The 57,671-nt window shown below is 68.5% G+C and carries 39 protein-coding genes and 1 pseudogene (2 of these 40 cut by a window edge); 13 read left to right on the top strand and 27 right to left on the bottom strand.

Annotated features, from left to right (window positions below; all coding sequences use genetic code 11):
- Both ON36_RS07825 and ON36_RS07830 read right to left on the bottom strand, forming a co-directional pair.
- On the bottom strand, nt 1-2,070 hold the 5' portion of the coding sequence (locus ON36_RS07825) for a DEAD/DEAH box helicase (protein ID WP_052313737.1). It extends 1,341 nt beyond the left edge of the window; the window shows 2,070 of its 3,411 coding nt (coding positions 1-2,070); its start codon is at nt 2,068-2,070; its stop codon lies beyond the left edge, outside the window.
- A gap of 229 nt (nt 2,071-2,299) precedes the next feature.
- Entirely contained in the window at nt 2,300-3,205 is a 906-nt protein-coding gene (locus tag ON36_RS07830) for an NAD(P)H-dependent flavin oxidoreductase (RefSeq protein WP_373281782.1), read from the bottom strand.
- Between the two features lie 258 nt (nt 3,206-3,463).
- Between ON36_RS07830 and ON36_RS07835 the strand changes: the two genes are divergently transcribed.
- Entirely contained in the window at nt 3,464-3,937 is a 474-nt protein-coding gene (locus ON36_RS07835; protein ID WP_043649651.1) for a hypothetical protein, read from the top strand.
- 49 nt (nt 3,938-3,986) lie between these two features.
- Here ON36_RS07835 and ON36_RS07840 read toward each other — a convergent pair whose 3' ends face one another.
- Nucleotides 3,987-5,231: a hypothetical protein gene (locus ON36_RS07840; RefSeq protein ID WP_052313738.1), complete on the bottom strand. Its 1,245-nt coding sequence runs from the start codon at nt 5,229-5,231 to the stop codon at nt 3,987-3,989.
- Nucleotides 5,228-5,443, bottom strand: coding sequence for a hypothetical protein (locus tag ON36_RS07845; protein WP_043649655.1), 216 nt, complete (start codon nt 5,441-5,443; stop codon nt 5,228-5,230). The genes ON36_RS07840 and ON36_RS07845 overlap by 4 nt, the downstream gene beginning before the upstream one ends.
- A gap of 164 nt (nt 5,444-5,607) precedes the next feature.
- Here ON36_RS07845 and ON36_RS07850 point away from each other — a divergent pair, with 164 nt between their 5' ends.
- Nucleotides 5,608-6,591, top strand: a complete 984-nt coding sequence (locus ON36_RS07850) for an NYN domain-containing protein (RefSeq protein WP_083884974.1) — start codon at nt 5,608-5,610, stop codon at nt 6,589-6,591.
- A gap of 3 nt (nt 6,592-6,594) precedes the next feature.
- On the opposite strand, the gene ON36_RS07855 is transcribed toward ON36_RS07850, so the two are convergent.
- On the bottom strand, nt 6,595-6,867 hold the full coding sequence (locus ON36_RS07855; RefSeq protein WP_043649659.1) for a MoaD/ThiS family protein: 273 nt from the start codon (nt 6,865-6,867) through the stop codon (nt 6,595-6,597).
- A gap of 4 nt (nt 6,868-6,871) precedes the next feature.
- On the bottom strand, nt 6,872-7,969 hold the full coding sequence (locus ON36_RS07860) for a WD40/YVTN/BNR-like repeat-containing protein (RefSeq protein ID WP_043649663.1): 1,098 nt from the start codon (nt 7,967-7,969) through the stop codon (nt 6,872-6,874).
- Nucleotides 7,970-8,167: 198 nt separating this feature from the next.
- Between ON36_RS07860 and ON36_RS07865 the strand changes: the two genes are divergently transcribed.
- Nucleotides 8,168-8,785 carry a VldE C-terminal domain-containing protein gene (locus ON36_RS07865; RefSeq protein WP_043649754.1) on the top strand — a complete coding sequence of 206 codons (618 nt, stop codon included), beginning with the start codon at nt 8,168-8,170 and terminating at the stop codon, nt 8,783-8,785.
- Between the two features lie 4 nt (nt 8,786-8,789).
- Here ON36_RS07865 and ON36_RS07870 read toward each other — a convergent pair whose 3' ends face one another.
- Entirely contained in the window at nt 8,790-9,647 is an 858-nt protein-coding gene (locus tag ON36_RS07870) for a D-alanyl-D-alanine carboxypeptidase family protein (protein ID WP_245557981.1), read from the bottom strand.
- 1,088 nt (nt 9,648-10,735) lie between these two features.
- On the opposite strand from ON36_RS07870, the gene ON36_RS07880 reads away from it, so the two are divergent.
- The gene (locus tag ON36_RS07880; protein ID WP_043649671.1) at nt 10,736-10,969 is read left to right on the top strand and encodes a hypothetical protein; all 234 of its coding nucleotides are present in this window, start codon (nt 10,736-10,738) and stop codon (nt 10,967-10,969) included.
- A 1-nt stretch (nt 10,970) separates the two neighbouring features.
- On the opposite strand, the gene ON36_RS07885 is transcribed toward ON36_RS07880, so the two are convergent.
- The 7 genes and pseudogenes from ON36_RS07885 to ON36_RS07910 form a co-directional block, all read right to left on the bottom strand.
- Complete coding sequence (locus ON36_RS07885) at nt 10,971-11,276, bottom strand: hypothetical protein (protein ID WP_043649757.1); 306 nt, start codon at nt 11,274-11,276, stop codon at nt 10,971-10,973.
- 70 nt (nt 11,277-11,346) lie between these two features.
- Nucleotides 11,347-13,284, bottom strand: coding sequence for a TerD family protein (locus ON36_RS07890; RefSeq protein ID WP_043649673.1), 1,938 nt, complete (start codon nt 13,282-13,284; stop codon nt 11,347-11,349).
- 145 nt (nt 13,285-13,429) lie between these two features.
- A pseudogene (locus tag ON36_RS32615) lies at nt 13,430-13,798 on the bottom strand (DUF4352 domain-containing protein); the annotation flags it as partial.
- A 30-nt stretch (nt 13,799-13,828) separates the two neighbouring features.
- Nucleotides 13,829-14,089: a hypothetical protein gene (locus tag ON36_RS32620; RefSeq protein WP_052313740.1), complete on the bottom strand. Its 261-nt coding sequence runs from the start codon at nt 14,087-14,089 to the stop codon at nt 13,829-13,831.
- A gap of 55 nt (nt 14,090-14,144) precedes the next feature.
- A complete protein-coding gene (locus ON36_RS07900) occupies nt 14,145-14,723 on the bottom strand; it encodes a DUF4352 domain-containing protein (protein ID WP_083884984.1) in 579 nt (192 codons plus the stop codon).
- Nucleotides 14,724-14,773: 50 nt separating this feature from the next.
- Nucleotides 14,774-15,352 carry an exonuclease domain-containing protein gene (locus tag ON36_RS07905; protein ID WP_043649676.1) on the bottom strand — a complete coding sequence of 193 codons (579 nt, stop codon included), beginning with the start codon at nt 15,350-15,352 and terminating at the stop codon, nt 14,774-14,776.
- A gap of 237 nt (nt 15,353-15,589) precedes the next feature.
- The gene (locus ON36_RS07910) at nt 15,590-16,075 is read right to left on the bottom strand and encodes a hypothetical protein (RefSeq protein ID WP_157224813.1); all 486 of its coding nucleotides are present in this window, start codon (nt 16,073-16,075) and stop codon (nt 15,590-15,592) included.
- A gap of 306 nt (nt 16,076-16,381) precedes the next feature.
- Between ON36_RS07910 and ON36_RS07915 the strand changes: the two genes are divergently transcribed.
- Complete coding sequence (locus ON36_RS07915) at nt 16,382-18,328, top strand: N-6 DNA methylase (RefSeq protein ID WP_043649682.1); 1,947 nt, start codon at nt 16,382-16,384, stop codon at nt 18,326-18,328.
- An 89-nt stretch (nt 18,329-18,417) separates the two neighbouring features.
- Here ON36_RS07915 and ON36_RS07920 read toward each other — a convergent pair whose 3' ends face one another.
- The 3 genes from ON36_RS07920 to ON36_RS36555 form a co-directional block, all read right to left on the bottom strand.
- Nucleotides 18,418-19,197: a TerD family protein gene (locus ON36_RS07920; protein WP_218001177.1), complete on the bottom strand. Its 780-nt coding sequence runs from the start codon at nt 19,195-19,197 to the stop codon at nt 18,418-18,420.
- Nucleotides 19,194-19,568: a TerD family protein gene (locus tag ON36_RS35785; protein ID WP_218001176.1), complete on the bottom strand. Its 375-nt coding sequence runs from the start codon at nt 19,566-19,568 to the stop codon at nt 19,194-19,196. Before ON36_RS35785 ends, ON36_RS07920 begins: the two co-directional genes overlap by 4 nt.
- Before the next feature lie 161 nt (nt 19,569-19,729).
- Nucleotides 19,730-20,281 (bottom strand): hypothetical protein, encoded by a 552-nt coding sequence (locus ON36_RS36555; protein WP_281004833.1) that lies wholly within the window; start codon nt 20,279-20,281, stop codon nt 19,730-19,732.
- Nucleotides 20,282-20,375: 94 nt separating this feature from the next.
- Between ON36_RS36555 and ON36_RS36560 the strand changes: the two genes are divergently transcribed.
- Nucleotides 20,376-20,780, top strand: coding sequence for a hypothetical protein (locus ON36_RS36560; RefSeq protein WP_281004834.1), 405 nt, complete (start codon nt 20,376-20,378; stop codon nt 20,778-20,780).
- Nucleotides 20,752-22,143, top strand: coding sequence for a hypothetical protein (locus ON36_RS07930; protein WP_174377547.1), 1,392 nt, complete (start codon nt 20,752-20,754; stop codon nt 22,141-22,143). Before ON36_RS36560 ends, ON36_RS07930 begins: the two co-directional genes overlap by 29 nt.
- A 362-nt stretch (nt 22,144-22,505) precedes the next feature.
- Here the strand turns inward: ON36_RS07930 and ON36_RS34610 are convergent, their stop codons facing one another.
- From ON36_RS34610 to ON36_RS07965, 7 genes are all read right to left on the bottom strand, one after another.
- Nucleotides 22,506-23,891: a hypothetical protein gene (locus ON36_RS34610; protein ID WP_043649684.1), complete on the bottom strand. Its 1,386-nt coding sequence runs from the start codon at nt 23,889-23,891 to the stop codon at nt 22,506-22,508.
- Complete coding sequence (locus ON36_RS07940) at nt 23,876-24,298, bottom strand: hypothetical protein (RefSeq protein WP_052313742.1); 423 nt, start codon at nt 24,296-24,298, stop codon at nt 23,876-23,878. The genes ON36_RS34610 and ON36_RS07940 overlap by 16 nt, the downstream gene beginning before the upstream one ends.
- A complete protein-coding gene (locus ON36_RS07945) occupies nt 24,283-26,700 on the bottom strand; it encodes an ATP-binding protein (RefSeq protein ID WP_052313743.1) in 2,418 nt (805 codons plus the stop codon). The genes ON36_RS07940 and ON36_RS07945 overlap by 16 nt, the downstream gene beginning before the upstream one ends.
- Before the next feature lie 258 nt (nt 26,701-26,958).
- Nucleotides 26,959-27,300, bottom strand: coding sequence for a hypothetical protein (locus ON36_RS07950; protein WP_043649687.1), 342 nt, complete (start codon nt 27,298-27,300; stop codon nt 26,959-26,961).
- A gap of 180 nt (nt 27,301-27,480) precedes the next feature.
- Nucleotides 27,481-29,721 carry a 3'-5' exonuclease gene (locus tag ON36_RS07955; protein ID WP_043649690.1) on the bottom strand — a complete coding sequence of 747 codons (2,241 nt, stop codon included), beginning with the start codon at nt 29,719-29,721 and terminating at the stop codon, nt 27,481-27,483.
- 13 nt (nt 29,722-29,734) lie between these two features.
- Nucleotides 29,735-31,945 carry a 3'-5' exonuclease gene (locus tag ON36_RS07960; RefSeq protein ID WP_043649693.1) on the bottom strand — a complete coding sequence of 737 codons (2,211 nt, stop codon included), beginning with the start codon at nt 31,943-31,945 and terminating at the stop codon, nt 29,735-29,737.
- Entirely contained in the window at nt 31,945-38,280 is a 6,336-nt protein-coding gene (locus ON36_RS07965; RefSeq protein ID WP_043649696.1) for a DEAD/DEAH box helicase, read from the bottom strand. The genes ON36_RS07960 and ON36_RS07965 overlap by 1 nt, the downstream gene beginning before the upstream one ends.
- 305 nt (nt 38,281-38,585) lie before the next feature.
- Between ON36_RS07965 and ON36_RS07970 the strand changes: the two genes are divergently transcribed.
- The 3 genes from ON36_RS07970 (at nt 38,586) to ON36_RS34620 (ending at nt 41,051) form a co-directional block, all read left to right on the top strand.
- Nucleotides 38,586-39,407 (top strand): TIGR04255 family protein, encoded by an 822-nt coding sequence (locus ON36_RS07970; protein WP_083884976.1) that lies wholly within the window; start codon nt 38,586-38,588, stop codon nt 39,405-39,407.
- 178 nt (nt 39,408-39,585) lie between these two features.
- A complete protein-coding gene (locus ON36_RS34615) occupies nt 39,586-40,038 on the top strand; it encodes a hypothetical protein (RefSeq protein ID WP_157224814.1) in 453 nt (150 codons plus the stop codon).
- Nucleotides 40,039-40,049: 11 nt separating this feature from the next.
- Nucleotides 40,050-41,051 carry a hypothetical protein gene (locus tag ON36_RS34620; RefSeq protein WP_157224815.1) on the top strand — a complete coding sequence of 334 codons (1,002 nt, stop codon included), beginning with the start codon at nt 40,050-40,052 and terminating at the stop codon, nt 41,049-41,051.
- Between the two features lie 205 nt (nt 41,052-41,256).
- Here ON36_RS34620 and ON36_RS07980 read toward each other — a convergent pair whose 3' ends face one another.
- Genes ON36_RS07980 through ON36_RS07990 form a run of 3 tightly spaced genes read right to left on the bottom strand, consistent with a single transcriptional unit; the run spans nt 41,257 to nt 50,708 of the window.
- Complete coding sequence (locus tag ON36_RS07980; protein WP_043649709.1) at nt 41,257-43,194, bottom strand: TerD family protein; 1,938 nt, start codon at nt 43,192-43,194, stop codon at nt 41,257-41,259.
- A 22-nt stretch (nt 43,195-43,216) separates the two neighbouring features.
- On the bottom strand, nt 43,217-47,824 hold the full coding sequence (locus ON36_RS07985) for an Eco57I restriction-modification methylase domain-containing protein (RefSeq protein ID WP_043649712.1): 4,608 nt from the start codon (nt 47,822-47,824) through the stop codon (nt 43,217-43,219).
- A 4-nt stretch (nt 47,825-47,828) separates the two neighbouring features.
- The gene (locus tag ON36_RS07990; RefSeq protein WP_043649715.1) at nt 47,829-50,708 is read right to left on the bottom strand and encodes a helicase-related protein; all 2,880 of its coding nucleotides are present in this window, start codon (nt 50,706-50,708) and stop codon (nt 47,829-47,831) included.
- A 255-nt stretch (nt 50,709-50,963) separates the two neighbouring features.
- Between ON36_RS07990 and ON36_RS07995 the strand changes: the two genes are divergently transcribed.
- The 3 genes from ON36_RS07995 to ON36_RS08005 all read left to right on the top strand — a co-directional run.
- Complete coding sequence (locus ON36_RS07995; protein WP_157224816.1) at nt 50,964-51,659, top strand: hypothetical protein; 696 nt, start codon at nt 50,964-50,966, stop codon at nt 51,657-51,659.
- Nucleotides 51,660-51,661: 2 nt separating this feature from the next.
- Nucleotides 51,662-53,065, top strand: a complete 1,404-nt coding sequence (locus ON36_RS08000) for a serine/threonine-protein kinase (protein ID WP_043649722.1) — start codon at nt 51,662-51,664, stop codon at nt 53,063-53,065.
- 167 nt (nt 53,066-53,232) lie between these two features.
- A protein-coding gene (locus ON36_RS08005; RefSeq protein WP_083884978.1) for a DUF3320 domain-containing protein crosses the window boundary here: on the top strand, nt 53,233-57,671 show its 5' portion. Its footprint extends 2,251 nt past the window's final position; 4,439 of the gene's 6,690 nt are visible here — the first part of the coding sequence; its start codon is at nt 53,233-53,235; its stop codon lies beyond the right edge, outside the window.

A 57,671-nucleotide genomic window follows, 5' to 3' on the forward strand; every position in this document is an offset into this window, starting at 1 on the left:
GGTGTGCCGTTCGGTGAGCAGCTCGTTGGTGCGCGCGCTCCACTGCCTGCCCGCGCGGAACCCGCTCGACAGCGAGCTGCCGAAACCCGGCCGTTCCCCGCCGTGCTCGCCGAGCAGCTTGCCCGCGCGGTGATGGGCGGCGTGCGCCGCCGCCAGATGTTCCTTGGCGTGGTGGTGACGCTCCCGCCAATGCGAGTGCGCGGCATCGGCTTCGGCGATGTCGGCCTCCACCGCGCGCAGCGACGCGTTGAGCCCGGGCAGCGCGGCGACCGCGTCGGCGACGGCCTGACGTTCGCGCGAGAGGGCGCGCACCTCCTCGCGGCACTGCCGGAAGTCGGCGACCGCGGTCTCCCAGTCCGGCACCGAATCCGGCTCGGCCTCGGCCCGTTTGAGGATGTCGAGCAGGCCCGGCACCGAGTCGACGGGGGCGGTGCCGCGCCGGCCGGGGGCGAACCGGTCACCGAACCACAGCGTCTGCGCGGTGGCGCCGGCCTGCCCGCCGAGCGTGGTCGCGATCAGTCCCCAGGCGGGCTCGCCGAGTACCAAGGAGGCCAGGTCGGTGAAGTAGCCGCCGCCGACCCCCGGCCCCACGGCCGCGACCTGGGAGATCTCGGCGACCATGTTCCGCGCGTCGGCCTCGTGCTCGGCCGCCAGCACCACCTCGTGCCCGCCCACCGCCTGGGCGAGGCGGTGCACCGACACCGGATAGTTGCGGGCGACCGCGACCGTCTCGGTCTGCACGGTGAACACCTGCGTCGGGTCCTCGAAGGTGGCCAGCTGGGCCGCCCGCTCGACCACGATGCCTGCCAGGGTGTCGCGCAGCATGGTGGTGGTCCCGGTGCCCGGCGGTCCGTGCACCGCGAAGACGCCTGCGTGCTCGCCGAGGTCGGCGGTCATCCGGTCGATGGCGAACTGCTGGCCGGTGACGAGCGGTTCGCCCGGCCAGCGGCCGTCGGGAATGCGTTCGGGGATCAGCCCGTCGATGACGACGCCCTGCTGCGCCCGCACGTCGACCCGCGCCGCCTCGGCGACCTCGTCCGGCGCGGACAGGTAGTCGGCCAGCGCGGCGCCGTGATCGCCGTGCCGCACGGCCGTGGCCACCCGGGCCAGGTCGGCGGTCAGCAGGCTGCTCACCGGATCCCGGTCGTCCGGCAGGTCCGCGTCCTTGGCCGCGACCTGCCTGCACACGACGCGCAGGCCGGCGGCGCGCAACTCGGCCCGCACGCCCATGGCGCCGCAGAGCTCGCCGACGAAGCCGTGCAGGTCCCAGCCGGTGACGCGGACCTCGGCGGGCTCGGCGGGGTCGGTGTCCTCGGGCCGGGCGCGCCGGGCGTCGGCCTCGGCCGCGTCGGGACGCGGCCGGTGGGTCGGCGCGGTCGGGTCGTCGGGGGCGATGGCGCCGAGGCGGCGGGAGAACTTCCAGGCCGACACCGCCGCCGGCCCGAACAGCTTCGGCGGTTCGACCGGGCCGGGGACGAGCGCCGCGCCGACCCCGCGCCCGACCGCATCGACGGCGGCGTCGCGCCACCGGTGCGCCCGTTCGGGTTCCTCGGGTGCGGCGATCGGCCGGGCCAGCGCGTCGAAGGCGGTGGCGAATTCCCCGGCGTCGTCGGCGAAGCCGTGCAGCCAGGCGCGGTCGCGGACGCCGGGGGAGCGCAGCCTGCTGATCGCCCAGGCCGTCGCCGACAGCCGCGCAGACCCGCGCACCACGAGGCCGTCGTCGGTGAGGGTCAGCGCGAACGCGGCGGCCGTGCCCGCCCGGCGGGCGTCGGGCTCGAGCGCGTCCGGCCCGAAGGCGCGCGCCAGCGCGTCGCGCACGCGCCCGAGTTCGAAGAGCCCGCCGTACACGTCGTACCGCCAGACCCGGCCCGCGCCCGGCGCGGGCAGCAGCGTGGGGTCCTCCCACGGCGCCGCCGCGTCGGGCTGCAGGTCGAGAACCACCGTTCCCGGTCCGGCGTCGGACCCGGGAACGGTACGAGGACTGAACATTTCGAGGCTCTGCCAGAATTCGACGAGCCGCGCGGCGTGCTCGGAACCGCCCACGATGCACCCCATTCCGTCGGCCATCATGTTGACAACCCGAACAACGGTACGCGATCGCCCGGGACGTCGCTGACCTGCGTCCCTTCTGGAAGCGTGTCCGGAAGCCGGACGATCCCGCCGTGGGTCGGGTCGTGCCCGCGGGACCCGGGCCGCCCGAACCGGCGGCCGCCCGGCACGAGTCCGAGCACCGCTCGCCGCCGGGCGACGCCCGCGCGCCGTGCGTACTTCGCCCGACCGGTCGCGGGGAGACCGACACTCACGGCCGGGGCGCCGTGACCTCTCTCGCCCGCCCCGCCAGCAGCCGCCCCGCGTCCTCGGCCATCCGCCACACGATGTCGGCCACCGGTTCGATCTCGGTGAGCAGGCCGACGCCCTGGCCCGCGTCGACCGGGATGACCTGCCGGTCATCGGATTCGATACCCGTGTGCAACTCGTCGCGGGCCTCGGCGCCCCCCGGATCCTCCCGGTGGCGCGCGAGGAAGGCGTTGTGCACCACCCGCGCGGGAAACCTGCTGGGCCAGGGGTATTCGAGGGCGGCGTCGAACGCGCTGGTCAGCACGGTCCCCGTGCCCTCGACGGTCGTCATGACCTGCCGCGCGGCGCCGCTGAGCAGCGATTCCTCCGCCGCGGCCAGCCGCGTCCCCACCCATGCCCCGGCCGCGCCCGCCGCCAGCACCGCCGCCAGGCTCCGCCCGGAACCGACCCCGCCCGCCGCGAGCACCGGCACCGACACCGTCTCCAGCACGGCATCGAGCAGCGGCAGCGTCGCCATGCCGTCGACGCCGTGCCCGCCACCCTCGCTGCCGCGCGCGACGAGGACGTCGACCCCGGCGTCCTGGGCCCGCCACGCCTCCTCGGCGTCGTAGACCTGCGTCACGGCCAGGATGCCCGCCGCGTGGACCCGCTCGACCCAGTCGAACCCCGCGCCGAAACTCACCGAGATCAGCGTCGGCCGCGCCGCGATCGCCGCCGCGAGCAGCTCCGGTTCCTGGGCGACCACCCAGTCGACGACGCCGATTCCCCAGGGGCCGACGATCTCCCCGGCCGCCGCGAGCTCCCGCTCCAGCGCCACCACCGATCCCGCGCTGCCCATCCCGATCATCCCCAGCCCGCCGGCCGCCGACACCGCGGCCGCCAGCCTGCCCCCGGCCGCACCACCCATGGGCGCGTTCACGATCGGTACCCGCAACCCCAACCCCCGCGACCACTCGGTCGACGGCACTCCGGCACTCCCGGTCACCGAACACCCCTTTCGTCGGTTGACCCGGAATCCTGCCAGCTCCGCCGCCTCGCGCCCGGCGACAGGCCGCGCGAGGCAGCGCCTTTCGCGGTCGCCGGCCGGACCGCGGGGTCCGGGGATCTTGCCCAGCCCCCTGAAATCACATTGCCCGCCAACGATTCTCACGCTCTACTGGATCAGGTGGTGAAGATCGCAGTCGGCGCGGCCGGTTTCCTCGTCCTGATCGCCGTCCTCGGCGACGGCGCAGGCAATGCGCTGTGCGTCCTGTCGATCGTCGGCCTCGTCGTCTGGCTGTTCGCGACCGCGGGACCCCTCGAGTCCCCGTCCCGCCGCCCCCTCGGCTACGCGCGCAGGCGCCCCGTCCCCGAACCCCGCCGTGGCTTCGACGAGGACCGGTCCGGCCACGAACGCGAGCGGTACCGGCCGTCCGGCCGCGACCGTTTCGCCGGGTACGGCCGCGACCGCGTCACCGGGTACGGCCGCGACCGGTGGGACGCCGCGGACCATCGGCGCGACCGCCGCGACCCCTACGCCGACGAGCGGCGGCACTTCTCGGGTGACGACCGCGAGGACTTCGACCGCTCTCTCCGCGCGCGGCGGGCGCCGGGCGACCACGAGCGGTGGAGTCGCGGCAGGCGCGCCGACGGTCGATGACGGCCGGTCGGCCGCGAGCCCACCGCCCGGGGCGGCTCCGGAGGACCCCCTACCGCGCCAATTCCTCGGCGACGACGTCCAGCCCGCACCCGGCGGCCCGGGCGACGAGCACCCCGCGCAGCCGGTCCGGCAGGTCCGCGCGCACGGAGACCAGGGCGGCCCAGGCGTCGCCGTCGTCCGCGCCCAGCACGCCGGCCATCGTCTCGAGGTCGGGCAGCGCGTCGAGGATCGTCAGCACGCGGGTGCGGGGCGGTCCGTCGACGCTGACCGCGAGGGGCAGCATGGCCGGTGCGGCCTCGCGCGCCTGCACGATCAGTTCCCGCAGCGAGTCGTCGTCCTCCTGGGTCACCCGGGTCGCGATGTGCTTGCGCTGCTCGGCGGTGAGGAACTGCACCAGCGGAAGCAGCTCCAGCCAGAGCCCCTGGCGGAGTGAGACATCGGAGATGCGGGTCAGCGTCGCCGCCTCGTGCATCACCGGCCGCTGCGCCAGGCGCGCCAGCCCCGGCTGCGCCATGCCCGCGGCGACGGGCAGCAGGGCGTCCCAGGCGTCGAGTTCGGTGACGGCCGTGAGCAACCCGTCGAGGATCTCGTCGTCCTGCCCGGCGACGATGTCGGCCATCCGCGCGCGTTCCCGCGGCCCGATGAGATCGAGCAGGGAGATGGCGTCGGCCCACTTCTCCTCCGCGTACATGGTCTGCACCATGCCGGGTACTCGGTCGTGCACCATGCCGAGCAGCCGCTCGGCCTCCGAGCGTTCCTCGAGGTGCAGGCCGACCTGGAGGATGTCGGCGTCGGCGGCCTGGGGCAGCGCGGCCCGCAGCACCGAGTCCGGCATCGATCCGGCCAGGCGGCCCATGGTCAGGTAGTCGCCGCGCTCGATGAGTTCGCGCGCGACCTCGGCGGCCAGCTTGTCGGGGACGCGCTCGATCACCTGCGCGGCGCGGCGCGCGTCCAGCAGCACCGTGGCGTCGGCGAGGAACCTCGGCGACAGCGACTCCGCGATCGCCACCGCCCGCGCGGGCTCCACGGCGCCCGCCACCGCGGCCGCGAGCGCCGGCCCCAGCGCCTTCTCCGCGACCAGCGCCGCCACCGGGCGCGGCACGAGCTTCACCGCGGCCGCGATGCGCTGCATCCGCTGCACGTCGCGGCCGGACATCTCGTCGGTGATCTGGTCGCGGAACGCCTTGATCGACTCCGGCGACCGGGTCAGCAGGAAGTCGAGTTCGGTCGGGTCCACCCCGAGCACGCGGGCGAGCTTGGCGATCTCGGCCATCGTGTGCCGCAGCCCGCTCACAGGCCGAGCACCTTCTGCACCGCGGGCCGGGCGAGCCGGGGGATCAGGTGCAGACCCTCGCCGAGGGCGGCGTCCATGGCCGCCTTCCGCGCGGCGAGCGCGGTCACGACGAGCCCGTCGAGCCGGGCGAGGTCCTCGGCGCCGAGGGCGGCGAACTCGGCGGGCGGGGGCGCGCCGAGGGTGGCGGCGAGCTGGTCAAGGCCATCCGGCACGGACAGTCTCCTTCGGTGTCACGAGCAATAACGTTGTGGCAAGGCCGATTACACGATAGCCGCGGATCGCCGCGCCGACCTGCCGGGACGGGGCGCGGCCGCCCGGCGGACACACGCCGCGCGAGTGCCCCACCGCGGCCCCCGATCCGTGGCAAGGTGAACCCATGAGGTCCACGTGCGCGGTGTATGTCGATGCGGGCTATCTGCTCGCTTCCGCCGCCACGCGCGTCACCGGCACCTCGCTGCGCAACGGCGTGCACGTCGACTTCCCCGACCTGATCAAGGAGATCCTGCGCGCCGCGCACGATCTGTCCGGGCTGCCGGTCCTGCGCCTGCACTGGTACGACTCGGCCAAGAACGGGGTCCCCGACCCGCAGCAGGAACGCATCGGCGAACTGCCCAGGGTCAAGCTGCGCCTCGGCCGTTTCGGCGTCGACGGCCAGCAGAAGGGCGTCGACCTGCGCATCGGCCTCGACATGGCGGCCCACGCCCGCAACCACGCCTCGGACGTATTCGTGCTCCTGTCCGGCGACGACGACCTCACCGAGGCGGTCGAGGAGGCCCAGGTGCACGGCGTGCAGGTGACGGTCATGGCCGTCCCCACCGCCGACGGCAAACCGCACGGCGTCAGCCGTCACCTGATCCGTGCCGCCGACGACCTCAGCCTGCTGCCCGGCGCGGCCATCGACCGCACCGTCATCCGCCGCCTCGTCACCCCCGAGACGCCGCAGCCGATCCCGGTGCCGGTGCCGAAACCGCGACCCAAACCGGCCGCTCCCACGTTCCCCACCCCCAACGACCTCGCCGCCCACCCGCGCCCGCCCGCCGCGCAACCCGTCTCGGCCACCGTGGCCTACTCCGGCGTCACCGGCGGCCCGGCCCACGTCATGCCCGGCTACGACTGCGCCGACGACGCCGGCGACGACCAGATCGACGCCGTGGTCACCAAGGTGCTGACCGCCTACCGCCAGAGCGCCACCCCGCAGGACCTCGCCGACCTGCGGCGCGGCCGCCCCTCCATCCCGCGCGACATCGACCGCGCGCTACTGGTCGACGCGTCGGAGGTGCTCGACGCCGAGGATCTCAGCGAGCGCATCCGCTATCGGCTGCGTGACCGGTTCTGGGACAAGGTCGCCGAACTGCTGTAGCCGTCACCCACCCGCGACCGACGGGATGATCATCACCTCGGTGGCGGCGTCGACCGGCGTGTCCAGGCCGTCGAGCGTGCGGCACTCGTCGCCGTCGACGTAGAAGTTCACGTACCGCCGCAGCGCGCCGCTCTCGTCGCGCAGCCGCCGTTCCAGCGCGGGGGAGCGTTCCCGCACGGCGTCGAGGACCTGCCGCAGCGTGCTCCCCTCGATCTCGAGCTCTCGTTCGCCCCCGGCGTGCGGCCGCAACACCGACGGCAGCAGGACCCTGGCCATCGCGCTATCCGACGACGGCCGCGCGCACGCACAGCACGTCGGGCAGTTCGCTCGCCACCAGCCGCCAGCGCTCGCCCTCGTCGGCGCTGCAGTAGACCTCGCCGTTGCGGGTGCCGAAGTAGATGCCGGTCGGGTCGGCGTCGTCGGCGCACATCGCGTCGCGCATGACCGCCGCCCAGAACGGAACCCGCGGCAGCCCTTCGGTCTTCGCGGTCCAGCTCACGCCGCCGTCGTCGCTGCGATATACCGCGCAGACGCCGTCGGGCGGGAAGCGGAACCGGTCCATCTCGGCGTCGAGCGGGAAGGTGTAGACCACGCCGGGCCTGCGCGGGTGGGCCACGATCGGGAACCCGAAGTTCGACGGCGGCAGGTCGGCGTCGATGGACTGCCAGCTCGCCCCGGCGTCGGTGCTGCGGAACACGCCGCCGTGGTTCTGCAGATACAGCGTGTCCGGGGTGCCGGCGTCGCGGGCGACCTTGTGCACGCACTGCCCCCATTCCGGCAGTTCGCCCGGAAGGAAGTCCGCGGTGACCCCCTTGTTCGTCGGCGCCCACGAATCCCCGCCGTCCGCAGTCTGATACACCCCGCCGGTCGACATGGCCACCGCCATCCGCCTGCCGTCGGCGGGGTGCGGCAGGATCGTGTGCAGCGCGAGACCGCCGCCGCCGGGCTCCCAGCGCGGGCGGTGCGGGTGCTCCCACAAGCCGCGGACCAGCTCGAAGGTCGAGCCGCCGTCGGCGGACCGGAACAGGGCCGAGGGCTCCACCCCCGCATACACCACGTCGGGCCGATCGGCGGGCGCCGGCGCGATCTGCCAGACCCCTTGCAGCGCGGCCCCCGTGTCCTCCGGGAAGGCCAGCGGGGCGTCGTCGGGTTCGCTCCAGGTCTCGCCCAGGTCGTCGCTGACGACCAGCGTCGGGCCGAAGTGACTGTTGAGCACCCCGGCCAGCAGGCGCGGCCGGGCCCGGCGCGTGTCGATGGCCAGGGCTTTCACGTCCGCGACGGCGAACTGCGGCGGGCTGACGGTCCAGGTCTCGCGGCCGTCGCGACTGCGCGCGAGGAACAAGCCCTTGCGCGTTCCGATCCCGAGCAGTACGTCCATCGCAACCTCCGAGAGGGTGGATCACCGCAACGCCGACGCGCCGAGCGTACTCCGGGATGCCGACAAGTCCCCCGGATCGGCGCCGATGAGCGATACTGGTGCGATCGTGCTCGCCCCGAGTCGGGAGCGTGACATTTCCGCGACCATTTCGTAATGTAGCGGAGACCTTGATTTCGAGAGTAGCTGGTGATCGACACAGTGCCTGGACAACATCGCACCACGGCGACCAACAAGCCCTGGAAGCCTGTCGCCGTCTGGGGTGTCGCGGCGACGCTGCCCTCCATGCTGCTGATGACGCTCAAGCCGAGCAGCCCGGAGGTCCAGACCGTCGGCGCCGTGCAGGCCCCCACCCCGGCCGCCGTCGACCTCGACGTGATCTCCGCCCCGCACGACGAGCCGCAGCCGCCGCAGGTGGACCCCGCCGAGGCCGAGATGTCGGCGCTGAAGGCGCTGCTCCCGTGCGGCACCGAGTTCAAGGGCACCCGCCCGCACGTCGCGCAGGTCGGCCACTTCCTGCAGAAGATGTTCGGCCTGGCCGACATCGGCGGCGCGAACGGGCGCTTCGACGGTGATCACGGCGCCGGCCTCGCGCTCGACCTCATGACCCCGAACGCCGGCGTCGGCAACGCCATCGCCGAGTTCGTGCTCGCCAACCAGCAGCGTTTCGGCGTCAGCTACGTCATCTGGCAGCAGCGCTACAACGACGGCAGCGGCTGGTCGATGATGGAGGACCGGGGCAGCCCGACCCAGAACCACTACGACCACGTGCACGTGTCGTTCGACGCCTCCGCGACCGACATCAGCCTCAACTGCTGAGGGCTCAGCCGATCGGCAGCACGTGCAGGATCGGCCCGTAGGCCCACTCCAGCAGCCGCACGGCGTCGTCCTTGGCAACGGCGCTGCTCGTGTCCGAGCTGTGCAAGACCACGCCGACCAGCGGGATCCCGGCCCGGACCGTCGCGAACAGCAGGCAGTGACCGGCCGCGTTCGTGTTCCCGGTCTTCATGCCGATCGCGCCCGGGTAGTCGCCCAGCAGCCGGTTCGTCGTCTCCCAGTGGTGCTCGCGGTTCCCCGGCCCGGCGGGCACGAAGTGATCCCGCGCGGCGACGATGTCACGGAACACCGGCCGCCACATCGCCTTCGCGCCGAGGGACACCAGGTCCGCCGGCGTCGAATGGGTCGAATCGTCGGTGGGGTTGGGCAGGCCGCTCGGATCGGTGAACTGCGTCCCGGCGAGCCCCATCCGCGCCGCGGTGTCGTTCATCTTCGCGATGAACCCCGCCTGCCCCGGCCCGAACGACTCGGCCAGCGCGTAGGCCGCGTCGCACCCCGACGGCAGCAGCAGCGCGTAGAGCACCTCCCGCGCGGTCAGCACCTCCCCGGGGGCCAGGCCCGCGGTGCTCCCGTTGTGCTCCGCGCAGTACCCGACCGCCTCGGCGGGCACGGTCACCGGCCGTTCGAGGTCGCCGCTGTCGATCACCACCACGGCCGTCATCACCTTGGTGATGCTGGCGATCGGCAGCGGCCGGTGCGCCTCGCGCGACCACACCACCGTCCCGGTGATGCCGTCCGCGAGGGCCGCCCCCGGCGCCTGGAGATCGACCGGTCCCGCCGCGGGCCACAGCCCCTCGGCACTCCCGGTCGGCCCCGCGACCGCCACGCCCTGACCCATCGCCATGACCAAAGCCCCAGCGAAGGCCGCGTGCAACACTCTGGCAAAGGTGCGCATCGGCACATTCTGACCCGGGGTCGCGCGGTTCGGCGGTATTGCCACGTCGGGACGCGGGTGTCGTCGTCGCGGGCCGGGTTCGATGACGCCTCCGCTCCGGCGGGGACCGTCGGCAGCTCGTGGCCTCTGCCGACCTGGCCCGGACACCCGTCCTGGATGTCGATCAGTCCCACGCAGGGCTGCGCGCGGCGATTCCGTGCCGGACGCGCGGCCATCAGCTCCGATTCGCCGTGTCCCTACGCCGCCGCATCGGCGGCCGGTCGGCCATCGTCGCCGGGATCGCCACCGGTAGGTCTATCGCGACCCCGACGTCGTCATAGGCCGGCAGGATGACGATCCGCCTTTCGGCCGCGCTGCGGTAGTCCGTACTGCCCGCGCTTCGAACCCGGAACGCTCGGCCGCGCGCGCCGCGCCTAGGTCTCGCCTCGGACCCGCGCCCCGACGGGTTCGCAGGCGCGAACATGCGTGGTTGGGCGCGGGCCGAGACCGACGACACGCCCACCGGTGATTCCGTCATCGGACATCTTCGGTCGACAAGAGATTTCGTCCGGTTCCGTCTCGGCAGCCCATTCCGCCGGGTACTCGACGGACCCAGCACCCGACCCGCTAATGCCCGCGCCGAGGCGAGTGACGAACGGCTGTCGACCGCCGCGCCGCCGCGCTGCTCTGCTCCCCGGAGGACTTCCCGCCTGTAGCGCGAAGCCTCACGACTCGACCTCACCGGATATTTCCACCGACTCGGCCGAGTTCGTCGTGCCCGGCCGAGGGCCGACGTCTCACCCGGGTACCGTCCACTCGGCGAATAGTGGAGTTCGCGTAATCAGCTATGGAAGAGCAACTTTCGCCCGAAATCGCGCCCGGGAAGCGCCGCCCCCGCCGTCAACATCACAGGGGGATTTCTGTCGAGCGAAACCGCAGCGCCGATCCGTGACGAACCTAGACTTCTGCGCAAGAGCGCGACAGAAAACAGGACGCCGATGCGGCCGCCGCGGGCCCGACAGCCACCGCGGCCCACGGCCCGGCGGAGGAGCACCGACATGACTCAGCGATCGATCCTCGGCTGGAAGCGCACCCCGCGCGACCTCCACTCCCGCGAAACCGCAACACAATTCGTCATCGACCGGGTGGAACGCACCGGCGCCGCCACCCAGCACGACTTCGACATCGACCTCATCGTCACCGCCGCCCACGACCAGACCGGCGACTGGGACCTGCGCGCCCTCCCCGAACCGGCCTTCTGGCGCATCGCCGCCACCTGCTTCAAGGACTGACTCACTCGCAGCCGATACCGTCACCGTCGCGATCGAGCCCGTATTCGTCGGGCCCGATCACCCGCACCCGGCCCGTATAGGCCGGCCCGTCGCCCCCGCCACCCGCGCAATCCACATCCGGCGCATAAGGCACGCACGGGTCATACGAAGGATGGCACTTCGACTCCCCCTGGGGTTTCGGGCAGAACTGCGCGGAACCGCTGTTGCACAAGAAATCGGTCACCGGATCGGCGGCGGCCACCCCTGGGCAGACGACCGCCCAGGCGACAGCGACACAGCCGAGCGACCGGGCCACACCCTTCCTCATCACCGCTCCGATCATCGACGCATCGAGCAATTGTCCCGCAAACGGGGCGGTGGGGGAAGGGCCGGGCCGCCTACTCTCCTGTAACGACTCGAACTCCCTCGGCCTGCTTCGGCGCGGCGGGCACCCATTCCCGCATCGGCTGCACGACCGCCCCGTAGAAGCCGTCCACCGCCGCCGTGACGCTGCTGATGAAACTGGCAGCCGTGCCCGACCGCCTGCTCCCCATGGGGAAGCTCTGCTCCAGCGTGAACGACACGATCGCGCCGGCACGCCCCTCGACCAGCGACTTCGGATTCGCGCGCACGGTGTCCAGCAGTTCACACGCCTCGTTCCCCCGTTCCGAGAAGACCGCCTCGACCTGCACGGCGCCCGGCGCGTCGGCGAGCTGCTTGACCAGCCACGACACCCGTCGGGCCGCGGTGCCCTCGTCCGGCGCGGCGACGGTGGTCCGGCACCGCACCTTGTTGGTGCGGATATCGGCCATTACCGTGAGATCGCCCGCGGTCTCCGGAACCCGGAGTACCGCCTCGAACACCCCGTCCGCGGCGAGCCGCTCCGCCACCGCCGCGTTGCGGGAGTCCCGGTCCGCCCGGTGCTTCCTCGCCAGCACGTGCCGGACCTCGACGCCCAGCTCCGCGGTCAGCCGCAACGCCAGATGCCTGCTCAACGCCACCCAGGTCTCGGCCACCGCGAGCGCCTTCTGGTCACCCGCGCGCAGTGTCCCCGTCGTCACGGCGTCGCGGACGGCGACCCAGTGCCGTCCCATGTCGACGAACTCCGCCGCGCCGGACCTCGGATGGTCGAGATACCGGAGGAACTCGCTCAGGATCCACGCCTGCAGCGGATCCTCGATATCCCCGTGCGACAGCAACATCCGCGCCTCGTGGGTGACCTCGGCCCAGGACAGGTGCCGGAGCGCGACCTTGGTCAGCTTGCGGCGATCCACCTGCACCGGCAGTTCGCCCGGCCCGGCGGGGATGTCGTTGGACAGGCTGACCACCGTGTCGTACTTCCGGCGCCGCGCCACATCGAGGTAACTCTCCAGCTGGTCCTTGCGCAGCTTCCCGTTCCCGGTCTTCACCTCGAGCAGCCCGGTCCACTGCTTGCTACCCCGGCTGACCTTGAGCACCGCGTCCGGAATGACCTTGGCGTCGGCCCGCTCGTACTGCACCTCCACGTAGCCCTCGAAGGCCCCTGCGGGTGCACCCATCCGCGCGCAGATCGCCCGTGCGAACGGCCGCACGGCCTGCATGGTGGCCACCAGCGCCGAGGTCGCGCGCCGTTCCTGCTCCTCGCCTGCCCCGACGCCGACCACGGAGAACAGCCGTGCCCGCTGCCAGGATTCGGCCTCGGCCTGCTTGAACTCCATCGGCTTGGCCCGCCGCGGCTTCGGCTTGCTCGTCCGGACGCCCCGACCGGCCGTCGGCTGCTCGGTGGGCACCGGCTCCGGCGACGCTGGCTCGGCGGTGCGCTCCGGTTCGTCGTCGATTTCGACGCCGAAAGCCGTTGCCACACCGGCCAAACCGGTGTCCCAGCCTTGGCCGACCGCCCGGACCTTCCACCCGCCGTCGCGCCGGTACACCTCGCCGAACACGAACGCCGACTCCGTGGTCGCGTCCGCGGTCAGGTACTCGGCGACCGACTGCCCGGCCCCGTCGACCACATGCAGGCTCAGTTTGCCCAGCTCGCCGAACGTGCCCGACCCGAGACTGCCCACGAGCGCCACCGTCTCCACTGCCGCGTCGACCGCGCCGAGCTCGATCGTGACCCGGGCCTGCGCGCCCTCCTCCGTCACGCTGGTGCCGAGGAACCGCACCGATCCGTCGGTGGATTCGGGCTGGTTGTAGAACACGAAGTCCGCGTCGCACCGCACCCGCCGATCGACCCCAAGCAACAGCGCCGACGCATCGACCTCCACCTGCGGCTCGGTCCACCCGAGCACCACGTCGATCCGCTCGACCTCCCCCGGCAGCGCGACGTTCTGACCCTTGGACAACACTGACGACACAGACACCCCTTCTCGGAAAACACGGCGCGAACCACGACCTCCCGGACCGGTGCCGCCGTCCCCACCACCCGGATCCCGCCGCGCTTGCACGGCAATGCATGTTGTCGATCAATCGGCGGTCGGTGTTACATGGACCACTACTCGGCTATCGCGCGAAGACACTCGCTCCGCCCGAGAACGACGAGTCGTGGAACCGTAGGACCGCAGGCGTTGTGTCCGGGGGCACATCGAACACGACCACGGTTGACACGCTCAGCCCCGGGTTGAGCTCGGTGAAGCCGACGTCGTCGGACAGCGCCATGTTCGCGCCGAAGCTGCTGTCGAACTTGCGGTTCCGGTCGTCGAATGGGTACTGGTTGCCGCTGTGGAAGGTGCGTGCCTCGCTGCCGATAGCGTTGATCCGCACGCGGACCACCACGAATTCGCCGGTCGCGTGTTCGGACCAGAATCCGTGCCCGAGCACGGTCGCGCCTTGTTCGACCGCGGTGACGCGGAACTCGAACTTCCCGTCCCGGACCGCGGTCCCCGCGGATGCGGGTTGGTTCTACGCAGGTTTCGGCGTCGTCTTCGCCGGTGCGCCCGGCCCCACGGGCGCGACACGGGACGTGCTGCTCGCGGCGACTCGGTTGGCCGAGTCCGACACGCCCGCGCCGAGCACGGTGAGCCAGAGCAGGCACATGCCGACACTGCCGCCCGCGACCCACAGAACGAGGGCGTTGGTCTTCTTGTGGGGCGGTCGCTGCGGATACCTGCCCGGATGGTCGTGGAACGGCGGCTGTGGCGGATAGTGGGGCGGCACGGTCATTGTTCGGCTCCGCGGTCCGCGGCGGCGAAATCAGAGTCCCGCCGCCGGGTGTCGGTTACTGCAGTGCGACCCGCGCGCCGCCGGAGAACGCCGAGTCGTGGAACTCGACCGCGGCAGCTGCCGTGCCTTTCGGCACGTCGAAGACAAGCGTGATCGACAGCTTGTTGCCCGGATTGATCTCGGCGATGAGATGGTCGTTCACATTGAGTTCCGCGCTGGTGTCGTTGGCGAACTCGCGGCCCTGCCCGTCGATCAGCTTCTGGTTGTCGCCGAAGTAGTGCTGCGCCCGGTTGCCCACATTGGTGACCTCGATGTGCACCTGGACGTACTCGCCCTGTGCCCGTTTCTCCAGGAACTTATTCGTGCCAACCACGTCCACCGGCGCCTCGACCCCGGTGACGACGAACGCGAACTTGCCGTCGCGCACTTCGGACCCGGCGGGTGCCGCGGTCGTGCGCTTCTCCTCGGCCTTGGCGACCTCGTCGGCCGCTCCGCCGATCAGTGCTACGCACCCGCCGAACATCAACAGGATCACCGCGAGCACCGCGCCGAGCGCCCACGGCCACACCTTCTTCCGGCGCGGCGGGTAGGGCATCTGCGGATGGCGCAGTGCGGGGTACTGGGGGTTGGTCATCATTGCTCCTCGAGAAAAGAAGGGAAAGTCGGTTCGTGGTCGAGTGCGGCTCAGCCGCGCACGCCACCCAGCAGGTTGAGCGGCCTGCCATTCACCCGGGCGAGGTCCTCGACGGTGCCCACCCGGGCTAGCCGGGCCAGCGCGACGGTCACCTCCGCGGCGGCCGCCGCGTCCGCGCCGGCTTCGTGGTGGCGGTCCAGCCGCACGCCCAGTGCCGCGGCGACGGTGCCGAGCTTGTAGTCGGTCAGCACCAACTGCCGTTTGGCCCAGCCCAGCGAGCACCCATACGTCCAGCGGGGGAGCGGTACGCCGCTGAACTCGCAGGCGCGGGTCAGGTTGTTCATGTCGAACGACGCGTTGTGCGCGACCACCGGCAGGTCGCCCACCAGCGCCCGGATCTCGAGCAGCCGTTGCGCGAAGGTCGGTTCGCCGACCACCACGGCGGGGGTGATGCGGTGGATCCGGACGTTGAACGGGGCGAAACTCCCTACCGCGGCGGGTGGCCTGCACAGGAGGGACGCTGTCTGCACGAGCACCGCGTTCCGAACGATCGCGATCCCGACCGAGCAGATGCTGCCGCGCGCCGGATTCGCCGTTTCGACATCGAAGGCCGCGAACGAGAGCGTCATCGCATCGCCCCCGGCGCGTCCAGGGCAACCGGATACCGGCTCGACATCGCGGAGCGCCGCGAGAACATCGGCGGCGCTTCCGCTTTCGAGGAGCGATCGGCACTCTGTTCGTGTGTGGCGAGCCCCGTCGGGGGTGGCGTGCGGATCATGGAAGTCTCCAAGTCGTGTCGGGATCCGGTGGCGGGCATGGGGTATCGCGCCGTGACAGGGCTCTGTTCGGCGAAGGTTCGGGGTGGCTCAGTGCGAGCGGCGCATGATGCGCCGAACGAAGGCGCGCACCCGTGCCCGGATCGACCGATCCGGCGATGCGGCAGGCGCGGTGACGCGAACGCCCCGTCGCCGGGCGACCTCGGCCGGTGTCGGCACGGGCCCGGTTCGCGGCGGCACGTCGAGCCGGATCGGCGCGCGCGCCGGGGTGCTGCGCCGTTCGGGCACCGCCTGCGACGCGCGGTACTGCTCGAGCGTCGAGCTCGTCAGATGCCAGCCGTGGCAGGCCGGGCACAGGTAGCTGCGCTTCTCCCGGCGCCGCGGCCCCCGCCCGACGAGTCCCGTCAGGACGAGTTCGGCGTCGGAGCGGGTGAAGTAGCGGCGTTTGCCGTAGAAGCATCGCGTCGCCGGAATCGGGATCTGCCGGGTACGCAGGTCGGCACCGTGGCGGAGGGACAGCGACCGTGGCCCGCCGGCACGGCGCCGACGGTGGCGGAGGTGTCGGTGGGTGGACATGCGCTCTCCTTCCGGGTGGGTGAAGACACGACGGACCGCGACCGAACACGGCCGGATGTCGATGCAGATCTGTTGGGGGCGCACTCTTTCGGTTCCCGCGGTGCTGGTGGGAGCGGCTGCCCTCGCGATGACATGAAGCTAACATCACCGATGTCCAAGCGTCAAGCAATTGACATTGTTTTCACTCGCACGGTGGGAGGTTTCGGCCCGTGAACAGCGGGAATGTATGAAAACATCGTCAACTAGTTGACGTGTTACCTTTGCGTTGACGACCCCACCGGAAGGTGGCCGGTCGAGAGGAGGCTCATGTCGGACTCAGTGCCCACGGTCGCCGCGGCGGAGATCGCCCGGCTGGCCGGCGTCACGCGCGCGACGGTCAGCAACTGGCGCCGCAGGCATCCCGACTTTCCCGCCCCCGTGACCGGCGGCACCGAATCGCGGCCCCTGTTCGACCTCGGCGAAGTCCGGGACTGGCTGCGCGGTCACGGCGTCCAGGCTGCCGACTCGCCGGTCCAGCGACTGCGCGCCGTGCTCCGGTCCGACGTCGATCCCGCGACAGTCCCGGCCCTGATGGAACTCGCCGGTGGCCCCGAGATCCCCTCCGACACCGCCGTTCACTCGGCCATCGGTGCCGCGGTCGCCGCGACCGGCCTGAAAGCGACCCTCGACGTCCTGGCCGAACGCGGTTTCGACGCCGTGCCGAGCACCGGCATCTACCCCACCGAACCGCCCGTCGCCGCGCTGATGGCCGACCTCCTCGCCGCCGCGTCCGCCCCGAAACCACGGACCGTTCTCGATCCCGCCTGCGGCAGCGGCACTCTGCTCACCGAGGCCGCCCGTGTCGGCGCCACCACGCTGGCCGGACAGGACGTCCTACCCGTGCAGGCCGCCCGCACCGGCACCTTGCTCACCACCGAACTACCGGCCGCGACGGTGGACATACGCACCGGTGACAGCCTGCTCGCCGACGCCTTCCCCGGCCAACACTTCGACGCGGTCCTGTCCAATCCTCCCTACGCGCAACGTGACTGGGGCGCCGACCGCCTCGCCCTCGATCTGCGCTGGGAGTACTCGGTGCCCCCGCGTGGTGAATCGGAACTGGCGTGGGTCCAGCACGCCCTGGCGCATCTGAACCCTGGCGGTACCGCGGTGCTGTTGTTGCCACCCGCCGTCGCGTCCCGCACCTCCGGCCGTCGCATCCGCATGGAACTCCTGCGCGCCGGCGCCCTCCGCGCCGTCATCGCACTACCACCGGGAGCCTCGACCCCCCGGCAGATCGGCCTGCAGATCTGGGTCCTGCACAGGCCCGACCAGTCGAGCACCTCCGAACACATCCTGTTCACCGACAGCACCCGGCTCACCGAATCGCTGGGCGTGCCCTCGGATTGGCCGGTGCTCGCCGAACGCGTCACCGACGCCTGGCGGGCGTTCGATCACGGTGACATCGAGGCCGCCACACTCGCCGGCTTCACCGCGGTCGTGCGGGTGATGGACGTCCTCGACGACGACATCGACCTCACCCCGGCACGCCGGGTTCGTGCCGCCGTCGACCCCGACAGCGTCGCCTCCTCCGCGCACGCCGCCATCGAGCTCCTGGGTGGTCACCTGGCCGAACTGCGGGACGTCGCGGCGACGGTGGAACAGTGGTCGCCGGGCAACAACACCCCGTTACGCACCGCCACCGTCGGCGATCTGGAGCGCGGTGGCGCGGTTCGCCTCGTTCCGCTGACCCCGATGGAACCCGGCCCGGACGCTGCCCAGCGCCCCGTACTCTCCGGTCGTGATCTGCTCTCCGGCCGCGGCCCCTCCGGGCTCACCGCCCCCGGTGTGCCCACCTCGGCGGAATCCATCCAGGAAGGCGACGTCCTGGTCTCCCGTTTCCGCGACGACCACGGTGCCGCTCCCGGCGCCCGGGTAGCCGAGGGCCCCGACATCGGCGCCGCCGTCGGCGCGGGCGTGATCGTCTTCCGCACGGACCCCACCCGCATGGACCCGTGGTTCTTCGCCGGCTTCATCGGCAGCCCCGACAACTCCGCCGCCATGTTCGGCTCCACCACGATCCGCATCGACCCCACCCGCCTGCGCATCCCCATTCTGAAGTACGAGCAGCAGAAGCCCTACGCGAGCGCCTTCCGCCGCCTCCACCTTCTGCGCGTAGCCGCGGCCCGCACCGCCGAAGCGGCTCAGCAGGCCGCCGAACTGATCGGCACCGGGCTCACCGCAGGGGCGATCGAACCACCCGTCGACCGGTAGCCGCCCTCATCTGCTCGCCAGAACGAACCGCTTCCCCGGATCCACCATTTTGCGCACCGTGGCCCCCTTCGCGTACTCACCCAGCGCCGTCATGTTCCAGCCGTGCGGCGCCCGGGTGAGCATGCACAGGAACACCCCGGTGGTCGGTTCGCCCTGGACAACTCGAACCGCACCAGTTCCGCGCCGCCGACGTCGTCGACGAGCCGGCAGTAGGCCCGGCCGACCTGGTTGAACTTGTGCCCGGCGAACGAGTTCACGGTGAACACCAGCGCGTGGACCTCGCCGGGCAGCGCGGGCAGATCGACACTGATCACCTCGTCGTCACCCTCGCCGTGGCCGGTCAGGTTGTCCCCGGAATGCCGGACCGCCCCACCGAACGCCTGCTGCCGCATGAACCAGACATTGATCAGCTTCTTGCCCCGCGCGTCATAAGCGATCACCGACGCGTCCAAATCGATGTTGTGACCGTGAACGGCGGGATCCCAGCCGAGCCCCATCCGCACCCGGCTCAGCGGCGGCGCGTCCCGTGTGGTGAGCGAGACGGTTTGCTTCTTGCGCAACACCACCCGGCCTTTGCTCAGGTCGATGGTCGGGGTCCCGAACCGAGCCGGTTGTTCCGTCGGGTGGGCGGGGTGATCGGGTGCGCCGTGCCGGGCGGAGGCGTCCGGCGTGGACGATGTGTCCGTCGGCGCCGCGAGCGGATCGGCCTGGAAACCCTCGACCGCGCCATCGGCCGAGCGGCCCTCCGGATCGTCGTCCACCGAGATACCGAAATCGGTGGCGATACCGGCCAGTCCCTGCACATACCCCTGCCCGACCGCCCGCACCTTCCACGCCCCCCGCCGCCGATACAGCTCACAGGCGATCAACGCGGTCTCCGTCCCGAGCCCGTGGGCACGAAGACGGCCAGACTCTCCCCGGTACCGGCGGCATTGACCACGATCCGGAACGGCCCCACCAGCCCCCAGTTCGCAGGCCCGGACCCATCGAGGCTGACCGTCACCACGACCTTCTCGATCTCCGCGGGCACCGCCCCGGTGACCACGCGGATCGCATCCGGCGGCCGCACCTCCACCCCCGGCGCGACCGGCTGGTTGTAGAACACGAAATCGCTGTCGGAACGCACTTTTCCCGCCGCGGTCACCAGCACCGCGGCGATGTCCGCAGCCACCGGCGCCTGCACGGCGACCAGCATTTCCCCCACCGGGATCGGCGCGTTCGGCCCCTTGCTCAACTCCACAGCTCGCCTTCCCGCGCGGTTGGACCGTTCCGGATCGATCGAACCACAGTGATCCGATGCGCGGCATCGTCCTGAGCGACCGAATGGCCCCGTCTCCGGTTCGGAGTACGCCAGTGGGGGACCGGCCGTCGCAGTTCGTCACCCCAGAGCAACTGCGTCCGCTACATTGTTGAGCCGCAATGATCTTGGAGGACGCGATGGCAGAACAGCTCGATGTCGGCACTGTCGAACTCGACGTCGGCAAAGCCAAGGAGGGCATCGGGCGGACGGTCGACGGCCTCGGCAAGGCCGCGCGAACCGCGTCCACGCAGTTCGCCGGGCAGGTCGGCACCGTCCGGCAGGCTGCCCGGGGCAGAGTCGCGAAGCTGACCGCCAAACAGCCGGACCCCTACGACGTCGCCGTCGCCGACTACAACGGCGCGTTCACCGCGATGGCGGACCGGGGCCTGTCCTTGTTGCGTCAGCGCGAACGTTCGACCGACGTGATCGAACTGGTCGAGCAGTTGGTGAACAGCATCGCCAACACCCCGAAATCCTTCGACACCGACTTCGACGACATCGAGGTCCACCGGCAGCGGTTTCTGAACGCCGAGGACTTCGCCCCGGAACGAGCTGGAAGCCGCGCGGCTGTCGGCGGCGGGCGCCGGTGCCGGATTCGCGGCGGGCACCGCGGTCGCGGGCCTGGCGCCGTCCGCGGCGATCTGGGTCGCCACCACCTTCGGGACAGCGTCGACCGGCACCGCGATCTCGACCCTGTCCGGGGCGACGACGAGCCAGGCCGCACTGGCGTGGCTCGGCGGCGGCGCGGTGGCCGCCGGTGGTGGCGGCACCGCGGCAGGCACGACGCTGCTGGCCCTCGCGGGCCCGATCGGCTGGACGATCGCGGGCGCGACCCTGCTCGCCTCGATCGCCCTGTTCGCGAAGAAGAAGTTCGAGAATCGGGAGGCGAAGAACGAAGCACTGTCCGCGATCAAGCGGAACACCGCGCTCGTGCGAGGCATGGACGCGCAGATTCAGGACCTCCTTCGGCGGACGACCGCGATTCGCGAGGGACTGGTGCGCAGCTACGGCGAAGCCCTGGTGCACTTCCGCGCCGACTTCCAGGCGCTCACCCCTGCCGAGCGGTCGACCCTGGCGGCCTTGGTGAACAACACGAAGTCGTGCGCGGCCATGCTCAGCGTGCGTGTCGAACAGGACACCGAGAGTGCCTGACCCAGCCGACCTCGTCACCAACGCCCAGGAGCAAGCCGTCGCATCCTGGGCGAGCTACCTCAACCAGATCCGCGTGGACAATCTGCTGAACACGCTCGGCAGGCAGGACGGGCACCTGCGGGACGCACTCGCCGAAATCGATGAAGCCGTCAGAAGAATCGACGTCGAGGTGGTCGCCGCCAACCGCGGTGGCCGGCACGGCATGCACGGCTTCATCGCCGAGATCGCCGAAGTAGGGATCGGCAACGCCCGCCAGCAGGTCCTCGGCCACGAGCCGGTCCACCGCTGGATCAACGACAACAAAGCCGCAGACCTCGTGCGCGGAAACGTCGAGATCCAGCAGAAATTCGTCGCCGCGGGCGGCCGCTTCTCCCTCGGCGCGATCACCGACCATCTCCAGAAGTATCCCGACTACGTGCGCAACGGAGGGCGATACCAGATCCCCCGCGATCACTACGACGTGATCCAGCGGCTCCGTGTCCTCACCCACGAACAGGCGAGCACCCAGCTCTCCCGCAGCGGCGACGGACCATCTCTCCGGGACTGGCAGCGAGTCCAGACCTTCTTCCAGGACGGGTCGGTCGGCTTCGAATCACTCGAAGCGTCGGCCCTCGAGTACAACGACGTACAGCGCGAGGTCTACGCCGCGACCATGGCGGCCGAACAAGACTCTCTCCGCACCACCGACCGCGCGCTGCGCGATGACGCCCACCGGGAAAGCCGCCCGACGCTGCACGAGGGAAGCACCGCCGCGCTGACAGCCGCCGGGACCGCGGCAGACACCGCGTTCGTCCTGGCCGTCGTCGCCAGGCGCCGAGAAGGCAAGCGACTCAGAGAATTCAGTAGCCAGGACTGGCTCGATATCGCAGGCACGACCGGCGCCGGATTCGGCAAAGGCGGCATTCGAGGCCTGAGCGTCTACGCACTCACGAACTTCACCGCCACCTCCGCATCCGTCGCCGGCTCGATCGTCACCACCTCCTTCGGCATCGCCGAGCAAGCGAACAAACTGCGCCGCAGCGAAATCGACGAACTCGCCTTCATCGAGAACGCCGAACTCCTCGACCTGGACGCCGCGATCCGCGCGCTGTCCTCCTTCATCGGCCAGACGGCCATCCCCGTCCCGATCCTCGGTGTCGTCATCGGCACAACGGTCGGCACCGTGATGTACAAGGCCGTCGCCTCGTCGCTGACCAAGCGAGAAGCCGCGCTGATCGAGCGCTACCTGGCCGAACAGCGCGCGCTCGACGAACACCTCACCGCCGAATACCAGTCGCTCGTCGACAGGTTGACCGCGAGCATGTCGGTCTATCTCGAGCTGCTCGAACGGGCCTTCTCGCCGAACAACGGTCGTCTACCCTGACACTGCTCTCACACCTGTCCATGTGGCAGGTACGGAGCCTTACCTGCGGCCGACGCGTACGACCTGATGCGGCGAAGCTTTCGGCTACACGATCGCGCAGAGCAGTCCGGCCTCCACCCACAGGGTGATGAAGCCGGCCACGTTGCCCCGCGCCGCGGAGACCTCGCCCGCGACCGGCAGTTCACCGTCCGCCATCTCCGCAGCAGCCGCACCACCGGCGACCCGCAGATGTTGCTGAGTCGGTGAGCCGACTCCAGGTAGCGATGGCCGGCGTGTGATCGACTTGTGCCCTGAACTGCTGTGCACTGGGAAGTCGACGGACACCAGTTTTCGGACTATCGCTTCCTCCGACGCCCACGTTGTCATCGCACTAGGCGATGGGCCAAGGGTTCTCGTCGAGAACGACTCCGGTTCTGCTTCTGACGCTCGCCCGCCGATTGGCCGGAGTCCACGGCGACCATCGCACTGTGCTGGTCGCTCAACCTGGCCGAGACGAGATCCCGTAGCTGCTCTCTGGTGACACCCACGGTACCGACCAGACCGTTCTTGACGAGGTCGATGAATTGGGTGCTGGTCAGATGGCGGTCGACTCGGCCGTAGCCGAGTACCCGTCCTGCAGCACCGTTGCTGCGGGTCCGGCCACTCAGTGTCGACTCGTGATTCAGCAACAGCCGGACATAGGAGACCGGCATGTACATTCCCGGCACGAGCGCATCAGGTCGGATATTCGCTCCGGGTGACCAGTAGGCGAGTTTGACGAAGCACGGGTCGGTGCCCAGTCGCCAATCATCTGGTTGCTTCGGTGTCTTCCCCATTCGACCGATCTCTTCGAGCCGTGCCAGCTGGCTCATCAGCCGATCATCGACAGAGACGGTTTTGCTCCGGGGATCGAGGCGTTTGTACTGCACGAGAGTGAAGCTGGCGGTCGGCTCGTGGTAGTAGATCAAGTCGGTGCCTAGGCGTGCCTCGACCGGGGTCGCGTTCACGTTGGCGATCTCGATGGTGCGGCCGCGCTGGTCGGTGAACACCTGGATATCGCACCTCGTCGACGTCGACCGGGTCCATTCGGAGAAGAGGTCGTCGCTCATCAGCGCGCGGGTGTCGTGGTCGATGGCACTCGCCTCGACGGGATCAGGGATCAGCCCGCTCAAGTAGGGGTCATTCGTCGATGACGGTCGGCGCCAAGCGGCGATGCGAGTCGGTTGGATGCCTGCGATGCGAACGACCGTGCCGAGCGCGTCTCGTTCTTCCTGCCAATAGGCGTCGGCGGGGCTTCCCTCGGCGAGGTTCGGCGGGTTCGCGATCGCACCGATCCAATTCACCAGACTGCGAAGTTCAGGGTGAGACCGCACAAGTTCGCGTTCGATCGGTGCCCACACATGGGACATGACAGTTCTGACGCTGCCAACTCTGCATGCCAGATCGAACTCTTCCCGAATCGACGATGGCAAACGTGCGGAGATACCTGTCGGTCCGCTGAAGAGAACGGTCTCCAGGACCTCCCGCAAGGGATCGATCGTGATATTTCCGTCGAACGCCCCGGACACCCCTCGGTGAGCGGCGACGCCGAGCCATGCCAGTCTGCGGGTGCCCGAGTTGCTGTCTTCTTCGACAACGATCACCATCCGCGATGGGTCGGTGTGCAAGACGTCGGATTTCTGGTACGCCTTCGTGAGCCGCTGTGTGTTCCTGAGGTCACGCTGTGAACGCAAAAGCTCTGTGGCACTGACAGCTACGACGTAGACCATGGTGACAACCTATCGCGCTCCTGCTGCCCCGCGGTGATAGCCGCATCGACAGCCACGGCCATCCGGTGCGCCGCTTCCTGCCACCGCCGCAGTTCCTGAACGGCGGGGGCCAGCGCGAAGTCGTTGTGGTGGGCGGTGCTCGACAGCTCCGACCACAGCAGTCGTGCTTCGGCCGCGGCCTCCTCGCCGAGGTACTTCGGCAACACGAGCAGCTGGGCTCGGACCGTCACGCGACTCATCTGTGGAGACACCGCGCGCCACAGTTCACGGATGGCCTGTTCCATCGCGATCCGCAGCATCCAGGCCGCGGCTCTCGGCCACATCCCGCCGACATCGGAACTCGCGTCGGTGATCAGCCGGTCGGCGGTGCGCAGGCGGGAGTGGACGGTGTTCAGCGATTGACCCATGTGGCGATCCTCTCCGCGCGGTTGACCAGGTCGCCGAGTTCGTCCTTGCTGCAGCCGTGAGCGCCGCGGTTGCACGTGGTGAGGACGTCGGAGGCCCACGGCGCGAGTTCTCTGTCGAGATGCGCGGCGACGTCGGCTTCTCTGGTCCGGTCGAGAAACAGCGCCAGTGCCAGTTTCTGCACCGTGCGTTCGGCCTTGCCGAGTTGCTCGGTGATGTCGGCCTGCCGGAAGCCGTGCTCGCCGAGGACCCGCCTGACCTTCGTGGTGGCCGCTGATTCGATCGCGAGCCTGCAGCACAGGGCGATCATCTCGTCGGCTTCCTGGCGCGGCAGATTGCGGGTGAGGGTCAGCGCGCGGGCGTCGTCGATGTAGCGGCGGACTGGGTCGATCGACACCCGGACCTCGACGACGGACCGCTCGCGGCGCTGCACGTCGAGCACGGTCGCCGGAATCTGCAAGCGCCGCACGGCTTCCGGCAGGCGAAGGTCGTGGGTGAACACGATGACCTGCCGGGCGCGCGCGACGTCTGCGAGTACCCGCGCCAGGCCGTCGACCTTCGCCGGGTCCATCGACTGCACCGGGTCGTCGATCATCAGGAAGCGGAACGGGCTCTGTTCGGCGGTCGCGCGAGGCAGGAACAGCGACAGACCGAGTGCGTGCAACTCGCCCTGGCTCATGACCCCCAGGGCCGCGCCCGCGACACCGTCGACGGCGACGTCGAGGTCGACGCGGCGAGTGCGGTCCGTACCCTGCAGCACGATGTCACCGAGTTCGACGTTGCTCTGCTGGCGCAGCGTGGTCCAGACCTGTTGCGACAGTTCGGTCAACGGCCGCATGCGCTCGTTGCGCAAGGACACGGCGGCATCCTTGAGCCAGGTCTCGGCGGCTTTTACGGTTTTCAGTTCGTCGGCGGCGCCGGCATGGGTGACTGCTGCGTCGACCCAGGTCGCGATCTGGCGGGCGAGCGGCGACCACACGTCGTCGAGCCGGGCGAGTTCGGTGCGGGCGCTCTCCTGCAGGGCGGTCAGTGCCGCGCGCAGCCGGCGGTATCGCACAGGGAGTTGAGCGGCCAGTGCCGCCGGTTCGATGGTCGCGAGTTCGGTCCACTCCTGCCACGCGGCGATGGTGTCGGTCGCGTCGATCGGGCAGTCCGCGAGAACGGCCGGAACCGGCCGGATCAGCTGGCGAATCGCGGCTGTCGCCCGCTCGTGCTGCTTCTGTGCGTCGGTGAGTTCAGTGGTCCGCGCGCGGATGCCGGCGATCTTGTGCTGGGTGTGCGCCTGCCACTGCTCGTCGAGTTCACCGACCCCGCAGACCGGGCACCGGCAGTCGGGCCCATCGGCGAAGGTGGTCGCCAACGTGAGGATCTCGAGCAGCCGCGAACCGAGCTCCGCGTCGGTGGTCGCCGCCCCGAGCAGGCGGGTCGTCGCGGAGGTGAGTGCCGTGACCGCAGTATCGACAGCCGTGTCCGTCGGCAGTTCGATGCTGGTCACCGCGGACAGGGACGCGGGGGCACCGGACGGCTGTTCGGCGCCGAGCACAGCACGCGACAGCGCCTCGACATCGACCCGGCGTGCTCGGAGAAGACTCTCGACCACGCGTGCGCGTTCGTCGTCGACGACCGACAGTTCGGCGAGCAAGGTGTCTTTACCACGTTTGATCTCTTTGATCGCCTTGTCGAGGTCGAGGCGCCTGCGCTGCAGGGTCGCCAGCGCGGTCGTGAGGTCGTCCAGGCCGAGCAGACTGTGCAGCGCGTCGTACATACCACTGGGCGTCCCGTCGATGAGGGAACCCAGTTCGCTGTAGGACAGGAACGGGCGGAACAGCTCGAGCGATCGAGCGAACTGGGACCGGTCCAGCGGCGCCGGGCCACCCGCTGTGCGCTGGGCTGTCCATACGCCGTCGTCGAGATCGCTTGTCCGGTCCCAGCTCCCGGTGATCGTCAGCGGGTTGTCCGCGCATTCGGTCTGCAGTTCGACCGCGATGCGCGGGTTCGCGCCGTCGTGCAGGTTGCGCCAGCCGTCGCGCCAGATCTTGGACTTGCCTGCCCAGCGCTTGTTGTCGCCGGTGAGGGCCAGCTCCGCCGCCTCGGCGAAACTCGATTTGCCGCAACCGTTCCGGCCGACCACCAAGGTCAAGCCGAGCGAAGGCTGGATGGGCAACCGGGCCTGTTTCCCGATGCCGCGGAAGCCGTTGACGGTGATGGATCGGATGAACATTCCGGTCAGCGCGTCGCCGTCGGCGCTCAGCGCCGGGCCGGAGCTGTCCGGGAAGGCCGCCAGGACGGTGTCGGTCACCGCTGCCGGGAGTGCCGGGTCGGCGGCGAGCGCCGTGGTGACGAGGTCGGTGAGACGCCGTGCGGACGAGTCGGTCGTGATGGTGCCAGAGAACGATTCGTGCATCTACGATCCCCCTGATCGTGTGAAGGCCTTGAACATGGCGAGGCCGAGACGCGCCCGTCGTGAGCCGCCCGATTTCAGCCGGGGTTTCCCCGGTGGGCGTGGACTCGGCCACTGCGTATCGAGTACCGCTGGTTACGGATCCAGTGGCGTGCGCGGCACCCGATCGACGGTGGGCTCGCCCTGGTCCGGGTGTCTCGTCGTGGCCTCGGCGATCGTCAGGCAAGCGCGGTCCGCGACCGCTGGTCCGGTGTGCTCGGCTCAGCAGGGACCGGGGATGCGGTGACGCTGCTGGTCGGCGATCCACCACGACAGCGCGCCGAACCCGGCGCCGATGAGCGCGCCGGGAACCGCGCCGATGATGAAGATCGGCAGACCGGCGAATGCACCGATCGCGGCGCCGATGCCTGCGCGCAGTTCCAGGGTGTCGCCTGGCATCATGCACATGGACACCGGTTGCCCGGTCTCGTCGACGCTGATGAGGATCGCTGCCGCGGAGGACGCCACGGGAGTTTCGGCGGTCGGCGTCGGCTCCGTGGTCGCAGGTCCACCGAGGGCGATCAGTGCGGAACAGGTCAGCGTGGCGATCGTCGTCTTGAGCATGAAAACTCCTGTGCTGGAGGGATGTTGAGAGTCGAGTGCCTATCGGGTGCCGCGCCGCCGCGAGCGAAGGAAGCGGCGGGTGTAGGGATGGTGGTGACTGCTGATCGCGGCCCGGGAAGGTGCTTACAGCTTGCAGGTTCGCGAAAACATTGTCAAGCGTCTTTTGATCGCTTGACTGTTTTAGATGGAAGGCGAGAGTGGATCTCGGTCCAGCGATGGTGCGAGTAGTGGTGATGCCTGCCCGTGCCAGGTGACCACGAGCTGGTCTCGTGCACGGCTGGCCGCGACGTAGAGCAGGGAACGTTCGCGCAGTTCGGCTTCTTCGCGTTCCTCGGCGGGCACACCGCGTAGCTGGTACCGGGACGGTACGTGCTCGTCGTCGACACCGGCCAGCACGACGCAGCGGAACTCCATCCCTTTGGACCGGTGCATGGTCAGCACCTGTACGTGGTCGCCGGTCGGGAGCGATTCGTCGAGGACTTCCGCGTCCACTCCGCGCTCCGTCAGGGCCCGGGCGAGAAAGTTCCGCTGAGTGGTGTCTCGGGTCAGCACCGCGATGTCGCCGGGTGCGATTCCGTCCTCGTCCAGCCAGGTCGTGAGCTGGTCGGCGATGACCCGGAGTTCGGCCTCGCCGGAACTGCAGCGAATCGGTTTCGGCACCGGGCCGAGCCGGGCCGAGGTGTAGCCGGCGGTGGACTCGGGCCCTTGCTCGAGATCGCGATAAGTCGCGTCGTCGAGTATGCCGATGGCGAAACGCAGATTCTGGGCCGTGGTCCGGTAGTTGAAGGTGAGTTTGGCCGACCGGCCGCCACGGATATTGATCCCCAGCCTGCTCAGCACCACAGGCTGCCCGTATATCCGCTGGTGAGAGTCCTCGGCGATGAACAGATCATCGGGGCCCTCGCCGACAAGCTCGCGCAGCAGGGTCCAATGGGCGGCGTGCAGATCCTGTGCCTCGTCGACGATCACATGGTCGGCGAGGCGCGCTCCGGAGGTTTCGGCCCGCCAGCGCAGATCGGCCGCAGCGAGCGCGAGCACCTCGGGGAAACTCACCTGTCCAGCCGCCCGGTGCAGTGCGCGGAACCGGGAAAAGATCTGCCACAGCGCGATCCGTTGCGGTCGGGTCAGCCGGACGCCGCGCCCGGCGCGCGGTACCCGCAGATAGTCCGCTTCGGTGGTCACCCGGTTACCGAGTACGACGCTGACGTACTCGGTGGTCAGGAACTGTGGCTGGGTGAGGCGTGGGTCCAGGACGCGATCCGCTGCCGCGACGGCATCGGCCCATCCCAGATCGGGCGAGACGGTGCGGGTCCGGCGCACGGAGGTACCCGGACCGAAGACCTGCTCGAAAGCACGGCCGATATCGGCGGGTTCCCGCAACACGGCGGCGGCGAGCCGATCGATACCGCCGACATAGACGCCCGGCCGGCCGGGTTCGGCGGCCAGCCGCACGTCGGGGTCCAGTGCGATCAGGCTGTCGCGAAGCCCCCGGGCGAGCGTCTTGTTGAACGTGGTCAGCACGATGCGCGCGTCCGGATTCCGGCGGGCGAGATATCGTGCACGGTGCAGCGCCACGATGGTTTTTCCGGTTCCTGCGCCGCCGGACAACCGGAAAGCGCCGCGCTGGGACTGCTCTGCGAAGCGGCGCTGGCTGGGGTGCAGGAAGGTGCGCCAGGCGGCGAAGTCGCCGCCCTCGAGTACTCGCCGCAGCTCGTCGTCGGTATCGACCAGGGTGAACTGCATCCGGCTGGCCGGATGGGACAGGGCCGCGAGGATCGCGGAGTCGTCGTCGACCGTCGCGTCCGGCGCGGTGTCGCTCTCGAGGTCGGCGCAGATGTCGTCGATCGAACGGCCCACGGCCAGTTCGAGAATCGCGTTCTGCTGCCAGGCGATATCGGTTGTCTGGGCGACGGCGAACACGCCGTCCTGGTCGTCGGCCGCGAGCACCTCGGCCGCCAGATCCGGGTCGAGACCGAGCTGGGTGGTCAGGTGTTCGATGGTGTATCCGACTCCGGCGAGATAGCCGGCGAGGACGGCCGGTCCGGCAGTCCGGCGGGAACGTGGAGTGGCCCGCCGGTGGTCGTCACGGCTGACGATGCCTTCCAGTACGCCATTGATCGGGTTGACGCGCAAGGTGGTCTTCTCGGCGATGCCGTTGGCGACGTCGTGCTTCCAGGTCCCGAGATAGATGTAGGTCCGCTCGCCGAAGCGGTCGTCGACGCGGAACATGACGGCGCGATAGTTCAGGTCGACCCGGCCGGTTCGAACACGCGCGTCCGCGGCCCCGCGCAGTGGCTCGATGTGCAGTCCCGGCGCGGTATCGTCGGCGCGTAGCTTGTTGAAGAACTCGTAGACCTTGTCCTTGATCGAGCCGTCGATCTTCGGCAGCGACATGTCGTTCGCCAGTACCAGGTTGGCCACGAGACCACTCCTCTCATCGGCCCGCGGCCGATACCTCTCGCGACGGAAGCAGCGCTGACGCCCGCCCGCTCCACGTCACCACGAGTTCGTCGCGTGCGCGGCTGGCGGCGACATACAGAAGCGAGCGCTCACGCAGCTCTGCTTCTTCGCGTTCTTCCTCGGGTGTCTCGTTGAGGACCGACCGAGCGGGGACGTGGTTCTCGTCCACTCCGGCCAGGATCACCTTCGCGAACTCCATTCCCTTCGCACGGTGCATCGTCAATACCTGCACGTGCTCCGGGCCCGGAGGATTGTCCTCGAGAATCCGGGCCTCGATGCCGCGATCACCGAGCGCCCGCACGAACTGGGAGCGTTCGCCTCGCCCTCTGGTCAGGATCGCGATACTCGACGGCTCCGTGCCCGCGTCGAGCCATGTGCGTACCAGATGGGTGACCCGTTCGATCTCATCGGTGAGCGAATCACATTTCTCTCGACCGGGCTCGGGACCGGTACGCGCCGAACGGTAGCCGAGCGTGGTCTCCGCCTCTTCTTCGAGATCCTGGTAGGCGCCGCCGGAGAGGATGTCGACCGCGAACCGTAGGTTCTGCGCGGTCGTGCGGTAGTTGAGGGTCAGGCGACGGGACCGGCCCACGATCTTGATGCCGAGCCGCCCGAGCACGACCGGCTGACCGAAGATGCGCTGGTGGGAGTCCTCGGCGATGAACATGTCGTCGGGGCCTTCGGCGACCAGGGCGCGCAGCATCGCCCAGTGGGTGGCATGCAGATCCTGTGCCTCATCGATGAGCACGTGATCGGCCAGCGATTGTTCGCCGTTCGCGCCGCGTCGGCGCAGGTACTCCGCGGCCAGTGCCAGCACCTCCGGGAAGCTGATTGTTCCGTCCATCCTGCTGTGCCGGCGGAACGCTTCGATGAGTTTCCACACCGCGATCCGTTGCGCTCGGTTGAGCCGGACCCCGCGACCGGCGCGGGCCACTTTGGCGTACTCCGCAACGGTGGTGATCTTGTTCGCGAGGACCACCGCGGTGTATTCGTTCTCCAGGAACGTGGGCGTGGTCAGGCGCGGATCCAGCGTGGTCTCCACCGATTTGGCTACCTCACGCCAGACCTTGCCGGTGTCGGTGCGCCGCGACGATATCGTCACGTCACCTCCCAACACCGCCTGGGTGACTGCGGGTTGCGTTCTGAACTCGGCGAGCACATCGCTGGCCAGCTTGTCGACGCCGTCGATGTAGACACCGGGTTCGCCGGGAGCGGAAGCGATCACGATCCCCGGCTCGAGGATGCGCAGGTCGGCTCGGAGCTGGCGGGCAAGGGTGCGGTTGAACGTGGTGAGGACGATGCGGGCGTCCTTGTTCCGCCGCCACAGGTTCCTGGCGCGGTGCAGGACGACCACCGTCTTGCCGGTGCCCGCGCCGCCGGACAGCCGGAAGGCACCCCGATAGCTGTGCTCGGAGTAGACCCGCTGCTCCGGATGCAGGAAGGTGCGCCACGCGGCGAAACTGCCGCCTTCGATGATCCGCCGCAGTTCGTCACCGTCGTCGCCGATGTAGGTGAAGCGGATCTGTGTCGCCGGGTGCGTGAGCGATTGCAGCACTTGGTCGTCGGCGCCGAGCGAGGGATCGACGGGGTTGTCGTCGAGCCGGAGCTTCTCTTTGATCACCCCTATCTGGACTCCGCAGGCCAGATCGAGGATGGCGGCGCCCTGCCAGCCGTCGATCTCGGCGGCGAGGTCGTTGATCACATGATCGTCGGGTGCGGCGAGAACCGCGGCCGCCAGTTGCGGGTCGAGGCCGAGATCGTCGGTGAGCTGATCCATGGTGAAGCCCTGCTCGGCGAGGTACCCGGATCGCGGTGCGTCGGACTTCGCAACCGCTGGAGCTCGCGGAGCGGCGGTTTCGTGCACTATGAGATCGAGGACTCCGTTGACCGGGTTCACCCGCAGCTCGGACCGGGATGCGAGTTCCGCGGCGGTGAGGTCCGGCCACGCTCCGACGTAGACATACGAAGCGTCCCCGTGGGCGGGTTGCACGCGGAACAGGATCGCGCTGTATCGCGACCCGATCCGGCCGAGCCGGACGCGGTCGTCGAGCGCGCCGGGCACGGTCTCGATGGTGGTGGGCTCATCGCCCTGCACCTTCTCGAGGAAGTCGTACACCTTGCGCTCCACAGCCCGGTCGAGCTGTTCGACGGATTTGTTCGTGCTGGTCATGACGATGTGCGCCATCACATCACCCCGTTCGTCTTCAGTGCCTCGACGAGCTCCGCCGGGTCGGCCGGGCAGATCGTCCAGCCCTGCTCGGTCATCGTAGGTGCGGCTTCGGGCTTCTCCAGGAGCACCCCGATGCGTGCCTCCAACCAGCCGATATCGATGACATCGCCACGATCGGTCTCCACGCCGAGTTCGGGCAGCGGGGCGCCGACGGCGGCCAGGCCGAGCAGCAGTTCCCGCTCACCATCGGAAATGGTGTCGTCGTAGAGCGCCTGCCATTCCGGGGTGAGACCGGCGGTCGTGGAATCGGGCCCTCGGTCCGGCACGGCGCTGTCGGCGACCAGCAGGCTGTGGGTAGTGACCATGTGATCGCCCAGCCCGAACCAGTTGGACAGGCGCAACCATTCCTTCCACGCCGCACCCTCCTGCAGCTCCAGCATGTCGTCGCGATCGTCGAGCGCGAGGACCGCTTCGATGACCTTGCGGTCCTTCCGCAACGACGCCGTCACGGTCAATGGCCCGGCCGAGTAGGACCAGCAGGCGTGTTCACCCGGGGCGAGCTGGGTGTCCTTGCCATCGAGGAGATCCAGAGCCCATCCGGCGATGGCCTCGTCGGTGCCGGAATGCCGGCCGTTGAGCATGAATATCAGCGGCAGCCAGCGGCCGACCGCGCTCCATTTCTCCCGGTCCGGATCCTGCATGAAGCTGATCAGCTGGGTGATCGGATCACTGCGCAGCAGATCGAAGATCCCTGGCTTCAGATTGGCATGCCCGATGGTGAATTTCGCGAGTTTGTCGGTGAACCACGCCGGCTGGACGGGCTGACTCGCCTGGAATCGCACGAGATCGTCGTGCCCGAACGACCACACCAGAACTCCACCCGAACGCAGGATGGCCCGCTTCCCGGTGTCGTCGGCGACACGGTTCTTCCCGGGAACAGCGTGGAAGCGGCGGCCGTCGGCGAAGATCGCGATGAGCGGGACATCCGGGTCGGCAGTGCGGAGCTGGAAGTCCGGCTTGCTGTTACCCATCAGCACCTGGGGTTCCAGCTGCCAGGTCCGGATCTTGGCACCGGGGAGTTTGATCGTCGCGGTGGGGCCGTAGGTGCCCGGCTTCTCGATGATCGTGGCGCCCATGGTGGTCAGGCGTTCGGTGAAGGCTCGGTAGAACTCCTTCTCCAGTGGCGATTCCGCGCTCCCGTTGGGCTTCGCCGGAGTCTCCTCGGTGATCGATGCCAGCCAGGCTTCCCTCTCGGGCTCGCCCTCCTGGCAACCGAGTAGATCATCGAGGATCTTCGCAGCGGTGACCCGGGAGACCTTGTCCAGCTCACGCGGCGGGGCGAACGGCAGCAAACACTTGTGACAGGCCAGCCGGTCGGTGCAAGTGCAGGCGCGCAGCACCCGGCGTGCCGCGGCAAGCGCCTCCCATACTCGCCCTGGGTCGGCGAAATCGGCGAGATACCCGGTTCCACCAGGCACGGTGTCGTGGATGAGCAGGGCCCGCTGATTCGGCGCGTGGAGGGCGTCGGTGATGGTGGTGACGTCGAGATGCTCCGGTGAACCGCCGATCACCTGGCGCAGCCCGAGCAGGATGGCCGCGCTGAGGCTCGGATGCGCGAACGAGTCGTACTCGAGCCAGTTCGGCAGATGCAACAGCACCGCCTGGGTTCGCAGCGTGCGGGCCAGCGCGATCTCGCGGACGTGCTTCTCGTCGGCCGCCCGGCGGTACTTGCACCAGCTGCGATGCTCGTGCGGCTGGTTCTGTCCGGCGATCTTGTCAAGCTGTCCGCATCCCGAACACACGCGGAACAGCCCGCCGGTGGTAGTGTTGCCCGCGATGGAGCGTTTGCCGCCCTGCGATGTCCGTCTGCCCATGTTGATCCACCGGATGTCCATGCGCCGCAGATACTCCGCGCCGAAGTCCTGCTCGGCAACGAACCAGCGTTTGGTGGCGTTGCCCGGATCGATGTCGGCCGCGGTCAGAACGGTGAACGACTCCCGGCGCCGTTCGTCGCGGAGATCGGTGATGGCCGACTCGTCGCGCCGGACCTCCGCCGACACCTTCGCCAGCTCGACCACCTGCAACTGCTGACTGATGTCGGCAACCGCCGAGGTGTGACAGCGCGGGCACTGGATCGGCGGCGGGCTCTGATCGGTGCCGTGGCTGATCCCGACCCAGCCGCAGGACGGACACATCCGCCAGGTCTCGATCGCGGACTCGCCCCCGCCGAGGTCGACCGCGTCGATCTCGACCGCGAGACCTTGGGCGTAGAAGGTCGCACCCGGTGCGAGTTCGGTGAGCGCGACCCGCGAACCGCGCCGGTAGCTGGCGGTGTCCTCGGCATACTCGTTCGTGTCGGGATCGATCCAGGTGACCCCCACGTCGAGGGTGACCGCGTCGTCGAGCAGAGTGTAATTCGGCAGTACGCCATAGCGTTCGAGGACACCGACCCAGTGCTCGGTCGTCAGATCGGCGATGGTGCGGGACAACAATCGCAGAGTGCCGCGAGCTGTGCGGAGGTCGCGCTTGTCCTCGTCGGTCGCCGCTGGTGAGTTGGCTCGCTGCTCGTACTCGGGGAGCGCGGCGTCGACCGCGGTGCGGCGATGCCGTAGCTCATCGACATCCCGGTTCCAGCGGTGCACCGCTTCGCGCAACAGCCGGGCGAGACCGCTGTGCTCACCCAGGCCGGGTGGTGTAGCCCACCGGCGCAGGGACTCGGCGGCCGGTTCGCTGAGCGTGCCGGTGAACTGGCGGAGGAACTCGTCGACCAGGAGGTCGGCGTCCTCGTCAGCGGTCTCGAGGAGCGTCCCCATCCAGGTCCCCTCATCGAAGCTCGACAGGACATTGGTGGCATTGCCCGGGTCTTCGGCCCCGGATGTGCGAGCGAGCCGGTCGATGATGTGCGCGATGTACTGGCGTTGGAGGATCTCCTCGGCGGTCAGGAACGTGGCCGGTGGCCGGACATCGCCCTGGATCACCGAAGTCGGATCGCCGAGTTTCGGCAGATGCTCGCCCCGGCCACGAACGAACGCGAGCGCCAGGGAGTTGCCGGTCAGGCGCCCGGCGCGGCCGACCCGCTGCAAGTACGACGAGACGGTGCGCGGCAGCGATCCGAGCATCACGGTGGACAAGTCGCCGATGTCGATGCCCATCTCGAGCGTCGGTGTCGCGACCAGCACATTCGGCGCGGCCGGGTTGGTCGCGGTGGTCTTGAACTCGGTCTCGTACTCCAGCCGGGTCTTCGTCGGGAGCAGCGACGTGTGCTCCCGGGCGACGACCCGTTTCATCTCCGAGGTGTTGTACAGGCCGCGATAGAAGTTGTCGTGCTTGGGCGCCCGGTTGAGGGTGCCGGGGCAGCGGGTGAGCAGACACGGTGCTCCGTCGAGCTGATCGATGACGGTGGCGCTGCCCGGGGTCGGTGTCTGGCAGACATCGCAGACGAGCAGATAGCGCATCGCGGCCAGGCCGGCGTCATCGGGGATGCCCACGAGTACCGCGTCGTGGGTGAGTTGATAAGCAGTGAGCGACTTCTCGGTCTGCGTGGTGGTGACGAGGCGTTCCTCGGCCAGCACTTCGAACAGGGCGCGTGCCAGAAAGCCACCCTCGTGCGGGGAGACGTCGAGGCACTGGGCCGCCCAGCGGGCATACCAGGAGGTCGATGCCGTGATCGGGTCGAACCCCTCGGGGATGACGCGGGCTCCGACCGCGGGGAAGGCCGGGGCGGGTCGCCCTTTCGGAAAGGCCGGCATGCCCTGACCTTTCGGTCGGCCACCCCACACCCAGCGCCGATTCGCGTCGCGCTGTATGTATTTCGTCAGCCATTCGTGCCTGATCGCGCCGCGCGTGCGCATTCGTTCGGCGACACCACGAACCCAGTGGGTCACCGCCGTGGTGTCGGGCGCGGAGAACGCCAGCTGGTGTTCGGTGCGTTCGAGCGCCGCGGCGCCGAGCTGCGCGACCCGGTGCGGTGCACCGAGATCGACTTCGGCGACGACGCTGCCCGTCAGTTCGAGCGTACGGCCGAGCCGGGACTGCAACCCGAATTCGAGGTCGATATCGAACTGGACCCGTCGTGCGACATTCCGGGCCGCCGCGCGTCGCAGGGCTGCGGGCCGGTCCGGCTGCCAGAAAGCGGTGAACTCGTCGTGCTCGACGATATCGGGGGGCAGTAGCCGGTACCGGCGGCCCGGGTCCTCGCCGGCGCGTTTCAGCACTGCCGCGGTCAGCTCCGACAGGGTGAGCATCTGGGTGTCGTTCACCGTGTCGCCCAGTGCGCTGCGCAGTGTCGAACGCAGACTCAGGCTGTGCGACCGGGCTTGGACGAAGCCGGCGCGGTGCGCGGCATCCTGCACACTGTCGGTGAAGACGAGGGCCTTCTTCTCCGCCTCGTCGAGCCGCGCGTCACCGAAGAGATTCGACAGTGCGACCGACAGCTGCGTCGCGATCGCGCTGCCCAGGAACCGGATCCCGTCCTCCGTACCGCAGGCCGGGCACAGATCTTTCACCGAATGATCGTCGGCTTCGGGTCCGCTCAGGCAGAGCACTGGAAGTACCCGCCCGTCCAGGAGCTCGGGGCTGTCGGAATCCGGGCGCTGATCGACGATCTCCCGTTCGTCGAGGCGGAACCACTGCAGTCCTTCCACCGGAGTGTCGAACTGTGCCTCGGTCGGCGCTGCGATCAGCGCACGGAATCGCGGCCCACCACCCGCGTGGTAGCCACGAATATCCTCGTCACTGGCATCGAGCGCACTTCCGGTCGGTGCCAGCCGCACCCCCCAGCCGGACCGGCCGCAGTGCCTGCAATACACCGCGGGGAAGTACTCCGTTGTCACATCGTCGAGCTTGCCGTCGTCGAACCACCGGAACTGCGGTGTGACCGTCGCCGCTCTATCGACACGTGACAGTTCGCGAAGCCACAGGTGTACATCGACATTCAACGCCGAACGGCCGACCTCGGCACGAAGGTGGGACAGGGCGGCGAAGAGATAGCCGAGATACCGTTCGCGCTGCTTCCTGCCGCGGGCGGGGTCCCGCTCACCGGTGTGTGCGGGCAGGGCCGTCACCGCGAGATCCTCGATGGCGCAGGCATCTTCGGCGTTCCGCAGCAACCGGGCGATGGTGCCGTGCCGCCTGGCCAGATCGAGCATCTCGGCTTCGCTCAGGCGATGCAGATCCGCCGCCGCTCGGTCGAACGTGTCGTCGATGTCCGACGTCCGCCGATAGAGGGTCGCGAGCACCGCGGCAGTGAGCCGCTTGTTCGAAACACCTTGTGCGGCGACCTGATTCAGTTCCCTGACGGCTTCGTCCACTACCGGCTCGATGGGGGAGAAGGTCCGGTCCAGCGCGGCGCCGCGCCGCTGCAGCCATTCCTGCGCCGTCAGCCGCGTCTCGCCGATCAGGGTCTCGGCATCGAACGTCTCACCGAACACCGTTCTGGCGAAATCGAGCATCGTCTCGGGAGAGGAATCCTTCGAGCCGAGTGTCGCCGATGTCGCCACCGGTGTGATCTTGCCGAGCGGGCGTTCGCGATCCTCCTCGGTGACAGGCGATCCGGGCTTCCAGTGCGCCTTGATCGTCAGCCCGAGTCTTCGCAACAACATCGCCACGTCGGTGCCCTGCGCTCCGTCATAGGTGTGGAACTCGTCGAGAACCACGTACTGCAGAGAATCCGCCGACTGGCGCCACAGCGCGGCCCGGTCCGGGCGCAGCAGCATGTGATCGAGCATCTTGTAGTTGGTCAACAGGATGTCGGGTGGCGAATCGTGCATCAGCCGACGGTCGGTGATGAGCCCCGCCTCCGAGACCAGCGTCCGCCCGCCCGAGGACTGTTCTCCGGTGTACAGGCCGGCGGTGACCCCCGACAGTTCCGGATGGCCGGTGATCATCCGCGCCAGCCGCTGCTCCTGATCGTTGGCCAACGCGTTCATCGGATAGATGATCAGCGCCTTCATCCCGTGCACACCGGACTTCTTGGCCCGCAGCACATGATCGAGGATCGGGATGAGGAACGACTCCGTCTTGCCGGAACCGGTGCCCGTGGTGACCAGCGTCGGCAACGGCCTGCGCTGGAACTTGGTCGACAGCCGCTCGAACGCCTTCGCCTGGTGCCCATAGGGCTCGAACGACCGCGGCCACCAGTCCAGATGCATCCCCCAATTGCCGACGGCCGCCGCGAACGGCAGCCACAACCGCACATACGGACCTTTGAACAACCCGTCCTGCGGGTGACCGATGAAGTCGGTGAGAGCGCCCTGGGTATCCGGATCGGTCAGCGCGAACGTCGTGGTCAGGTAGTCGGTCAATCCCTCCCGCAGCCGTTCGGCCTGCAGTGTCGGAAGCAGGGCCCCCACGTATGCTCCTCGCGATATCTGCCGGCCGGTGGCCGGGTCCTCTCCCCACCAGAAGTGCCGCGCTGGTGTGTCGGCACGCGGCCGCTGTGTCGGATGCTAGCCGACCGATATGCCCGGACCTGCTGCGTTCTGGTAGATCCGAGGCTGTGTCGGGCGCGGGTTGGTCTTGATAGCGGACACGGTATCGGTATGTTACCTTGGCAGTCAAGGGTTGACAAAGTTTTCAACTGCCCGTAGAGATGCAGCGCACGACTTTTGTTGGCAAGGGCGGGGGAACGCCTCCAGTGTGAACTACAGTGTGAAGTATGGCGACGCCGAGACATCCTTTCGCTGTGCCGGAACCAGGCAGTGTTCCGTTGCGCGAAGCTCCGCTCGTTCGTGTGATCGGCCAGATCCGCTTTCCGAGTTTGACTCGGTTCGCTGCGGACGGTGACGAGATCGCCAAAGGGATCGCAGCCGATCTGGCAGAGCGTTACCCCATGATCCAGGTCGGCCAGGAGGTTGCCGAGATCCTGACAGCCAACGGTGTGGCGCAGGAGCCCAGATCCTCCCGAATCTGGAGGTTGACCAGCACGGACCGAAGCTGGCGAGTCTCGTTCAGCGGTTCGTTTCTGAGCGTCGACACGACGAGCTATTCACGAAGGGACGACTTCGTCGAGCGCCTCGTGGAGGCGTGGGCCACGTTGTCCGGACATGTCGAAGTTCCGTTCGTCGAACGTGTCGGAGTTCGATATGTCAATCAGCTGACGGACAAGGCGCGCATCGATCGGATTGCCGAGCTGATTCGTCCCGAAGTGCTCGGAGTAGCGTTCGCGCATCAACCGGACGAGGCTGCGCTGCAGTCCGCACTGACCGAGGCGCAGTACTCCTTCGCCGACGGTGCCGCTTTCGTTTCTCGCTGGGGCCTCCTGCCGCCCGGCTTTTCCGTGGATTCCGAGCTGGACGTTTTCGAGCATTCGACCTGGGTCCTCGATATGGACTCCTTCCAAGAATTCGGCCCGGGCAGCTACGACGGGGGCGACCTGAGTGAGGTCGCGGTGACGATGGCGCGCCGCGGCTACCAGTTCTTCCGGTGGACGGTGACGGCGGAAGGTCTGAAAGAATTCGGGAGCGACTATGGAGACTGATCCCGGGGGAGAGGCAGCGGCACGCCCGGCGAAGCCGGGGCGTCACCGGGCAGCCGGTGCGACGTCGTCCTGGGCGTCGCGCAACTGGACGGTCGCCGCGCTGACCTTGTACACCTTTCCCACGGTTCTCACGGGAACAACGGCACGGGCAGAGCCACCGCCTCTGATGGATTCGGTGGTGACCAGTCGGACCGATTTCGGACTGCTGGAACCCACCGCGACGGCCGCGTCCGACGCTGTCGTGCCGGAGGCGGCGCCCGCGGTCGGAAAACGATCAGATCGTGAAGAGGTTGCCTGGGTGAAGGACAACTCCGGACTGACCTGGGATCAACTGGGAAAGGTCTTCGGGGTCTCCCGGCGAGCAGTGCATATGTGGGCGAACGGCGGGCGGTTGAACGAGTCGAACGCCCAACGGCTGCGCGAGTTCTCGGCGATCGTGCAATCACTCGTCGCTGCTGCCCCCGGTGATGGCACCGAGGCTACGCCCGAGTCGGTCCGTGCGCGTTTGCTCGAGATCGGGCCGCTGGGCCGCAGTATTGTCGGCGAATTTCGCTACCGGCGCACGAAAGGGCCGTCCTGGGGCGCACCGTTCGAGCCCGAGTACTTCATTGATGCTGTACGGGAAGGGTAGGGCAGGGACCAGTGGCGCTCGGCGGCGGGGATCTCGATGGAAGTTCTTCCGGTGTCACAGGTTCCTCGGGAACCGCTGCTCTTGAACAACTGCCGGAACTGGGTGATGCGTGCCGAGCGTGGGCCCAAGGCGATGTCTTCGGCGGAGTCCCGACATTTGCCTTCGACCACCTCTGGCGGCCGCAGCAACGTAGTGAGCAGTCCGCTGCGATCGTGAGCCAGACCTGTGATGCTTCGCTGCCTAATCGGCGGATTGTTCAGATCGCACCGGTGGTGGAACTGACTGGCTCGATCGGGAAAGAGGCGTCGGCCGGTAAGCGTCCTCGGTATGTTCCACTGTCCGGCCTCGGACCGAGCCACTTCGTCGACCTCGAAGTGATCGTGTCGGTGGACAAGGCCGCATTACTGCAGAAGCCGCGGCGGCGTGGCCTGGTGAACGATCAGCACCGGCGGGAATTTGCGTTCGCGGTCGCGCGAAAGTTCGGGCGATTCGCGTTCCCCGACGAGGTGGTGCGCTGCTTCGAGCCGCTGGTCCACCTGCTGCAGAGGAAGGCACGCAAGGACACTACCTCGCTCGGCAAGGTGCTGGCAGGAGTACATTCGATCCGTATCCACTGTGAGGACTGGAGCAGAACGCCGTACGAGTTGACGCTGATCGTGCTCCTGGAGGCCGGTATTCTGCCGGCCGGTCCTGATGACTTCGACGAAGTTGTGGATCTTTCGTTTCTCGAAGGCCCTGCGGAAGAGCCGGTTTCGCTTCGCGTCGACAAGTATGTCGACTATCTGGCAAGCGCCTACCGCACCGAGGGCGAACGGCAAGCATGCTGGTACCTGCTCGCAGACGGGTGGGCCGCACAATGCGAAAACGCAGCGTGGCTGGCCAGCTCGGACAGCATCATCGGCTCGGTTCGAGCCGAGGTCGACAGCGTGGACATCTTCCCCTATTCCCGAGCGATGATCACCGAGGGGCTCGATCTCGACTACTTGTGCGACTCTCGAAAGACATTGACATAGCGGTCATTCTGATGCCGGGTCTGTTGTCGTCGATATCATCCCCTGATGAATAGGCGGACTGGCCGCTGTAGTTGGCGGCTGGATGTTCTGGGGGCGCCCTTCCCGCTCTCCGCAGGCACAGGCTGTCGTCGAGCCGGCGGGCGAATTCGGACCTCGCCTGTTCGATCGGGTGTGGGGTGTCAGCAGGGGCGGTGAGGGGCGGGTCTCATGGTTCGACGGGGGTCCAGGAAGTGGCGAGTTGGATGTGTCGGCCGTGTCGGGAGATTTCGGGCCAGGTAGCGAATTCGGCGATGGGGAGGTGACGGGCGGCGGGGGTGGTGATCGTGGTGAACCAGTCGCCGTCGGGGTCGGCGGGGGTGCTGATGTTCAGTGCGGCGGCGTAGTTGTTGCCGACGGTGAAACGGATGGTGCTGAGGTGCTGGCGGACCCGGGGATCGCCGGGGCCCGCGATCGGGGTGAAATCTGTTGCTATGTCGAACTTCCGGATGCTGCGGGCGAGGTCGGGCCAGGTCATGTGCTGGTCGATCGTGCCGCCGGGGTTGGACGCGGTGGTTTCCCAGTGGGTGCCCCGGCGGACCGCGAGGTAGGTGTAGCCGCTTCGGTCGAAGCGGATGAGGGAACCGTCCGGTGGCTCCGGGGGTATCGGGCGGGCTACCGGCTGGACTAGGGGCAGTGGCTCGAGCAGGGCGGCAGCGGGGGCGAGGTCGTAGGCGAGGGGGTCGGGGCGTTCGGGAATGAGGGCGGGGCAGGTGATGGGCGGTCCGTCGAGAACCTGGGCGGAGGCTTCGTTGGCTTTGATGCCGTCGATGCGGACCTCCGCGGCGACCGCGGAACCGGTGATGTCGCCCCAGCAGGCGGTGAGCAGGCCGCGGTTCTCCAGATGCTGGATCATCGGGGCGAAGCGCTGGCTCATCTGCGGGGTCAGCTGGCCGACGCGCTGGTTGCCGACCCGGACCTCGACGTACGGTTTGGCCCGACCGGACTCGGGTGTGACGACGTGCAGCGTGACCAGCAGGATGCCGTGCCCGCTGGGGGTGACGTATGTGCTGAGTACGTCGAAGTGGTCCTGCTCCTTGGTCACCTGGACGATGGCCGAGCGCGGCAGGATGGTGTACGCGTCTGTCGGGGGCGGGTTCAGCGGGGCCGCATCGAAGGGCTGATCGAGGCGCAGATGCACAGAGGCGTAGGACGTGGTTTCGTCCCATCCCTCGTACTCCCGGTCGGAGATGCGGCTCGAGGTGGCCGGGATGTATCCCGAGGCGATGATGCGCCGGATCGGGCCCGCCCAGGCACGGGCTGTTCCGTCGTCCAGGTAGCCGATCGTGCGGCCTTCGGCGCGTACGGAGATCCCCCACGGGCCACGGGGTCCGGTCGGCTCCGGGATCAGTTCGACATCGGGGGTGAGTTCGGCTCGGTCCTCGGGGAGGTCGGCGGGGAACAGGCTGCGGATCGCAGGCAGGAACTCGTCGGTGACGGTCAGTTCGTGGTTGTACCAGCTTCGTGACTCGCCCCAGAGTCGGTAGTGCGAGACCGCCGCACCGGGTGCCATCGGTCCGGTGGATCGGGGGACGGGTTCGTGCTGCGGGTGGTGGGTGGGCGCGGCATCGCCGGAATCGGTGACATCGACACCGAAATCGACTGCCAGACCGGCGAGTCCGGAATCCCAGCCTTGGCCCACCGCACGGATCTTCCAGGCGCCCGCGCGGCGGTACACCTCCCCGAACACGAAGGCACGCTCGGTGGTCGCGTCCGCTGTCGTGTAGTCGGCGACCGGAGTGCCCGATCCGTCGGTGACCGTGAAGGTCAGTGCGCCGAAGGAACCGAAGGTGCCCTCCGCGACGCTGCCGGCGACGGCCACCGTGTGCACGTCATTGGGAAGCGCGGACAGGTCGATGGAGATCCGCGCCCGCGCGCCCGATCCAGTGGTGGTGACGCCCTCGAACCGCACCGCTCCGTTCGCGGACCGCGGCTGGTTGTAGAAGACGAAATCCGCGTCGGAGCCGACCTTTCCGTCAGCGCCGAGCAGGAGCGCGGAGGCGTCGACCTCTGTCGTGGTGAGGTCCCAGCCGATGACCGCGTCGATGCGCGAGGTGCCGGTCGGCAGAGGGACGTTCTGGCCGCGCGACAGCTTCTGGGGAGTCACAGGGGGCGATGTCCTTCGATGGTTACCGGTGGAGCTGGTTTTCGGGGGCGGCGGCGAGGCGGGAGAAATGTTCGTGGGCGATGCGCATGTCTCGTTCTCTGTCGACACCGGTGAACGGTGCTACGTAGGTGATGCCGTCGACGGTGAGGTCGGAGGTGGGTAGGGAGCCCTTCTTGCGGTACTCGGAGGCGAGTTTGGTGGGGAGCTGGCGGCCGGTGGCGTCGTAGAGGGCTTCGCGCTCGTACTTCTGGAGGACGGGGAATTGGGTGCGGTAGATGGTGAGGAGTTCGTCGGCGGTGATGTCGAGCATTACCGCGACGATGGCATCAATTTCCACGAGGGCCAGTCGGCGATCAGCATCCGACCGGAGCGGTGTGCTCCAATTCCACTCGGGTCCTATATTCCCCAGCTCACCCCCAATCGGATACCTGTTGTCGACAGCAACCCATGTATCGGTTTGCCAGCTGGCGCGATAGAGATCGGACCAAAGGTCGGCGTACGGTGCTGTCAGGCAGTTCAGTCGGAGCGTGCGGAGGTTGAGATGTTCTTCAAGGGGGTTCTCACGGATGTGAGGAAGTTGTCGCACAAGTCCATGCTTGAGCTCGGTGGCGCCACTTGCCTTGATCAGGAAATCTGCGGGAATTGACGACCAGATTCCGGATGCAACTACAAGGTCCGCGTTGGTGGGAAGCAGGGCGGTGAGGACAGTGCCGACGAAGGCGGGTCCCGGTGGAATCAGCGCTGAATGGAGGGTACGCACAGTCGCTGAGTCGGCCATGCGGCGCCAGGCGAGGCGGAAGTAGGACGAGCTCGGTTCGTTGTTCCACCTCGGGTAGGCGGCCCGGTATTCCGGGAGGGGCCGGGCGACCTGGTAGTTGGTTCTCGGGATGAAATTCTCAGGGATCGTCGTGAGATCGATGGTGGAGTAGTCGACGTTGCTACGCATAGTCGGGTTGCCCTGCTGGTAGGCCGGGCAGGCGACGGTGAGGTGGGGGCCTTGGAGGATGGTGTATTCCAAATTCTGAGGCACGGCGGATCGAGACTCGAAGTGGCCGAGTTTGCGGTCAGTCGTTTCATTCCATCCGAAGGTCCACTGGAACCCGGTTTCGCCAAGCCTCGGTGCGGCGGCGATCTTGTCGAGCACAGCTGCGCTCGCTCGGTTGACCGGATACATCATGCGAGCCTCGGTCGCTGGTGTGCCCGGCTCGTCGATCAAGGTGCACCAGCTGTGGAGAACCGCCTCGGTAACTTCGATAATGCGTTCAGGGTGTGGGCGCAGGTCCCAGTCGCCGTTGGGGTCCTTTACTCCGGGAACGATGGTCGTGCTGTCGAATCCTGCTCGGCGGGCTTGGAGAGATCGTGTGGGGACATCGGGGTGGTAGAGCGCCGATCCCTGAAGAAAATGCACGGCTGATTCATTGCCGTACACGTGTACTCCGTACTGCCGAGTGTTATTTATCTCGGAGAAGAGTTTGAGTTCGTTCCGAAATTGCCAGTGTCGCCGGAGTCGGCGGTAGCAGGCTCGTCGGAGCGCCTGTGCTCGCGCTTCGGTGAAATGGCTTTCCGGGTGGATCAGAGAAATTATGCCCCGAGGTGAAGACGAACGCCACGTCCGCTCCATGAAACATCGATACAGGTCCGGGCGCAAACCTGCGAGTACCGGGTGGTTTGGGGTCGATGCCAGGTGCTCGGTCTGTCCCGCTTGTGCTGCACGCTCGGTGAGGAGAATCGCGACCGCCGGGTCTTCGGACAGAATCTCAGCGGCTTTCGCCTTCTTGGCCGACTCCGACGGCTTGTGGGCCAACTGCCACCAGGGATCGAACTCGGCCAGAACCCCAGCTTCATCCCAATCCAGCCGAACCCACGGCGGATTACCGACCTGCAGGTCGAACCCACCCCGAGCGAACACCGGCCCGAAGTCCAGTTCCCAGTGGTGGAAACCCTGCTCGGCCGAGATGGCGGCAGCGGTATGCAACCAGGGGAACTCCGCGAGTGCGGAGTCGATGGATTTGACCTGGGCGAAGGTGCGGTCGGTGTCCTCGGCGACGTCGAGTTCGAACCAGCTCAGGTCGGAGGCGATGCTGGTTTGGCCGTACTTCTCGAATTTGCCTGCTTTGGGCGTGGTTCCGAGGAGGGCTTCGAGGCCGCCGATCCACTGGTCCCAGTCCGGGGCGTCGACGGTGCCGGTGACGGGCCAGGACCACAGCGCGCACCAGGCATCCATGACTCGGCGGACGCGCTGGTAGGAGCCGTTGTGGTCGTGCAGGACGGCTTCGATCTGTTCGCGGGTGACAGCGGGTTCGCGGCGGGCGGGCTGCTCGCCCCACAGCTGGAGGTCGCGGCGGATCGCGGATTCGGCGATGGTGAGACGGCGGAGGGCGAAGTCCCACAGGGTTTCCACGCGTTGAGCGAGGGAGGCGAGGCGTTTGACGATGTCCTTGCTCGGGGACTTGCGGATGTCGTTGCGCCACAGCCGGAGTTCCTCGCGGCGCTCGGGAGCGTAGGTCTTGGCTTCGGGGGTGTCGACGACGGCGCCCCAGCCCTGGGCGGGGAGCAGGAAGTGATGGATGCCGGTGCCGATCTCCTCGCCGAGGGGGACATCCTTGGGAACTGTGGTGAGCCACGCCTTCTTGGCCAGTTCGCCGGGCAGGTAGACGGCGCGGCGGGCGCCGATGAGGGAGTTGCCGCGGCGCAGGTGGAGGCCGAACCAGGGGGCCTGGAGACCGGCGACCATGGTGTCGAGCCAGAGGGAGATCTCGGCGAGTTCCACGGCCGTGGCGTTGAGGTCGACGCCGTAGACCTGGTGGAGGGCTATGTGGGCCTTCACCTTCTGGAGTTCGACAGGGTACTGGTCGGCGTCGATGAGTTCGCCGCGCTGTTTCTGTTTGCGCTCGAGATATGCGGCGGCCAGCTGGCGGACTGCCTCGATGGCGAACGCACCGGAGCCCAGGGCGGGCTCGCAGATGGTGTAGGACAGGATGTCCTCGGGGGTGGTGTCGTCGTCGAGAAGTTCTTCGAGGGCCTGGGAGACGACGAACTTCGTGAGGACTTCGGGGGTGTAGTAGGACGCGGACTGCTGGCGTTCGCGGCCGGCCAGACGGAAGACGAACGTGCCCTTCTCGTGGACGACCGGCTTGAGCTCGTGGGTGTTCGGGTCCTCGGCACGGACGAAGTCGGATTCGGAAAGGTGGTCCGCGCGATGGACGGGGACGACCCAGGAACCTTTCTCCGGGTTGCCGTCCTTGGCCACTTCGTAGAGGTCCTCCTCGGCGAAGAAGCCGGTGTAGGACATCAGGCCCTCGTAGACGGCACCGAGCTGGTTGATGCCGAGTTCGGCGTAGCTGATGAACCCTCGGTCGGCGCCCTTGCGGGATGTGGATTCCTTGGTCAGCAGGAGGTGCGCGAGGACCTGCTGGGTGGCCTCGTTGCCGAGCCCGACTTCATCGATGAGCGCGGTCGCCTTCGGGGAGAAGAGGTCGGCTCGCAGAGGATTGAACTGGAGGCCGGGGGCGGAATCGTCGAGCCCACCGTCTCGGACCGGGGGAGTGTGGCCGTGTTCCACGAGGTCGAACAGCCGGGCGAGGGACTCGTAGAGGTGGGTGCCGGTGCGGGCGTGGTGGGAGACGAGTTCGGTGAGAGTGAGCTCGCGGAGCCGGTCGAGGCCGTAGCCCTGCTCGTATTCGGTGGCGCCGGTCGGCAGGACCTGCATTTCCGGGGATGCCTCGGCATAGAGCAGGAACAGAATCCGGTAGAGGAAGCGCAGTGATTGTTTGGCGAGTTCGTTACCGTCGATCCCTTCCAGCGGCAGGTCGCGCTCGCGGCGGCGGCGCACCACTTCGTTGGCGATGATCTCGATCGACAGGCGGATGCCTTCGCGGAGATCTTTGGAGACGCCGACAGTGTGCTTCACCGAGTCCTCGAGCACACCCGTCCACCAGATGTTGCCGTCCGGGTCGGGGCGCAGCGACTGATGGCCGAAAATGGCGGCGGCGCGGTCGATTTCGCCGCCGCGGGCGTCGTGGCGGCGCTCGGCGACGACGAGCAGGTCGAGGGCGAGGTAGCGGCCCTCGGCCCAGCGTTCGGCCTCGGCGAGCAGGAGCCAGCGGCCGGCCTGGAGCACGACGAACGACGGCGGGGTGTCGGAGCGGAAGGCGGCCGAGACCGTCTTGGAGGCCGATACGAGGGGCTTGCCGTCCTCGGTGGCAGGAGTGATGAGGGTGCCGGTGTCGGGGGAGAGCAGGTCTTCGATCGACTCGACCGGAGCTGCTTGCAAGAACAGGACGTCGGAGGTGCCCGCCAGCTGGGCGTCCGGGATGGTCAGGTCGGTGCCCGCGCGTTCGGCGGTGAACGCGGTCAGTTCGCCCGGGTAGCCGAAGATTTCGCGGATCTGGGCGTGGGCCTTCGGGGCTGCCCCGGGGTTCTCGGCGAGGGAGCCGAGCAGAGCATGCAGGTCGCCCGCGGCGGACAGCAGAGAACTGCGCACTGTCGTGCGGCCCTCTTTCGCCTCGGCGTCCCAGGCCTTGCGCAGTTCCATGACCTTGCCGTGGAAGGACTCCTTCACCGAGTCGGTGGTGAAGTAGTGTTCGCTGATCCAGTCCTCGCCGACGACGATGGAATCGAAGGAGGCCACTGGCTTACCGGTCCTTTCCCGGGACGATCACGAGCAGCGGACGCACGAGCTGCTGGGTGGGAGCGAGGGATTCGGCGATGCTCTGCTCCCTGCTGACGCGCTGCGCGTATTTGCCGACCTTCTTGCGCTGGGCGCCGAACAGCTCGAGCTGGCCGGCGCTGGAATGCCAGCGTTCGGCGCGGAGACGCCACTGCGCCAATCGCTCGTTGGCGGAGCGCTCCTGGTGATCGAGGACGATCTTCATCGACTGGGTGGCCTGATCGACGGCGACGGGGATCAGCGGCTGGAAGCGCCCGGCGTCCTGGATCGGACCCGGGTTGGGGGTGTCGGGCTTCAATCCGGTTGTCGTGAGCAGGAAGCCGAGATTCTCGAGGGGTCTCGGGATGGCGAAGGCGGGTCGCTCGGGGTCGGGGAACTCGACGGTGGAGAACACCCGGGAGATGAGCTGGCCGCGCCGGTTCATCAGCGTGCCCATCAGCAGCACGGTGACCGCGGGGACATCGCCACGGATGGCGAAGATCTGATTGCGGCCCAGGGCCGCGAGCGCGCGGTCGCCGGCCCAGTCCAGGACCGGATGCAGGGGTCCGAGGAAGTGCGCTTCCGGCCAGGTGGTGTTGTTGATGCCCTTGCCTTGTCGGGCGGCACGGAGCTGGGCATTGCCCGCCTGCTCGGTGGTGGCGAGTTTGAGATGTTCGTCGATGCGGCCGTGTTCTCGGTAGCTCTGAGGCAGGTGGGCGAGGCGCTGGCGGAGGTCGCGGGGTGGGACGAGTTCGGCGATGCCGTGATTGGCGTGGACGGTCCAGCCGACGCCACCCGCGGCGGGTGCGGCGTGCGGGACGTCGTTGTAGGCGGCGCGCAGGGCTTCGTCGAGGAACGTGACGTCGTCGCGGTAGAGGCTCTGGCGGGGAAGCTCGGGCAGGGGCTCGGGCTCGTCGGTGTCGAGCTGGGCGAAGAACGAGTCGAAGTCGTCACCGTCGAGGACGTCGTCGACGGTGCGGACCTGCTCGTCGAGGGTGGACTTACCCGCCAGCACGTCGCGGATCGCCGATTCCTCGTCGCCCACACTGTGTTTGCCCATCAGAGACGCGACATCGCCGAGGGCGGAATGGGCCTGGTTCTCGCGTTCGAGGAGCCTTGACAGCACGCGCAGGTCGCCGGAGAAATCGGGATCGGACGGTTCCAGGATCAGCGAGGAGATCACCGGCGGGAACTGCTGGCCGTAACGGTCGACGCGGCCGTTGCGCTGTTCGATGCGGATCAGCGACCACGGGATGTCGTAGTGGATGAGGTGGTGGCACTGGGCGTGCAGGTTGACGCCCTCGGAGGCGACATCGCCGGTGACCAGGACACGGACGGGGGAGCTCTCGAGTTTGAAACTGTCGACGATCTCCTGCTGTTCGATGTCGGAGAGGCCGCCGTGCAGCATCGCGATGTTCTCCGTTTTCAGGCCGAGCGCGGCGGGAAGCAGGTCGGTGAGCCATTTCAGCGTGGCGACGCGCTCGGCGAATACCACGGCGCGGGTGGTCGATTTCGCGCCGATGCCGATCTCCTTCAGCCGGGCGATGAGCGCGCCCTGCTTGCCCGCGGACTCGGTGAACGACTTGTCGTTCAGGTCGGCCAGGGTGTTCAGGGCGGCGAGCTCGGTGTGCTGCTCCGGGGTGTGCGGGCCGCCCTCGTCCCGGAGCTTCGCACGGCGCTGGTCGATCGACTCGGCGAGTGCGGCGGGGGAGGAGAGGAAGGCTTTGGCCAGGGTCCAGGGGAACAAGGACTTGGTTTCGCCGGAATACGGCGAACGGCCGGACTCGGGGTGCAGCCAGGTCCGGGACAACTCGCGGGCTACCGCATCCTCCGGTGCCGACGGCTGGACCAAGCGGTGCACGGGGTCGGCGCGTTCGGCCCAGTCGCTACCGACTTCCGCCGCGACTTCGTCGTGGTGGCGGTGTCGGCGGATGAGCAGGTTCTGCACGTCGGCCTTGGTGAAGGTGCCGTCGGCGGCGACGGCGGTGGGATCGAGCAGGCGCAGGAGTTCGGCGAAGGACTCCTCACGGCCGTTGTGCGGGGTGGCCGACGCGAGGATCAGGGCTTCGGTGTTGGGGGCCAGGATGCGCGCGAGTTCATTGTTCTGGGTGCCGACGTTGGTGAGGTTGTGGGATTCGTCGATGACGACGGCGTCCCAGGGCTGGCGTTCGAGGTGTGCCTTGTAGCGGGGGCTCTTGAGGGTGTCGATCGAGATGATCGCGCGCTTGTAGTAGGTGAACGGGTTACGTGTGGCGGGGAGCTTCTGGCGGACCTTCTGGATGCCCGCGGAGTCGAGGCGCACGAACGGCAGTGCGAAACGGCACCAGAGTTCGTGCTGCATCTGCTCCAGGACGTGTTTGGGGGTGACGATGAGAATGCGTTCACCCCGGCCACGGCGCACCAGCTCCGACAGGATCATGCCGATCTCGAGCGTCTTGCCAAGGCCCACCGCGTCGGCCAGCAGGATACGGGGCCGGATGTGCTGGGGGTCGAGGGCCTTGGCGACCGCGGCGCGCTGGTAACCGAGGGAGTCGGCGAGCATGTGGGTGGCGACGGTGAGCTGCTGGTCGCCGTAGGGGAAGGGAGTTTTGCGCAGGAGGGCTTCGAGCCAGAGCCGGGAGTCGCGGTAGTTCGAGGAGCCGTCGGGGACGACGACTGCTTTCGCGGGATCGCGGACCTCGATGTCGTCGAGGCTGTCGTAGAAGGTCGCGGTGGTGTCGGCGACGAGTTCGGACAGGCCGCGAACGCGCAGGAGCCAGCCGTCGGAGCCCTGTTCGGCCGAGGTGACCAACCATTCTTCGTCGCGGACGATGACGACAGAGCCGGGGGCGACGTTCAGCGGAGGGCGCTCGACGGCGGAGGTCATCAGGGGTGCTCCTGGTGGGTCGACACTGTGGTGGTCTGGTGGTCCAACTTTGTACCGAATCGGAGGCTCGCCGGTGCGGAATCGGCCCGATGCGGGCGAAGCCAGCGTAGGTGTGTGTGAAAACTATGTCAAACGAGTTGCCTGGTCTGCGGGATTGCCCTGGCGTCGGGTCTGGTGAGTGCTCGGCGGGGGCCGGTCCTTGCTACCGTTGCGGCGAAAGGGCTGGGGAACGGCGACGGTGGGAGGTGAAGGGTCTTGAGCGACGAGTCTGCCGCCGCGCGAACGGAACTCCTCCCTGGCGAGCGTCGCGCCGCCGGAGGCTATCTCGCGACACGTGACGATGTGCTCGCCGGACTCTCGTCCGTCGTCGTGCCCGAACTCGTCGCCGGAGTGCCGTTGGCGGCCACCGTCACGATCGGCGAGCTCGCCGACGCGGGAGCGATCACGGTGCTGGAATCACCGCCGACACTCGGATCGGGCTCGGGGGATTCGCCGATGCTCACCGCGAAAGATGTCCGCCTCGAGCGGAATCCGTCGGATTCGGGCGATCCAGGGACCCCGGGGGCGGTCTCGACGCGATTCGGTGACCTACTCGTCGTCCTCGGAGCGGGCCCGCTGTCGGTGCGCGTGATCGACTCGGCCGTGCTGGTCGCGCCCGGCGTGACCGTGGTTCGCGTGAATCCCGAGGTGATCGATCGGTACTTTCTCGCCGGGATACTTCGCGCAGCCGCGGACCGCGCCGACGGGCGCCTGCTCGACCTGTATCCCGTGACGTTCCCGAGGATGCCCTTCGCCGAACAGGCCGCGCGGGGAGAGGCAGTCGCGCAGCTGATCGCGGCCGAGACCGCCTTCCGGAGGCAGCGGACAGCAGTCGAACAGCTCGTGCGTGAGGGCTTTGCCGGCCTCGCCTCCGGTGCGCTGAAGCCCGCCGGCGACCCAGTGCGGGGCTGAGCGTGCCGCCGAAGATCATCGCCGATCGATACGAGCTGATCGAGGTCATCGGCCGAGGTGGCATGGGACAGGTGTTCCGGGGGTTCGACCGGCAGCTCAAGCGGCGGGTCGCGGTGAAGTTCATCCACGCCCACCTGGCGGGGGACCAGGAATGGGAGAAGCGGTTCGCCCGCGAGGCCGAACTCATGGCTCGGATGAGTCACCCAGGGATGCCCGCCGTCTACGACGCGGGGATCGACCCGGGCCCGCCGGACCGGCCCTACCTGGTCATGGAATACATCGACGGTGTCACCCTCGACGATGTGCTCGCCGCCCGCGGGCGGTTGCCGGTCGGGGCCGTCGCCTGTATCGGCGCGCAGACCGCTGCGGTGCTCGCGGAAGCGCACGGGCACAGCATCTTCCACCGCGACCTCAAACCGTCGAACCTCATGCTCTGCGCCGACGGGTCCGTCCGGGTGCTCGACTTCGGAATCGCGGTGGCGCTCGAAGCCGGACACGACCGGCTCACCCGGACGGGGTCGGGAATCGGTACACCGGAATATATGGCGCCGGAACAGGTCCGCGGGCACACCGTGGTGCCGCAGACCGACCTGTACGCGCTGGGACTGGTCATGTTCGAACTGCTGACCGGGGTCAGGGCAATGGCCGGTGCCTCGAACATCGACACGATGATCAATCAGATCAACGGTCAACCGCCCCCGCTGGAACGCGAACGCGATGACGTGCCCGCGGAACTGGCGGCACTGATCGGCACAATGCTGGCCAAACAGCATTCGCACCGGCCCGCCGACGCCGCGGCGGTCTACTCGGTGCTGCTGCGATACGTCGGCTCCCTCGACAGTCTGCTCGACCACCCGGACCCCGCCAGCCCGGCCCGCATGTACGCGACGGTGCTCGGCGCGGCGGCCGGTACGCCGGAACCGAACCCGGCGCGAAGACCTGCGCCCGGCACCGTCGCACCGGATTTCACCCGGGGCGACCTCGCTCGCGCGCTGCGGCATGCCCACGACCTGGCCGACGAGTCCCGGTATGTGCCCGCCATCGGCGAACTGCAAACCGTCCTGGCGATCGCCGTGCCGCGACTGGGTGGCCGCGACGTGGATGTGATCGACGCGCGGATCCGGCTCGCCGACTTGTGCGCGGAATCCGGTGATCACGAACAGGCCATCCGCCGCTACAGTGAGCTGATCGACGATCTCACCGCCGAACGCGGACCCTACGACGATCAGGTGATCTTGTGCCAGCGGCAACTCGCGCGAGCGCAGGTCGACAGCGGGCAGGTGCGGGCCGCGCTCACCCGCCTGCGCCGGCTACACGCCCAGCTCGCGGCCTGGCACGGATCCGATGACCGCCGCGTCGTGCAGTTCGCGGAGATGATCGAACAGATCCGCGCGGCCAACCGTTAGCTGTACAGACCTGCCGCCGTGCTGGCAGGCCGGGTCCCGGCAACGCTGCGCTGGCAGGCCTCCCCCGGGAGGTTGAGGTTACCCACCTCCGAAGTCATAAAACGCGCCACCGAGAGCGGTGTCTGGCACACTGGTCCGGCTCGCACTGACAGGGGTGGTGGACGAAGGTGAATGTGGCGAACGCGCGGTTCCCCGATGACAGCAGCTATCGCACGGCGCTGGCCGGTACGGTACAGGTCTGGCGGGAAGCGCTCATCGACCTGAGCAGCCGAAACCGACTGCTCAACTACAAAGCCACGCGCCTCACCTCGCTGGAGCTGACCAATCCCGGCGCGGAAAATATCCTCGCCGCGCTCGGTCGCGGGATCCGATTTGCGCCGCTGCCCGACGCCGACGACGATCCAGGAAGGGGTCCGGCGATCCGTGCGACGCGCTCGGCGTCGCCGACCGAGATCGTGACCGAAAAATCCACCACCAAGTCCCTGCACGCGACACTGAAAGCCCTGCAGCGCAAGGCAACCCAGATCTACAACGACTACGGCCTGTGGACGCTGCAGCTGGGCATCGGCAACCTGAACTGGCGGGAGGACAAGGCCGCAACAGGGTGCGACGCTCCACTGATCCTCATCCCTGTCCGAATCGAGCGCGACAAACGCGGCGACTATCTGCTCACCCTCAATTCCGATGACGACGCCCGGTTCAACCCCGCGCTGCGCATCAAACTCGAGCAACTGCACCTGGACTGGAACGTCGCCGAGAAGTATCAGCCCGACGAACTCGCGCAGGTCCTCGTGGCGACCACCGCCCTGGTGGCGAACAAGCCGTCCTGGACTGTGTCGGCGCGGGTGGTGCTCGGGATCTTCGCCTCCCACAAAGAGGCGATGTACCAGGACCTGCGCGACAACGTCGACGCGGTGATCGCCAGTGATCTGGTCGGCGCGGTGGCGCTGGGAGCCGACGCCCGGATCGACAGTGCGCGGTTCGTCTTCGATCCGATCGAACTCGATCGCATCGATGAGGTCGCGCCACCCGAGGACACGCCGCTGGTGCTCGACGCGGATTCCTCCCAGCGCCAGGCGGTCGCCGCCGCGGTCGGGGGCAACTCGTTCGTGCTCGACGGACCACCCGGAACCGGCAAGAGCCAGACCATCACCAACATCATCGCGGCTCTGCTGCACGCCGGGCGATCGGTGCTGTTCGTCTCGGAGAAAGCGGCCGCGCTCGACGTGGTGCTCAACCGGATGCGCACGGTCGGCCTCGACGGTTACGTTCTCGCGCTGCACAGCAACAACACCTCGCGGAAGGCGGTCGCGCAAGAACTCGGCCGCGCGCTGGTCGAGCAGCCCGCCCCGGTGCCGATGCGTCCCGAGGCGCTCGACGACCTGCGCGCCACCAGGCAGGCGCTGAGCGGCTACGCCCAGGCGATGAACCAGACCAGGATGCCGTTCGAGGCCTCGATTCACGAGGTCATCGGACGCCTGGGGCAACTGGCCGACACCGCCCTCGCCGACCATCTGCTGCCCGGACCGGGGAATCGTGGATTCGCCGTCGATCGCCTCGATCAACGCACACTGCGGGACCTGCTTGCAGCCGCCGAGACGATCGCGGACGTCTACGGCACCGTCTACGCCGAGGCGTATCCGTGGCGGGGCGTGATCACCGGATCCGAAAGCCCCGAAGTAGTACTGCGGCGCGCCGATGCCGCGCTGACCCAGCTCCGCGCGGTGGTGGCGGAATTCGCCGGTCTGGCGCCGGAATCCGGCGCCATCGATGACGAACCGGGCTTGGACCGGCTGGCGAATCTGATCAGGTTGCTCGCGATGCGGCATCCGGTACCCGAATCCTGGTTGTCGGCTGGGGGTTTCGATTCTGTCGTCGAGACTCCGGTACGTGACTTCCTGGCGCAACTGTACGACGTGCAGCAGGCGCGGACCAGGGCCGAACAGCTCGGTGGTGACCGGTGGGACGAGGTGCCCGAGTCGCTCGATCCGGATCCGCCCGCCGAGGAACAGGCGCTGCCCGCCCTCACCCCGGCAGGCATCGAACCCGCCGACCTCGCCATCCCGTATCTGAAAGAAGCGTGGACGAAGTTCGTCGAATGGATCGACGATCTGGAATCGCTGATCGATACCGTCACCGGACTGGCTGAATCCTTTGGTCTGCTCGCGCCGGGCACTCCGGAGGAAGTGCGCGGCCTCTGTCAGCTGAGCAGGCTGGCCGCCGCCGAGAACCTGCCACCCGCGGAAGTACTGGAACCCGGTGGCCCGGAACGGGCCGACGGCGCGGCAGTCGTTGTCGTCGCCCAGGCGTTGCGGCGCTTCGCGGTACGGCGCGGCGCCGTGCTGTCAGCCCAGCAGCGGGCCGCCGTCGGCCTGGGTGCCAACTGGCTGCGGGTTCCGCGGGACTGGTCGGCGACCCCGCCCATCAGTGAGGTGGAGCTGGCGCGACTGACACCGGCCGGGATCGACTTGTCGGCATTCACCGGACCACGAGCGGCCGAGAACTACAGCCGATTCGAGCTACTGGTTCAGCGGTTCGAGACCGCCGCGCGCCAGGCCGAGGCGATCGCCCTGCAGATCGGGATCGACCCGGAGATCCCGGTGGCCGATCTGGGCAGGCTGGTCGAGCTCGCCGACCTCGCCAGGATGCCGAATCGAGCGCTGCCGCAATGGTTCACACCCGACGGTGAAGTCCTGGTCGAGCAGATGGTCGCCGCTCTCACCGCCGCGCATGCCGAACTCGCGGCGGCCCGAGAAGTCGCGACCACGATCTTCGAGCCCGAACTCGTTCGCAACCCCGATGTTCCGGAAGCGATCGCGCGGTTGCAGGAACGCGGGCCGGGGTTCGGCAGGGGCCTGGTCAAACAGGTGCGAGACGATCGCAAGCTGATCGGGAGACTCACTGTCACCGGTTCCTGGCGTAAGGACCTGCACTCCCACCTCGCAGACGCGCTGCGTTGGTACCGGGCACAGGAGCAGTTCACCGCGATCACCGGCGAATACGCCGGGCTCCTGGGGCGCTATCTCGTCGACGGGGAACCGGACGTGCCCGCCGTCGTGGCCGCGACCGAGCAGTCGCGCCGGGTGGTCCGACTCGCCGGTTGCGGCCCCGCTGACCACCGGGCCCGCGGCCTGCTCGCCGGCATCTTCGCCGACGGTGTCGCCGACGATCCGGTCCTGGCCTGCCGCCGCGCCGATCTCTCCGCCGCCATCCAGTCCTGGGACGAAGAATGCACGCGGGCGCCACTGGCCGCTGTCGTCGGCGAGCTGGCCGGACAGACGCCCGCCGCGGTCGCCAGGTGGCTACGGGCACACCTGGACCCACTGAAGCGTGCCGAAACGCTGATCGAATCGACCAGCGCGCTGCCCGCTCCGGGCGACGGTGCAGTGGCGAATCTGACCCTGGCAGACGCGCGCGAAATGGTACACCTGGCGCAGGTCGCACAGGTGGCAACGGCCGACTTCGACAACCGCCAGGAAGTCGATCGGCGGGTGCTCGGTCCCTGGTACCGCGGACTCGACACCGACTGTGGGCGTCTCTCGGCTGATCAGACCGAGATCCCGGCCGGGTGTGAGCCGATGTGGCGATTGCTCGAGCGCGCCCAGGCGGCCTCGGCGACTGCATCGGTGCCACCGGAGGCCATGCGGCTTCTCGGGCGGTACGCCGCGATCGAGGAATACGGTACGCGCGCACTGGCGGACGCCCTGCAGGCCGCGACGGTGATCGTGCGTGATGCCGGTGCGGCGGTGCTGGATCCCGTCCGGCGCCGGCGCTTGTGCGGTGTTCTCGCCGACGACGGCCCGCCGCGGCCGGACCTGGCGCGCAAGGGTGAGAAAGTGGCTGTCGCCCTGGATATTTGGATCGATCGCACTGCGGAGCACCACGCGACCGCACTGCTGCAGAAGCTGCCGCTGGCCACATCGATCGAATGGATGCGGGCGCACCTCGAACCGTTCCGTCGCGCCGTCGACTTCACCGGCACCGTGTCCCGGGTCGTCGGGAACAGCGAACTCACGCTGTCGCAGGCTCGCCGGACGGTCGACATGATCCGGAAGGCGCGGCTGGCGGAGGAGTCGCTGAGAGCGGGCGAACAGCAGTGGTCGGCGCTGTTCGGGCAGCTCTATGCCGGTGCCGGCACCGACGCCGACCAGATCGGGGCCGCGCTGGATTGGGCGCGCGGCGTCCGGCGAGCCGCGAACCCCCGCAACTACCACGGCAGTGGTGGCGCCGTCCGCAGCGGTCACGGGCTACCGCCCCTTTCGGAGACGGCCGCACGGGTCATGCTCGACGCCGCGCCGGAGACCACGTTCGCTCACGACCGCGAACAGTGGAACCAGCGGCGAGCGGAATTCGGCGACTGCTTCGGCGTACCCCATCGCGACGCCGCCCGACAGCGGCTCACCGGCTCGCTGTCCGGCGCGGCGGAGTGGCTGGGGCAGCTGGGCGGCGACCCGAACGGACCCGACGCCTGGTATCGGTACGCCTCGGCCGTCGCCGGTCTGACTACGCACGGCCTGCGAGGACTGCCCGAGAACGCGGCCAGGGAGGGCTTCGAGATCGCCGATCTGGAGTGGATCCTCGAGAAGTCCGTGCTCACCGCCTGGGT

Origin of the sequence: Nocardia thailandica NBRC 100428 (assembly GCF_000308795.1) — a bacterium.
Classification (GTDB): domain Bacteria; phylum Actinomycetota; class Actinomycetes; order Mycobacteriales; family Mycobacteriaceae; genus Nocardia; species Nocardia thailandica.

Coding starts and splice junctions, on each gene's coding strand:
- ON36_RS07970 (WP_083884976.1), top strand. CDS start 38,586: ATGGCGACGCCGAGACATCCTTTCGCTGTGCCGGAACCAGGCAGTGTT.
- ON36_RS07900 (WP_083884984.1), bottom strand. CDS start 14,723: ATGACCAACCCCCAGTACCCCGCACTGCGCCATCCGCAGATGCCCTAC.
- ON36_RS07945 (WP_052313743.1), bottom strand. CDS start 26,700: ATGCACGAATCGTTCTCTGGCACCATCACGACCGACTCGTCCGCACGG.
- ON36_RS07905 (WP_043649676.1), bottom strand. CDS start 15,352: ATGACGCTCTCGTTCGCGGCCTTCGATGTCGAAACGGCGAATCCGGCG.
- ON36_RS07940 (WP_052313742.1), bottom strand. CDS start 24,298: ATGGGTCAATCGCTGAACACCGTCCACTCCCGCCTGCGCACCGCCGAC.
- ON36_RS07880 (WP_043649671.1), top strand. CDS start 10,736: ATGACTCAGCGATCGATCCTCGGCTGGAAGCGCACCCCGCGCGACCTC.
- ON36_RS34610 (WP_043649684.1), bottom strand. CDS start 23,891: ATGGTCTACGTCGTAGCTGTCAGTGCCACAGAGCTTTTGCGTTCACAG.
- ON36_RS07990 (WP_043649715.1), bottom strand. CDS start 50,708: ATGACCTCCGCCGTCGAGCGCCCTCCGCTGAACGTCGCCCCCGGCTCT.
- ON36_RS07910 (WP_157224813.1), bottom strand. CDS start 16,075: ATGTCCACCCACCGACACCTCCGCCACCGTCGGCGCCGTGCCGGCGGG.
- ON36_RS32620 (WP_052313740.1), bottom strand. CDS start 14,089: ATGACCGTGCCGCCCCACTATCCGCCACAGCCGCCGTTCCACGACCAT.
- ON36_RS07885 (WP_043649757.1), bottom strand. CDS start 11,276: ATGAGGAAGGGTGTGGCCCGGTCGCTCGGCTGTGTCGCTGTCGCCTGG.
- ON36_RS07870 (WP_245557981.1), bottom strand. CDS start 9,647: ATGGCGATGGGTCAGGGCGTGGCGGTCGCGGGGCCGACCGGGAGTGCC.
- ON36_RS07855 (WP_043649659.1), bottom strand. CDS start 6,867: ATGGCCAGGGTCCTGCTGCCGTCGGTGTTGCGGCCGCACGCCGGGGGC.
- ON36_RS07950 (WP_043649687.1), bottom strand. CDS start 27,300: ATGCTCAAGACGACGATCGCCACGCTGACCTGTTCCGCACTGATCGCC.
- ON36_RS07850 (WP_083884974.1), top strand. CDS start 5,608: ATGAGGTCCACGTGCGCGGTGTATGTCGATGCGGGCTATCTGCTCGCT.
- ON36_RS07960 (WP_043649693.1), bottom strand. CDS start 31,945: ATGGCGCACATCGTCATGACCAGCACGAACAAATCCGTCGAACAGCTC.
- ON36_RS07830 (WP_373281782.1), bottom strand. CDS start 3,205: ATGGGTGGTGCGGCCGGGGGCAGGCTGGCGGCCGCGGTGTCGGCGGCC.
- ON36_RS07860 (WP_043649663.1), bottom strand. CDS start 7,969: ATGGACGTACTGCTCGGGATCGGAACGCGCAAGGGCTTGTTCCTCGCG.
- ON36_RS07915 (WP_043649682.1), top strand. CDS start 16,382: ATGTCGGACTCAGTGCCCACGGTCGCCGCGGCGGAGATCGCCCGGCTG.